The following is a 54988-nucleotide window of genomic DNA, read 5'->3' as shown; positions in this document are numbered from 1 at the left end:
GTATGGTAAAACCAGGTAAATTTAAGATAAGATTATGCTTGGGCACTTTAATCTCCATTTTGATCGCGAAATCAATAAGTTAGTTTAGACTAACTTGATTAAAGTGCCCCCTTATTTGGGGTAGAGCCAATTTTATTAGTGGGGTTCACTGATGCTAATGGAGCGATCTGTTTAATTACGACAGATCCTCAGGTTCCTAACGGGCAAAAGTTACATTAGGGTTGGGGGCAATGCCAAATAAAAAGCCTTAAATAAACTGGAGCTATTTGCTCAGCATTTTCCAAACACCACACCACTCTGGATCAGCGGGGTGTTCTTTTAATATACGGCAGCGGTCAATATAGACCTTCGATGGTTTATCCTTGGGGTGCAATTTTAATGCTGCTTCGAAGCTGGAAATAGCTTTATCCCAGTGGGCGCTGTTATACAGTTCAATGCCATTATTGAAATGATTGATCACCTCTATTTGGTGAGGGAATAATTTTTTATCATAATAATCAAGTACCTCATAAACAGAAACGGCTTTGTTCTTGCCTTTGACAATTACTTTATCGATGTGGCGCATGCGGTAGGTTGATTTCAGGCGTTCATAAGTAAATTCACTTATTAATATATGTGCACCATAATGTTTGCATAGTCCTTCGATTCGTGATGCAAGATTTACTCCATCACCAATTACGGTAAAGTCCATTCGTTTATTCGAGCCAATATTCCCGGCAACAATTTTATCCGTATTAAGACCTAGACTGTGATCGATAATGGGTAATTCTCGTTCTAGACGCTTTTGATTAAGTTCAGTTAGCGCATTCATCATGGTAAGCGCAGAGCGTAGGGCACGGTCAGGATCGTCATCATGCGGGAATGGATTACCAAAAACAGCCATGATGGCATCACCAATAAATTTATCAAGTATTCCTCCTTCATTTTGGATGCAATCGACCATTAGCGTAAAGTATTCGTTTAATAGTTTCACCGTTTCTTCAGCGCCAAGTGATTCTGAAATGGTGGTGAAATCACGGATGTCTGAGAATAAAACGGTAGCAACTGTACTTGTACCCCCTAACGAATAGTCGCTTGATTGCATTAATTTTTCTGCTAGGTCAGGACTCATATAACGGGACATGGTTGATTTCATTCGTTTTTCAGAACTAATGTCCTCAATCATGATCATTGCTCCTAAACGTTCATTATTGGCGTTAATTAAGGGGACAATGGTTATATTGGCAGTAATTTTAATATTGGCAATTTCCACTTCAACATCCATTAAAACATCTTGTTTCATCTTTGATGATTCATGGTTAATTAAGGTAATTTTTTCAATTAACCCATTTGTATCTTCTGGAAATAAGGTAGCAATATCTTTGAATATAAGTTTTTCTATGGAGTCGAGTTGCATTAATTTCATTCCTGCACGATTACAGGTTGCAATCTGATTATTTGTATTCACCGTTAATACCGCATTAGTCATACTTTCTAAGATACTTTCGTTGTAATTTTTAATGCTTTGTACTTCATCAAAAAGTTTTGCATTCTCTATAGACATGGATATCTGTGAGTTAATAGCGAGGAGTTGTGACTCATCATCGGAATTAAATTCACCGCGTCTCTTATTGAGTACCTGGGTAACGCCAATAATTTTGCCATTTTTATTTTTAACTGGTGCGGAGAGTATTGATCGTGTAAAAAATCCTGTTTGTTTATCAACAGCAGGATTAAATCTTAAGTCGGTGTACGCATGAGGAATATTAATTATATTGCCTGAGGTGAATGTGGAACCAGCAATCCCCAGATGATTGGGGAAACGTATTTGTTTCTTTTCTAAACCAATACCTGCTTCAGTAAATAATTCATTTGTTTTTTCGTCATTAATAAATAAAGTTGCGCGTTCTGAATCCAGCGCTCTGGTCACGGTATCAATGATTTTTTCTAATAATAAGGATAAATTAATTTCCGAAGAAACTCGTGAAATCGATTCTAGAAAATACAAGTCTTTTTGGTGGCAACTTTCGATGTGTTCAATGGTCATCTTGTTTTGAATCGCCATTGCCGCGTGTTCTGTTAGTGTTTGTACAAACTTGATATCGGACTCAGTAAAATCACCGTCGATTTTATTTAACATTTGGGTAACGCCAATAAGTTCACTATTAGCATTTCTTAAGGGAACACAGAGTATGCTTTTGGTTTTGAATCCAGTCATATTATCTATTTGTTTATTATGACGTTCATCCTCATCTACATTATCTAAGATAATTGGTTCATTCTTTGTAAATGTCCAACCCGCAAGGCCCGTAGTATTGAGTATTCTAATTTCAAAGTGCAAATCGCCTTGGGCAATAAATGAATATAGCTCCCCTGTTTGATAGTCATTCAAAAATATAGTACCGCGCTCACAGCCAATTATATGTACGGTTACATCAATTAGCTTTTTAGTAATTTCTTTCAAGTTGGATGTTGCTGATAAATCGCGATAGATTTCTGATAATAGGGTATAAAACTTTTTAGAACTCATATGTTTATAAGGCACGATATTTTGCATATTTATATCTCAATAACTTAAAAAACATGAAATCACTGAAGCTACTATTGATTAGTAGAATCATTAATTGCCATTTCAAGCTTTATTCTCATTTCTTTTATTGTTTCTTGTAATTGATAAATTTCGCTATTTTTTTCTTTTTTAATTTCCTCTATATTTTTAGATTTTTTGTCCTTATGGCTTCAAGCTCATTCCTTAACTCAACAATTGATATCTGTAGTTGGATGATAATTTGGTTATAATCTGAACGTTCTTTTTCGATTTTTCTTTGCATGTCCATATAATTTGATTCTAATTTCAGGCGCAATTGCACAATTATTTCTTTTAATTGTCTTATTTCATTTTCCATTTCTAATGACGACATTTTCTAATTCCCCAAATTGACTCGCCACTTATTGTAATCATTAATGCTTGGAGTAGAGACAAATCTCCAATTGTCTTTATTGGAATCAGTTTATTAAATTATAGTTCAATTTTTATGATTAATTAGAATAGGTGAGGAAATGGGCTGAGCTAAGCAACGTTTAGTCTTGAATCAGGCACAGGTTGGGATGAATTTAATTCAATAAATTGATGTAGATATAATGCTGGACTTTACAGCCCGGCCAATCACTGACGTTAAGTTAAGCTTTGTAGCCCGGATTAGCGCAGCGTCATCCGGGATTTTGGTGCACGGAATAACATTTTCCCCTGATTACGCTGCGCTAACCCGGGCTACGTTTAATAGGTTATACTTCTCAAAGCGCTTAACTTAATGGCATTGCTGCCAATACACAGGTTCGAGTTATACCGGGGGAAATAAATCCTGGAATTTGACTCTGGTTTTAAGGTGCAAGGCTTTGCGTCTTTTTTTCGATAAGTCGAATGCCTTGTAGATTATGATTGGAATTACAAAACTTACCATCCCAATATAGAATGCCCATTTATAAGTGGGATCCTTATTTAGCACTAGGAAAAAAAGAGCAATACACATCAGTATTATTGCCAAAATCCCTGTATAGGGGGAGTAGGGCGTTATATAACGCAGATTCGCTGTAGTATAGCCGGCTTGATACAATCTGCTTCTGAATCTAATTTGTGACGTGCACAATGAAATCCAGGCGAGAGTACCGGTAAAACCAGATACTAAAAGTAGGGCGATATATAGTTTTGTTTGCCCGAAGAAGTAACCAATACCTAAAAGAACCCAGATCATAATTAAGGTCGCAATGACCGCATTTTGTGGGATTGAATTATGGTTAAATTTAGCAAAAGTATGTGGTGCCATGCCATCACGTGCCAGTGCATTTAGAGCGCGTACGGTGCCATAAAATCCAGAATTAGCACAAGATAATGTCGCACTTAGTGTAACAAAACTTGTTACTATTCCTGCCCATTTTAAATCATACATATTAAGTGCATCAGCAAAGACCGAATTTGATAAACCTGCCTTTTGCCATGGGAAAATTAAAACGAGACAAAATACTGGGATAATATAGATGAACAGAATTCTAAAGGTCACATTACGAATAGCATGGGGAATCATGCGTGCAGGATTTTCAGATTCTCCTGCAGCAAGACCAATGATTTCAGAGCCTTGATAGTTAACCAGTAAAAGTACCATGGCGGTTAATAAGGACATGACCCCATTGGGTAGCATACCACCATCCCCCAAAATGTACTTACTACCAATAATGCCAGCCGGCTCACTGCCATGAACCAGGCCAAAGAAAATTAAAATGGATAAAATAACAAATCCCATCAACGCCATAATTTTAATTAAGGCCAGCCAGAACTCTATTTCACCGAAGGTATCTACTTTAGCGAGATTAATATAGGTAATTAATAAACCAAAACAAATAGCCCAGATATAGCCATTGACCCCGGTAAACATTTCCATGATGATTCCCCCCGCGACGCATTCCGCTGGAATATAGGCTACCCAGCTAATCCAATAGGACCATCCAACGCCGCAGGCAACAGACGGTGATATAAAATCGGCGGTATAGGTTACGAAGGAACCTGAAATGGGAATTGCTACCGCAAGCTCACCCATACACAACATCGTTAGAAAAATAATTAAACCACCGAGCACATAGGCTAGAAACACTGCGGGACCTACGAGATTAATTACCTCACCAGTACCTAAAAAATAACCTGAACCAATAATCCCACCAAGGGCAATTAGTTGAACATGTCGGTCTTTTAATCTTCGGCTGTAACCACTGTCTTTAATAGGCTTAGTTGTTTTTGAATTACGATTATTCACGGGCTGTTTATTTCTCACATTATTCAGTTAATGATGATGAAGCAATGCTATATTCATCCCCAATATTTTAAAACTTTTCGCACTTTAAAATGAGAAAAGTTGTTTACAGTAAACACCAATTTTAAAATAAAGCGCAGTAAAAAATGGCTTAATGGAATATTTTTGTGCATTCTTGACTATTTTTGACAAAAAATCAAGGGGGATTATAGGAAAAAAGATTAATTATACAATAATTCAGTACTGGCGTGTCTTATCACGCAAATTTAGCTAGATAACGGATGATAATTGTCGTTGAGTTATCTTGTAAAATATGAGGAGATTAATTTATGAACCTGGAACAATTTTCCATGACTGTTGAGACTGTAGGAAGAGGAACAACAGATATTACAGCAGAAATTGCCGCTGTTTTAGCAAATGCTACGATTCAACAGGGGCTATGTCATCTTTTTCTCCAACATACTAGCGCCTCATTAATGTTGTGTGAAAACTATGATGCTCAGGTTCGCCAAGACTTAGAAAATTTCCTGACGCGCCTAATCCCTGACGGTGATCCTCTTTTTAAGCATGTCATTGAGGGGGTGGACGATATGCCTGCGCATATACGTACCATTTTAACGCAGACAAGTCTTACTATTCCACTACAGAATAAAAAATTAGCTTTAGGTACCTGGCAAGGGATCTATCTTTATGAACATCGCTACCAATCGCATCAACGGCATCTGAAAATTACCGTTATGGGATGCTAATTGCATTCTTAGGTTGTACAATACGGCCTTGGTTGATTATTAGGAAAAAACATGCATACATTACCTCCATGCCCTAAATGTAATTCAGAATATACGTACGAAGATGGCAACCTGCTTATTTGTCCAGAATGCACCCACGAATGGGCAAAGGATGAAGCTGAAGAATCGCACGATGAAGCCCGAGTCATCAAAGATGCTAATGGTCAGATTCTACAAGATGGCGATACAGTTACGGTTATAAAGGATCTCAAGGTTAAAGGTTCCTCACTGGTAGTCAAAGTAGGTACGAAAGTTAAGAATATTCGCTTGGTTGATGGTGATCATGACATTGATTGTAAAATTGAGGGAATTGGCGCAATGAAATTAAAGTCACAGTTTGTTAAAAAAGGGTAATATATACGGATTGTCTAGTAGCCTGGCTGCTTGCAATGAATGGCATTTATTTAAGTGCATTTTATTCGGGTCTAGGCTTAATGATGCTTACTTAAGAAAATTTTCAATTAAAATTAAATGGTTAAATACTTAATTAACGGCACACACTAAAAATTGTCATCCCGCTTATGCGGGGACGACAACTACTGACTATATTGAGAATTTTCCTTAAGTAGCACCATTCGTTATAAGTAACCAGGCCGATCGTTACTGTCTCATATGCATGAGCCGCTCTGAAAAAAGGAACAAATCCTCATTCCAATGGCTAGATTGTTCATTTTTTTATCTTGTGCGCTGTGTAGATTAGGTCTATAACTAAAAGAATAAAAAAAGAAATCTTCTTAGGACGGGTGCCAAGTGGTCGAAGAGGACGGTAATTGCATAAAGGTTCTTCATTTTCTCTTGCAAGACGTACACTGCTGTCTGGATTTGCGCTATGTAGAAAAAATACTTCCTTTACCTCTTCTTGACATTATTCCTGGTAGTCCGGTTTATTTTGTTGGATTGATGAATCTTAAAAATACCTGTGTTCCTGTCTTTGACTTAGCAGTTTGTATTGGCTTGACACGAGATCAAATCTATTCTTTAAACATACCCATTCTGCTTTGCTCTGATGGAATACACCAGCTTGCTCTGATTGTAGATAAAGTAATTGGACTTGGCGAGATCTGGGAGGAAAATATTGAAATACATGACGAGCTTACAGAAGGGCATTCGCCATTTTTAGGAGCAGTTACTCTGGCAACTGGTATTTCACTGTTGCTGAATATTCCTTGGGTCTTCGCACTGAAACTAACACAAGAAGCACATCAATGTGCCGCGGATCATGAGTAATTTATTGAATAGTATAAAAATTCTGGAACCTGAATTTATTGAATTAATTCGTCTACGATTTGGGCTTGTTGTCCATGTCAATCAGACACGGGTGCTGGTGAAAACAATTATTGATGCGTGTCATAAATTCAATTATTCGCCTCAAGAATATTTGCATCAATTAAAGCATTGTTCCAATAGCTCCTCTTTATTAGCTGATTTGGTTGCGGCAATTACGGTCGGGGAAAGTTATTTTTTTCGCGATAAAAATCAAATGCATTTATTAGAAAAAATAATATTGCCTCAGTTAATCAAGCAAAAGAATAATAATTTCACCTTAAAAATTTGGAGTGCGGGTTGTTCAACAGGCGAGGAAATATATACTATTGCTATGCTGTTATCTGAATTAATACCGAACCTTGATGGTTGGAATTTGCAATTATTAGGCACCGATATTAACACGACTGCTTTGGCAAAGGCTCAGGCAGGAGTTTATCGGCAGTGGTCAATGCGCTCTATTTCAGAACGCTATTTGCAACGCTATTTCTCTAAAGAGGAGCATACTTATGTTCTTTCCCCCAAGATTCGTAATTTGGTGAACTTTAAATACCTTAATTTAAGTGATAATAGTTATCCATCTATTCTTAATGGAATCAATGAGATTGATTTAATATTATGCCGCAATGTGTTAATTTATTTTGATAGTGAGTTTGTTGTAAAAATCATGAAAAAGTTAAGTGCAACTATGGCCGAGAGCGCTTATCTTTTACTGGGTGCATCTGATCCCATTGTTACGGCAGAAACAAATCTTGTTTTTCATCATAATGGCGCAATCTATTTTTCTCTAGGGTCTGTTGATATTGAGCCAAAATGAATTGATTTTTGCGCACCGAAGCAGTGCATAAATCCAGTATCAAAGCACAGAGAATCAATTCATTTTGGCCAAGACAATAGAAATAGCAACAGACCCAAGATAACTGCGAAAGGAATTTTGGCAGCAATGACTAAAGTGCAAAAACATGCTTCAGAATTAATGCCCAAGGGGGATGCGGCACTACGTATACTGCAAGCACGTGCAGAACAGCTTGCTCAGTATGAGCAGGGTGTAAGCGAGCCAAGTGGTGTTGCCTATGTACGATTTAGACTTGGTCTAAATGAGCATTATGGGATTGCTTATCAACATATTCATGAAATTTTACATTATGTTTCTATCGCTAAACCGCCTTTCGTTCCTGATTTTATTACCGGAGTAATCAATTGGCGCGGTTCTTTGATTACTGTAATTGATCTGATGAAGTTTTTTCATCCAGATCGTTTAGAATCGTGCAGTAAAATTATTATTGTTATTAACACAAATGATGTTACTTTGGGTCTATTGGTTAATCGTGTTGAAGGCAATGGTATTTATCAACCGAGTCAGTTAGGTGTTCCTTTAACTTCGGTGAATGTTGCTCATACTGAATACATTCTTGGCTTAGATCGGGCAGTTACTGCCATTCTGAATATTGATGCTCTTGTCTTAGGATTAAGTCAAGAAATTAAAAAAAGCGTATACAAGATAGGAGATGTTTATGGAAACAGTTAGGAAGCCACATTTTATCATTACGCTTCGAACCCGTTTATTTATAGGGTTCTTATCATTAAGCTTGCCCCTCGTGCTGTTAATTATGCTTCTATTACCCAAAATTAACTCTATAATTTTTTCCAGTAAACAAATTTATGAGGTTAATTTATCTGCGGTATTAGATACCCAGATTTATCAGACTAGAGATATCGTCGCGCATTGGATAATGACCGGAGATCCTAATGATGAGCTTGAGTTTATACGCGTTTGGGATGAAATTAATAAGACCAAAGAAATATGGCATGAGGCACTAACTAAGTTAGGCAATCAAGAGATCCTGGAACATTGGCGACAATTAACCCAACTTTATGAGCCGGTATATCAGGGGCAATTGGCAGTGATGCATATGCCTAGAAATGCAAGCACTATAGAGAGCTTGCAGCAAGCCACAGAGAAGGTAAGACCCCTTAGCAGTCACCTGATTGATATAATTGATGGCACTTATTCTAATGAACGTGGGCAACGAGTTGGTGGATTATACAGTGATATAAGGCAAGAAATTACCAAAAACACGCACCATATTGATGACACCTTATTAACACTCAAACAATCGGCATATGCGCTGTTAATTCTTGCAATTGTGCTAACAATTATTGTCCCTCTAATAACACAACGTAGTCTTTCAGGCCCAATAGATAATGTGATTGAAATTGCTGAACGTATTGCTGCAGGTGAGCGTGATATCGATATTCAAATCCATACTTTAGATAGATTAGGCAAGATGCTGTTATCACTTAAAAGTATGCAACAAGCAATTAAAGAAAATGAAGAGAAAATGCGTAAAAATGAAGAGCAATCACGGCGGCTTCTAGAACAATTGGTGAACTCATCGAATAAGTTCAGTCGGCATAGCAGTAAAGTCGCTGCTGGCGATCTGAGAGAGCGACTCGTACTTGATAAAGAAGATGTGTTGCAAGATTTAGGTAATGATTTAAATTTGATGACTGATGCTCTGGCATCGAGTACTCAAAAAATTACCCAAGTGAGTAATGAAATTGTCACTATGGTTGATAAAGTAATCACTTCAGCAAGTGAGCAGACAGAAAGTATTAATTCACAGGCTTCAGCAATTAATGAAATTAGTGCTTCTTTGGAGGAAATTGATAAAAGTTCAAAACAAACCATGAATAAAGCTCAAGCCTTACGTGAGATTGCTAAAAATACCTATGAACAAGGAAAGCTCGGTACGGAATCTGTAGTACAAAGCATCCATGGCATTAAAGCTTCAGAAGAAAAAATGAAACTTATCGCACAAACAATACTTGATTTAAGCATCCACACGCAACAAATTGGGGAAATCACGGCCGTGGTGAATACCCTTGCGCAACAGTCAAAAATGCTGGCCTTGAATGCCGCTATTGAGGCATCAAAAGCAGGTGAGGCAGGAAAAGGTTTTGCTGCAGTTGCTATCGAAGTAAGAAATTTAGCCGAACAATCAGAGCAATCTACCGTGCAAGTGCAAAAAATTCTCGAGGACATTCGTCGTACTACTGAGAAAGCCGTTACCGTGACTGAAGAGGGAGCAAAGACTTTGGGGTCGGGCACACAATTAATTGAAAAAGCGGGGGAGGTGATCCACACCTTAAGTAAAATGATTAATGAAGCTTCGATTTCAAGCCAACATATCGAAGTGGCCATACGTCAAGAAGCGGTCGGTATCGAACAAATCGTTGAAAGTATGAATGAAATCAATCGAACTACATCGACGTTCTCTGGTGGTATTAAGGAAATGATGGATTTCATACATAAACTGGATGAAATTGCGAAACATCTTAAAGATGATGTAAGCATTTATAAAGTTTAGGGGGTGCTATGATTCCAGATGAGCCCTTGCTAAAACAGTTAATTGCAACATTTAATACCGAGTTGGAATCTCTACTTTCGGTGATCACGGATAATTTACAAAAAATTAAGCCAGGTGCCTCAGACAATAATTTAAAGCCCATCATTTCTGAAATTTCTCGCTCTGGCCGTAATATTAAAGTTGCGGCGCTTTCAGTTGGGATTAATGATCTTGCGAAGATGGCTGAGTCTATTGAAAAATTATTTGCGTCAGAGCATGAGGTAACCGCTGAGCGCATTGATTTAGTCTTTCGCTCAGTGGATGGTATGCGTGAGCTCATGCAAGAGTTCATCGAAAAAAAATCATGTTCTGCTAATGTCCGTGAATTACTGCATCAATTGCAGCAACAAGCACATTTGAGCGAAAAAGAGGAGGAGGCTTCAGTTATACCAGAACCATCTGTTCCCGAAGGGCCTTCTCTTCCATTAGCTACACCGTCCTCTAATGCTTCTGAACGGGAGTTTTTAAAAAAATTATTGCAACCTTTAAAGTAGAACTTCAGGATAATCTAATCAAAATTACTGATGGTTTGTTGCAGCTTGAAAAAGGAGGCATCTCGGAGCAGGGATTTGTAGCACTCTTAGATGAGCTTTTTCGCGCAGCACATAATATTAAAGGTTCTGCGCGTGGAGTAGGTGCGATTAACGTTGGTGAAATCGCACATCATCTGGAAACTTTATTTACGGCAGTTCAGCAAAAAAGCATTAGAATTTCTCCTGGAGTAATTAATCTTTGTCTGCAATCAATTGATTACATGAATGAAGCAATGCAATGTTATAGTGAGGAAGTACCTTTATCTTTTGATCTACAAAATCATTTGCTGCAGCTGCGGCAATATACAGAGTTTTCTGAACAAGAAGCTCCTGGTCACGTAAAACCGCTCGTTGAACAACTCCTTGAGCCTGATGCGGTTGTAACGAAAGGCAAAGTGAATGAGTACGAATCCATCCGCGTACCCTTGCAAAATTTGGATCGTATTTCCGCGGATATGGAAGAAATCCAGGGCGTTAAAATTGCCATTGAGGAACATTATGCGAATCTTAATAAAATAAATTTCAAAATCGATAACTTTATTAAAGCATGGAAAAAAAACATATTAAGTTTAAGAAGTTGTTTTGAGGGTGAAGAAGAGCGTTTAGCCGCATTGTTTTCTCCCTACCTTTTAGAGCTTTCTGAAATCAGTAATGCCACCCATCGATTACAACGAGGGTTGCGTATGCCAGTGAATGAATTATCTGTTTTATTTAATGCGTTGCAGGATGAAATTCGTACTCTACGTTTGATTTCAGTAGGCAGCCAGTTGCGCTACTTGCCGCGGCTGGTGCGTGATTTAGCTAATGAACTACAAAAACCAATTAATTTTGATATTAAAAACAATGATGTAAAAATTGATAAGATGATCTTGGAAGGATTAAAAGATCCCATTGTACATCTTTTGCGTAATGCAATTGATCATGGCATCGAAGATGCGGAACAGCGTCAGGCAGCGGGTAAATCGTTGCAAGGGAATATTTGCCTTGAAGTGCGTCAGGAAGATCATCAAATTATCTTCGAAATCTCTGATGATGGCGCGGGGATTAACCCAGATAATTTAGCTCGTAGTGCTTTGGAAAAAAATATTATCACGCAAGCCGAGCTTGATATGATGAGTCCGGCGGACATTTTAGATATTATTTTTCGCCCAGGTTTTTCCACCCGTAAGGTGGTAACAGGTATTTCTGGACGTGGTGTAGGCCTGGATATTGTACGCTCTAACCTGACTCAGTTGAAAGGGCTGGTTAGTGTAGCCAGCCAGCCCGGCACAGGCACACATTTTTTCTTGCGCGTTCCTATTACTTTGGCAACTGAACGTGGCTTGATTGTTTCATGCAATAAGCAAGTATTTGTGATTCTTACCAGCTCTGTAGAAAGTGTTTTTTTACTAAAAAGAAGCGATATTGTGGAGGTAGAAGGAAGCCCTACTGTTCTTATTAAGCAACAGCCGATTTTGTTCAGCTCTTTGGCCAGGATATTGCATCTTGATGAAAATATACAGAGTTCAAAAGAGTATCTGTCTGTGGTTATTGTTAAGAAAAATTGGGAGCGTGTTGCTTTACTTGTCGATGAAATTATTGGCGAAAGAGAAGTCGTGCTTAAGCCATTGCAAGAGCCATTAACCAATATGCCCTTTGTCATTGGTGCTACTCTGACAGGCAGCAATCAAATTAATTTTGTACTAAATTCTTCTGAAGTAATTAAAAAAGCGTTGTTATCTTAACTTTTCAAATACATGTGAACTATTGCTATGATAAGAATTTTAATTGCTGATGATTCACCCACGGAAGTTGCATTAATTCAATACATTATTGAGTCTGCAAAAGACATGATAGTGATTGGTGTTGCTAAAAATGGCAAAGAAGCAGTTGAGTTAACCGCGAAATTAAAGCCCGATTTGATTACGATGGACATTCAAATGCCGATTATGGATGGACTTGAAGCAACACGTATTATTATGTCACAAAATCCCACGCCAATTATTGTGATTAGCTCTATGGTGAATGATGAGTCAATTCATGCCACCTTTCATATTTTTGAAGCTGGAGCATTAGCTGCATTGGCTAAACCCGTTAATGCATTTTCACCCTCATTTAAGGAGCGCAGTAATTACATTGTTGATACCATCCGTAGTCTTTCAGAAATTTGCGTCGCTAAAAAACCATTAAAAACCGCACTTACTTATGCAAGAGAACACAAACAGGCGGAACTCCAAAAAATGACCTCTGCGTATGAAATTATTGCAATTGGTGCTTCAGTTGGGGGGCCTATGGCATTAAAAACCATTTTATCTCAATTGCCAGCTGATTTTCCTGTGCCTATTGTGATTGTTCAGCATATGAGCAATGGTTTTATTGGTGGATTTTCACAGTGGCTTGCAAAAAATATTCCCCTTAAAGTGAAAAATGTAGTTAATCAGGACGTATTACACAAAGGAACCGTCTATATTGCCCCAGAGCAAAAAGATCTGCTGATTGAGCGTGTGCATGATCAATTAACATGTAAATTAATCGATGGCGATCCTGTTTCTGGTTTTTGTCCTTCGATCACAACGTTGCTGCAGTCTGTAGCTCTAGTTTCAGGTCCTAAGGCTATAGGTATGCTTTTAACCGGTATGAGTGATGATGGGGCCGTGGGCCTATTAGAATTAAAAAAAGCGCATGGGCATACGTTAATTCAAGATCCTCAAAGTGCTGTTGTTTTTGGTATGGGGGCTGTTGCACAATCGTTGAATGCGGTAGATCTGGTGATTGATTTGGAACATATTGCAAATTATTTAACGAATATTTGCATCACTAAAGTTGAGTAATGTTTATGGGAAAAGAAAGTTTTTTAGTTTTGATAGTTGATGACAGCGCCACAATGCGTTTACTCACTAGTGATGCCCTAATCAAATCTGGTTTTGAAGTCATTCAAGCTGAAGATGGTGAAACCGCATTAGCATTACTGAATACAAAAAGGCCAGATGTTATTTTGCTGGATGTAGAGATGCCAGGCATAAATGGTTTTGAAGTATGCCGTGAGATACGCAAATTACCTGATTATCAGTACACCCCTATCATGATGGTTACTGGATTGGAAGACTATGAATCGATTAATCAAGCATTTATGGCTGGTGCTACTGATTTTACGACGAAGCCTATTAATGTTGATTTAATTGGTTATCGGGTTTGCTATATGATTCGTACCAGTTCTTATTTTCAGGAGCTGCAGATTGCTGAGAAAAAAGTACGGGCATTAAATGATGAACTTGTTAATAAGCTTGTGGAAATTCAGCAAAATTCCGCTGCAGTAGCACGCTTTGTGCCCCAAAATTTCCTAAAAATGCTTAATCGAAAAAATATAGCAGCTATAAAACTGGGGGATTGTGTTGAAAAAGTTATGACGGTTTTATTTTTAGACATTAAATCATTTACTACTCTGGCAGAACAGTTGTCTTCGGTTGAAATTTTTAACCTGGTAAATAGCTTGATGAGTTATTTGGATCCAGTGATTGTTAAAAATGGTGGTTTTATTGATAAATACATTGGTGATGCACTGATGGCCTTATTTGATGATGCGGATAATGCTGTATCTGCAGCATTAGGTATGCTTGATGCGCTCAATGTATTTAATGATATTCGTGCACGTAATAATTTACTGCCAATTAATGTAGGCATTGGCATTAATACCGGGTCATTAATTGTCGGTACGGTTGGTTTTGAGTCGCGCATGGATTGCAGTGTGATTAGCGATGCGGTCAATATTGCTTCCAGAGTAGAATCATTAACCCGAAACTTTAATATTGAACTCCTAATTAGCGGGCAAACATACCAACAATTAAAATACATAGATAACTATTATTTACGCTCTTTAGGTTTAACTTCTGTGAAAGGTAAGAATTTACCGATTAACGTTTATGAAGTTTTTAATCATGACAATGCTCGCGAAATACAATTGAAAAAGGATACTCTTCCGCTTTTTACCCAGGCTTTAAACCATTATGAAGAAAAACGCTTTCAAGAAGCAACCCGTCTTTTTAAAGAGGTTATTGCTCATGATGCCCAAGACTCCGTGGCCATTTATTTTCTAGAGCAATGCCAATCACATCGCTGATCGGCATTAAATGATGGGTTAAAAACCATTGTGCCGCTAATGAAATCATAAGCACAGCTTATTATCTTTTCAAGAAAAAGCAGAAAAATAATTTAAAATAAGGCTGCTTTCTTATTCTTTTTTTGGTACCATGAGTCTGTAAATACCCTCATCAATTTATTCCCGCCTGTGGATAAATTATTCAATAATATCTTGTATTTTAATTTACTTACCTAACTTATTTTAAATAGTCCTTGCTGTGCTTGGGTTTGCATAGAACGCATTATTTTTGGCATCAATTAGATATCCACAATTTCTGTGGATATCTCTGTGAGCAGTTTGGGGATCTACTTGTATAACGTATCAAACATGCAATGCTTATCTCTTTTACAATCATGAGATGCAACTTCATTCTGGTTCGATTAGAAGCTTTTTTAAAGTGGTCGGGTCCATACTATGGTCTAAATTGATTTTCTTCGTCGCTATATTCTTCTTCACTACCTTCATCAAAGGAGGATTCATCATCACTTGAATAAGCAAAATAATCGTCATTTTCTTGAGATTCAGAGGGTGTTTCTTTTTTTGATATTCCATCGGCGTTCAATGATGCTTCTTTATGTAAATTTTGAAGGGCTTGTTTTTCTTTTTTATACAAATTTGTAAGTATAATGTGCTTTTTTAAAGAAAAGCGGGCTTAAATAGCATCATGTGGGTATAAAATAGGCAAATTTAAGTGTGCTTTTAATCGATTGCTTGGGGCAGAGTTATTTTAGCTGTTGGTATTTTGATAAGAAAAGCTTAGAGTAAGGCTCGAATAAAACAGCGTGGGTTAACGCTGAGCTGCCCACGCTGTATTTTTTGATTATCTATAGCAACGTAATTGTCCCCAAGCATTTCTCCAACAGCCGCGATGATAAGGAGCTGGAGTTGCACGTGGGCCAGGATGATTAAATACGCAGCGCCCATAGATATTGCGATGAAATCCATGGCCGCAACCTTGGGCGGCACTGGCAATAGTTGTATAGCTTGCCATAAAGCCTAAAACTCCTACCATAAGTACAGTACGCAAGCATTTGGAAAGGTACATAGAATCTGTATTCATTACATTCTCCTTTGTTTGTACTTTTTTCCCTACAAATTAAGTATAGCCTTTTTTTGCTTTTATTTTGATCAACTTGGTGGTGTTAACAGATGCTGGTTTAATTTGCACCGCGGTAATTTTCTATAAGTAAGAGTATCACAACCAAGACCCAAACAAGACTTAGGATAAGAATAAAACTTAATAAGGGGTTAATCGCTAAGTAGCCCATTAAAATCACTGCAAGTGTTGCAAAGCACATATTAATAAAACTCATCATGGCCGCAGCGCTTGCTTTGTCTGTAAGTGCATTAGAGGCAACTAATGAGCCACTAGAAAACATCAAGCCATTAAACAAATATAAACTGGCGGTAATCAGGAAAAACCATAATGCAGATTGACTACCTATTATCCACATAAAAAATAAATTAATAACGCCCAAGGCAACGCCCAAAAAACCAATGGCAATTACTTGATTTGCTGATAAACGCGAGAGTAATTGTTTGACCAACACACCACCGAACAGCATGCCCACAATATTAAGACTATTCCAATAACCATATTCAGCAGCAGACAGCTTTAATAGTTCTTCTGCAATTTGTGGTCCAGCTGCTGAGAAACAATAAGAGATTGCTGAGCAGGTGCCTACAATCAATGAAAAGATAACCAGTTTTGATGAAGAAAGCGCTGCTGAATAATCTTTTATGATGGTTAAGGCATGAATTGGTTTAGGAGTAACTAAGGTTTCACTAAATACACAGGTGCCAATGAGCATGATGATTCCATGAACCAGTAAAAACCAAAAGCAACCTTGCCAATGCCAATAATCGGTAATTAAGCCACCAAGTACCACGGCAATACCTATGCCCAGAGCAAAGGATAATACTGAATAAGACATAGCGCTTTTTCGTTGTGATTCAGGCAACCATTCATTAATTAACATGAAGGTACAGGCTAGCCCGCTAGCAGCGCCTAAGGCTGTAATTAAACGACCGACGATTAAAAGTCCATACGTTTCCCATGTCAAGGCGCTAAGGCAAACGCCAATGCCTAAGAGGTTAATGGTTAATCCGATACGTAATGCTTTTAAGCGACCAAAACGATTAGCAAGCGGTCCATAAATTAATTGGCCACCCATGTACCCAATCAAAAACGCAGAGACTATCCATTCCACCATCCCGGGGTTTAAGGCATATTGAGCCTGGATTTTAGGTAATGAGGGAGTAATAATCGCTGCAGATATTGAAGCAATCGAAATATAACTTAATAACCAAATAAGATTAAACGAGGACTTTGTTTTACTACTCATAACTATCCTTAGCATATAGGATTTTGCTGAAGGGCTGTTATTGTAGGTACTTGCGGGGTTTAGTCAACAGAAAATTATTCAATCGCACATTTACGAAAAGTCCTGATGGTTTTTTTAGTTTTATTATCGATGATTTCGCCGTGAACATCGCCAAAATGCATATTGCCTTGAATGAGCATCCAAGTGTAGAGTTCATCAAGATCATTCCCAACCTGTTTTGCAAATTGTTCGCTACCAGTGTACACAGATGCAGTATATTGCTCGTTCATTTTGGGGATCCTCTTGATACAATTCTTCATTATAAGTTTAGTTGTTTATTGCTCTAATTGCCAATTAATAGTCCAGTAAATAAGTGCTATTGAACTATAATTTAAATAGGGAGATTGTTAGGAGCATTATCATGGTGACGATATTTTTGGCCAGCGTGCTGGGTTGGTATCTAGTGATTATGGGGTTGTTTTTAATTGTCAGACGTAATGTCGTAATAGCTGCAATGAGCAACGTTATGGAGCAGACAGGATTATTATTTGTAATCGCATTTATAACGCTAATTGTCGGTTTGATGATCGTTGCCAGTCACAATGTGTGGGTAATGTCATGGCCCGTGATCATAACAATAATAGGTTGGCTTGCCTTGATTAGCGGTATAGTTAGATTATTCTGTCCAGAATTTATTCATCGAATGTGGAGTAAAATGGCAGATAAACCTGAATTATTTACTATTTCGGGTATTATAATAGTACTTATTGGGCTATTTTTGCTATTTAAAATTTATTTCATTTGATGGATTGTAATGGGCATCTATGGGATGCAGGGATGTTGCACTCACTTACCTCTTTGAAGGTAAGTGATAGATTTGTATAAAAAAACGTAGAAGTTGCTTCATAGCCTGAATCAGTACCAAAGATAACCCAAGCCTGGCCTTGGTTGTCGGTGGTAACTCTGAATTGGGTAAGTTTTTTTTGCATTACTTCATCTGGCAGATAAGGTAATGTTTTTAGCCTATAGATTGAATCCTGAGTATCAACACCTACTGTACCGATAAAGATCATGTCTTTTCCATCTTGCAGCTGATTGCCTTTATCCAATGCAATTTTGTAGTAATGATCTTCATCAACGAAGCGTTGTGGTTCTTGGTTTACCGCGCCTATTTTTACAAAAACACTATCGCCAGGTGAGCCACCGACACCAGAAGAACCTGTAGGTGCATTTGCGGCAAACTCTAAAGAGAAACTAACGTGATAGGGGGTATTCGGTTTTAATCCCGTGATTTTTTTATAGGCATACATGAATAAATCATCACTGTGATTATTACCCGAGATTTTTAAACCATGCGGATGCTGAGTCTTAATTTCATGTGGTAATTTTGCACCATTTTTGTAATTAAGCTCATAGAACTCATCTTCGCCTGCTGGGTAATCCGCATAAGAAACCTTAAAGTTATCCTTTTGGGAAAAAGCATATTTGTACGTTTTAATGTCTAGGGCTGAGGTGGTTGCTGCTGAAAAAGAAACGCTGTTGCTTAGGAGTATAAGAATGAATAAAAGGGGTTTTTTCATTATTTTATCCGGGTTGGCCAATGGGTTTTATTCTTTGTGCTTAACAATTGTCCATTTTAGCGGGGAAGTGGCAGGGAATCAATCAATTTATTCATCTAATATGGACAAAGTTCCATTCAGGTCTGGCTGTTCTTCTTCTATCTTTTATCTGCGATAAAAAGTGGTGAAGCACTATTTTTTTTGTTAAATTACCTTTTTAAATTTTAACGAGTATCTTATGCCTTCTTTTGATATTATTTCAGAAACTAATGAAGTTGAGCTACGTAATGCCGTAGATAATGCCATTCGTGAGATGGGAACACGCTTTGATTTTCGTGGTGTGGAATCAAGTATTGAGCTCAAAGAACTTACAGTGACTCTGCGTTCTGAGTCTGACTTTCAGGTGCGTCAATTAGAGGATTTATTCCGTAATCATTGCATAAAACGCAACATTGATGCTTCAGGAGTTGATATAGAAGATGAGCCAGTACATAGCGGCAAGTTTTATTCTTTAAACATGACGTTTAAACAAGGGATTGAGCAGCCCATAGCAAAAGACATCGTGAAGTTACTTAAAGATGCTAAATTGAAAGTGCAAAGTTCCATTCAGGGAGATAAGGTACGTGTTACAGGGAAAAAACGTGATGACTTGCAAGAAGCAATTGCTCTGTTAAAGAAGTCAGATGTTAAGCTGCCTCTGCAGTATGAGAATTTTCGCGATTAGTTTGTTTACCAGTGAAGACAAATCAAGCCCGGGTTCTGTTGCATCCGGGTTACGAATCTTTCTCATTACGCCATTAGGTTTCTCGACTCGATCTACCAATAATAAGCGAACCTATCAGGGGAAAATGTGCTTTAGGCATACTTCAAGGCAAATCGCAGGTGCCTCTTTTAATCGACGTGCTTTCCTCTGGGTTAAATACCATATCATCCCATGATCAACGCTTATTTTGGGTTGCAGCAATTATATTGCCTATATCATTAATTCATAATTTCTTCAATTTTCGCAGAAATTCGTGCTTGTAAATATTCATCATTCTTTGCTAGAGTGCGCGCTACTTTCAGCTGGGCTACGGCCGCTCTTTTTTGCCCTTCGAGTAATAAACACTGCGCCTGTGTAAAATAGGCATAACTTTTTTGATTGTTTTTTGCCTGGGCGCGCGCTAATTCTCTACATAGCGGCAGGTCTTGCTTGTATTGCCTACTGCCTTTAAGCAAAATACTGGCTGCTTTTTCATTTTGATTCGCCGCCAATAAAGCTTGGGAATAAGCCATGAGGACGGCGTAATTATTGGGGTGATTATTTTGCATTTCGGCTAACCGGGTTAGGGCTGCTTGATGTTGAGATAGGCCCGTTTCTGTTTGTGCTATAGCAATTTGAAAATAGAGATTATTATTTTGCGCAACAAGTGGGGTGAGCAGCTCGTGTGCTTTCGCAAAATTATTTGTATTGATTAATGTCAGTGCATGACCGTATTGACAGGCCTTATCAGGACTTACTCTTCGGCATTGACGTTCATAATACTCCAGTAAATCTCTGGGATCACGAGTTACATCCGTACGAATGATTTCTTTAACTAAGGCATAATCGATTGAATCAGGATAATACTTTTTCCCAAAGCGTGTAGTACGGTTTTGTGCTTCGGCGATACGGTCTGAATCTAAGGGGTGGGTGCGTAAAATAGCAGGTACATGCGCTGTGTAGGAGTAACGGGTGTTTTCCTGCATTTTTTGAAAAAAGGCCGCCATACTGTGTGGATTGTAGCCGGCTTTAATCAGCATATCGATACCGATTCGATCTGCTTCTTTTTCTTTTGAGCGGGTAAAATTAATACTGTCTTGAGAGAAACCAGATAATGACCCCATCATTGCGCCCATACCTACGGTAGGATTAATGACTCCCAAGGCAATTGATGCCAGCATGGAGGCAAGCATAGGAATGCGCATTTGTCTTTGGTGCTCGATGGCGCTGTAGAGGTGATGTAGACGAACGTGGGCAATCTCATGAGCCATTACCGCGGCTAATTCACTTTCACTAGTGGTGATGAGAATGAGTTGGGTGTTAATGCCTATATGGCCTCCGGGGCCGGCGAATGCGTTGATTTCACCGGATTTTACAATAAAAAAATCGGGTGTTCTAATATGTCCTTGATGTGCTAAGTTTTTGCCAATGCGATTAATGTATTGTTTGGCTAAGGGATTACGCTCTACACTTTCTGAGAGGTTAATTTGTTGAACAAATTCTTTTTCCAGCTGATCCAGCTCACTTGTTGAATACGGAGATAATCCTTCTGCAGCAACAGGTTGGGTTAAAACACTGGTTAATAACAGCCAGCAAATATATTTCTTGATCTTCAATTTAATCATTAGGCTACTCAAAAATTGAATAATTTGTTATCATTAATCCGGATTTTAAAGGTACCGTAATCAATGCATAAAAAGTTTCTGCTCGCAGCTCTCGAACAAGCCCGTCTAGGGCAAGGTTTTTGCGCTCCCAATCCCTGTGTTGGCGCTGTTGCTGTGCAAAACGGAAATATTATAGCACAGACCTGCCATCATGGTGCAGGGACACCACATGCTGAACAACTATTGTTAGCACAGATCCCGCCTAAAACACCAGGGGTAAGTCTTTATATTTCGCTTGAACCCTGTAATCATTGGGGGAGAACGCCTCCTTGCGTTGATGTCATTATTAACCATGGCGGTATTGAGCATGTGATTTTTGCTTATGCAGATCCTAACCCTATTGTTGCGCAAAATAATTCAACGGAAAAATTGCGTGCCCAAGGCATTAAGGTGACGCATTATCCGGTGGCAGAGATCACTGAGTTTTATAAAAGTTACACGTATTGGACGATAACTAAAAAACCGCGGGTTACAGTTAAAATTGCCCAAACTTTAAATGGTAAAATTGGTCGGAAAGTTGGTGAGCGTGTCGTGTTGTCTAATTCTTTATGCGGGGAGTTTACCCACCAAATGCGTGCGGCAACGGATGTGATCCTTACCAGCGCGCGAACTATTCAATTGGATAATCCTAAGCTGAATGTGCGCTTAGGGGCTAAAGAGCAAGCAAAGCCTGTGGCAATTATTGATAGACAACTCACGCTTAATAACGAAGCGCAAATTTTTTCAACAGCCGCTCATTGTCATATATATTATTGTGATGAGCGCAAGATTTCCTATTCAAAGAGCAGTTTGCATCGCATGCCGATGAAGAATGGGGTAATGGATTTAAGTGCCGTAATCAGGCATTTAGGCGAACTAGGATATCATGATGTTTGGGTCGAAGCGGGCGGCGCTATTTTTACTGCCTTACATCAGGAAGGATTAGTTCACCGTACTTATTTGTATCTCGTTCCAACCAGTTTGGAACAAAATGCAATTTCAGCATACCAGCAAAGTGGGCTATTTGACCGTCCGCACACGGTGTCTTGGCATGCTATGGGTGACAATATGATGGCATGTATTGATTGGCAAGAGAGCTAGGGTCATCCTATACTCTGGATTTAATGAGGTCGCGTTATGAAGCATTCATTAGCTACAATAGAACAGGCAGTGGAAACACTCAAAGCCGGTAAAATGGTTATTTTAATAGATGATGAGGATAGAGAAAACGAAGGGGATCTCATCGTGGCTGCAGAATTTGCCACCCCTGAAGTAATTAACTTTATGTCTCGTTATGGTTGTGGATTAATTTGTTTGCCTATGGCAGAGGAATTAATTGATCAGTTACAGTTGCCCATGATGGCGCAAAATAATAAATCACCTTATGGCACTGCGTTTACGGTATCCATCGAAGCAGTAGAAGGCGTCTCAACGGGTATTTCGGCCCATGATCGGGCGCATACCATCCAGGTTGCAATTAACCCTGAGAGTAAGCCGGCAGACATTATTTCTCCCGGACATGTATTTCCTTTGCGGGCGCGCAAAAAAGGCGTTTTAGAACGTGCAGGTCAAACTGAGGGGAGTGTTGATTTGGCAAAGCTTGCGGGCTTAATACCTGCGGCGGTAATTTGTGAAATCATGAATGAAGATGGGACTATGAGTCGTTTTGAGGAATTGGTTGCCTTTTCACAAAAACATGATATTCCCTTGGTAACCATTAAAGATTTAATTGAATACCGAGTACGTCATGAAATTTTAGTTCGTGATGCAGCGTCAACTCGTATTCCCTTGCAAGACAAAGGGGATTTTAATATGACGGTGTTTGCCAATGATTTGGATTCTGCGGAGCATTTTGCGTTGGTTAAACCGCCAAAATTTGCGAATCAAGTTCCTTTGGTGCGTATCCATTCTGAATGCATTACCGGTGATATTTTTGGTTCGTGCAAGTGTGACTGTGGCAAGCAGTTAGAACAGTCTCTTTCTTTAATTGCCGCCGAAGGGGGCGTGTTAATTTATCTACGTCAAGAAGGGCGTGGCATTGGCCTGGCGAATAAGTTAAAAGCTTATGCCTTGCAAGAAAAGGGATTAGATACGGTCGATGCGAATAATGAGCTGGGTCTTCCGGTTGATAATCGTGATTATGCCATTGCCTACCAGATACTCAAACATTTTGGTATTGATGCAATACGTCTGTTGACGAATAATCCATTAAAAATTACTGCAGTTGAGCGTTATGGTGTGACAGTAATTGAGCGGGTGCCTTTAGAGGTTGAGCCAACTTTGGAAAGTCACCGCTATTTGAAAACGAAGAAAGAAAAGATGGGGCATTTGTTGGCCATTAGTTAGGGTCTGTCACTATTTTCCTTTGACTGAGAGGCCTAACATTTGCGGTTTAGTTCAGGTATTATGCACCGGATAGACACGATGAATAGGCCTTACAGCTCAATTCAGCTCTTGTTTTATTATTAAACACAAATCTTCCTTAAGAAATTTGTGTCATTTTTATTTTCATTTTGGTAGAATTAAATCCCGTTTACATGCAAATGTAAATTTCATGAATTAAGGGGCGCTAATAGGCCTTGGTGGATTTAGCATTTTAAACGGGGTCAATATGACAAACTTTATTTTTATTACTGGCGGTGTTGTGTCTTCCTTAGGGAAGGGTATTGCTGCCGCATCTTTAGCTGCCATCCTTGAGGCACGCGGTCTTAGTGTTACATTAATTAAGCTAGATCCTTATATTAACGTCGACCCCGGCACCATGAGTCCATTCCAGCATGGTGAAGTGTTTGTAACGAATGATGGTGCAGAAACTGATTTGGATTTGGGGCACTACGAGCGTTTTGTTAATACCGTAATGACCAAACGGAATAATTTCACTTCTGGAAAAATTTACGAAAACGTTATTAAAAAAGAACGTAAAGGGGATTATTTAGGGGGTACTGTCCAAGTAATTCCACACATCACCAATGAAATCAAACGTTGTATCAAACTAGGCGCTGATGGTTTTGATGTGGCTATGGTTGAGATTGGTGGAACTGTAGGGGACATTGAGTCCTTACCATTTCTAGAAGCCATTCGCCAAATGCGTATTGAATTAGGTTCGCAACGAGCACTCTTTATCCATTTGACCTTAGTACCCTATATTGCTACATCTGGTGAAACGAAAACAAAGCCTACACAGCATTCTGTAAAAGAATTACGCTCTATTGGTATTCAACCTGATGTGTTAATTTGTCGTTCTGAGAAAGCATTATCCATGGCGGATCGAGCAAAAATTGCCCTGTTTACGAATGTGGATAAAGAAGGGGTTATTTCTCTTGAAGATGTGTCAAGCATTTATCAAATTCCAATGATATTGCATGAGCAAGGTTTAGATGACATTGTCGTTAAGAAATTAGCACTAAATGTCAAACCTGCAGACCTTAGTGAATGGCAACGTGTTGTTGACATGCAAAAGATTCAAACCATGACAGTGAAAGTTGCTATGGTTGGTAAGTACATTGAATTGAATGATGCCTATAAATCAATTAACGAAGCTTTACTGCATGCTGGTATCCATACTCAAACTAAAGTTGAAATTATGTATTTGGATGCGGAGCTCATTGAAACCCATGGCCCGTCATTATTAGAAAATGTGGATGCTATTCTTGTTCCAGGTGGCTTTGGTGAGCGTGGAGTTGAAGGAAAGATCAACGCAATTCAATTTGCCCGTGAACATAAAATACCATTCTTGGGCATTTGTTTGGGGATGCAAACGGCGGTTATTGAGTTTGCGCGCAATGTTGTTGGGTTGACTGGAGCAAATTCTACTGAATTTAATAAGAATACACCTTATCCTGTTCTTGGCTTAATTAACGAATGGATGGAAGCTGATGGCTCCAAACAATTCCGTGATGAGCATACTGATTTAGGTGGTACGATGCGCTTAGGTGCCCAATTGTGTCAATTGGAAGAAGGTACGCTGGCACGCAAGGTCTATGACAAACCGCAAATTATTGAACGTCACCGTCACCGTTATGAAGTGAATAATAAATACGTTGAACGCTTGGTAGAGCATGGATTGATTATTTCAGGACGTTCTGCTGATAGTACGTTAGTGGAAATGGTTGAACTTGCAGATCATCCTTGGTTTTTAGCATGTCAGTTTCATCCAGAGTTTACTTCTACGCCAAGAAGTGGTCATCCGCTATTTAAACAATTTGTACTTGCTGCACGAAATAAACATCAAGAGAAGGGTAAAGCATGAAATTATGTGGATTTGAAGTAGGATTGGATAAGCCTTTATTTTTAATAGCAGGCCCTTGTGTTATTGAAAGTGAGGAATTGGCATTGGAAACTGCAGGTTATTTAAAAGAACTATGTGGTCAATTAAACATTCCTTTTATCTACAAATCATCTTTTGATAAAGCAAATCGCTCCTCTTTATCCAGTTATCGCGGTCCAGGTTTTGAGAAAGGTTTGGCTATTTTAGAAAAAGTAAAGGCACAAATTGGTGTACCTGTGTTAACTGATGTGCATGAAGACACGCCTTTAGTAGAAGTTTCCAGTGTGGTTGATGTCTTACAGACCCCTGCTTTTTTATGCCGCCAAACAAATTTTATTCAAAAAGTGGCGGCGATGAATAAACCAGTGAACATCAAAAAAGGCCAATTTTTAGCACCTTGGGAAATGAAGCATGTCATTACTAAAGCAAAAGCAAGCGGTAATGAGCAAATTATGGCGTGTGAGCGTGGCGTGAGTTTTGGTTACAATAATTTAGTTTCCGATATGCGTTCTTTAGCAATTATGCGCGAAACTGAATGTCCCATTGTTTACGATGCTACCCATTCAGTGCAATTGCCTGGTGGTAACAATGGTGTTTCTGGTGGGCAAAGAGAGTTTATACCTGTACTTGCACGTGCGGCTGTAGCTGCAGGAATTTCGGGTATTTTCATGGAAACCCATCCTGATCCCGACAAAGCTCTAAGTGATGGTCCTAATAGTTGGCCTTTGGATAAAATGAAGCAGTTATTAGAGTCTTTAATAGCAATTGATGCTGTTTATAAAAAGACAGGGGAAATTGTTTAAATTTTTCCTCTCGCACAAACCACATTGTAGGTTGGGTCGTTTGACCCAGCATTCGGTGTTTATCTTAGGTATGAGGTTGCTGATGAGCACGATTGTTGGGTCAAATGACCCAACCTACGCGAGTATTAAGTTAAATCACTCATTGTTGAAACAGCATGATAACCCGCATCTACATGTACTACTTCCCCGGTGATCCCCGAAGCTAAGTTTGAACATAAAAATGCAGCAGTATTACCAACTTCTTCAATAGTGACATTTCTTTGCAGTGGAGTAATGCTTGCATACGCAGTTTGGATTTTTCGGAAATCCTTAATGCCAGCGGCAGCTAGAGTCTTAATTGGGCCTGCGGAGATGGCATTAACACGTAAACCGCGACTGCCTAAACTTGACGCCAAATAACGTACAGAAGCTTCTAAGCTGGCTTTAGCTATGCCCATAACGTTGTAGTTAGGGACCGCTTTTTCAGCACCATAGTAGCTCATTGTTAAAATAGAGCCTTGAGTTTCTTCCATCATCGGCAAAGCCGCTTGCGCTAAACCAATCAGACTGTAAGCACTGATGTCATGAGCAATGCGAAATCCTTCACGAGTACATGATGTTACAAAGTCACCACTGATTTGATCGGCTGGGGCATAAGCAACAGAGTGAATTAGAATGTCGAATTTATTCCAATGCTTACCCAGATTTACAAACAGGGCCGTGATCTCTGCATCATTAGCTACATCACAAGGAAAAGTCAATGTTGAATTAAATTCAGCAGCCATTGATTCCACCCGCTCTTTTAAGCGTTCGCCTTGATAGGTAAATGCTAATTCAGCCCCTTGCTCATGAAATGCTTTAGCAATACCGTAAGCAATGGATCGATTGCTCGCCAGACCAATAATAAGTGCCTTTTTACCCGCTAAAAAGCCCACGGTGTTCTCCTTTACTATTTAAGTATGTGATGCTAATAATTCACGCATTTTTGCTTGAATCATTTCGATAGCAATTCTATTTTCACCGCCTCGAGGAACAATGATGTCCGCATAACGGCTTGATGGCTCAATAAACTGTAAGTACATGGGCCGTACGGTTGTTTCATACTGATGTACTACGGACTCAAATGTTCTATGGCGTTCCACAACATCTCTTTTTAAACGTCGAGTCAAACAAACATCCAAAGGGGTAGACATAAAAATACGGATGTCCATTAGTTCGCGTAATTCTTTATCACTAAAGAGTAATATACCTTCTAAAATAATAATTGCGTGCTTGCCTACAGCTCTGGTTTCCGCTAAACGCTGATGCTTGGAGTGTGAATAAATGGGAATCTCGACCGACTTACCTTCACGAAGTTGGCGTAAATGCTCACTAAGCAGACTATGATCAAAAGAATCTGGATGATCGTAGTTTATTTTTTCTCGGTCAGCGAAGGGGAGATGTCCATTGTCTTTGTAGTAGGCGTCCTCAGAAATAACTACTACATGTTCTGAACCTAATTCGTTAACGATAGTGTTTGCGAAAAGGCTTTTACCTGATGCAGATGGGCCTGAAATCCCAATTATAATTGCTTCTTTGTTCATGATTATATCGCTCAAATTTTCGCACAAATGGTAAATGTTTTTTGTGTTAAATTCAATCTTTATCTCATACAGGCTCTCCCTTTATAGATAAGATAGGGGAAATACTTCTCAGATTAGGGCTTTGCCTAATCTGAGTTACAGGCTGTTTAACGGGGTAATTGCTCGGTGGCGGACAACACTTCCTCGAGCGGTTGCCCAACAGCGGCGGATGGTGATTTAATCATCAATAAGGCTGATAAAGTTGGCGCAATATCTGTGGTATATACTGGACGGGAAATACGTTGCGCTTTAAAATTTGGATGAACAAATAACAAAGGAACATAGCTGTCATAATTCCATGGACTACCGTGGGTAACGCGGTACATATTTTTCGCGCCATTTGATTGATTGGGTGGTTGTACTATATAGACATCTCCAGTTCGATATGGATAGGACATTTTATTTACCTTAGCACTGAGCCAATCTTTTTCAATCTGTGTAACAGGAAGTGCATAGGCTTTAAATATTCCAGGTTGCAGCGTTAATGCCTGGGCTAAGTGATGACTCACTTCATCTAGATTGACTTTATGCTGACTAATGATTTTATGATTAAGGTAAATATAAGGTAGGGTAATGGACATAAGTGCTTGTTCGGGAAGCTTATATTGTTTTTGTAATACTTTATGAACGTAGTGTTTGAGCTTAGCAATCTTAATGGGTTTAATTTCAGCAATATGATAGGCTTTGAGATAAGCCGGGCCATCATTCACGCCATGATCTGCTGTGAGGACAATCAGGGTATTATTCAGTCCTACTTGTTTATCAATCACACTAAGAAGATGGGTTAACGTTTTATCTAACTCCAGTAGATTATCTTCTGCCTCCAGACTATTGGGGCCAAATTGATGGCCAATTGCATCAACCCCAGAAAAACTAATGGCCAAATAATCTGTTTTATTCGCCGTTAATCCTAACCGTTCTTCAGTTAGCAATTGTTCTGCAAAATTTCCTGTTAATTGATCGGCCTTAGGTGTTTTAGACAGTGCTTTAAAATAGTCTTGATTTTCATTATGGGTTACATGATGTGGGAAATTTTGGCCAAAGGTTTGATCTATTTGTGGAAACACGGGTGAATTTACATTTTGGTATTCAGTTCGTGGACGCCCAAGATTCCAATCAAAATTAGGGGATTCATAGTGCTTATTCCAATTTTGCACCCACACAGGGTATTCATTATAATAATAGTTACTGGTAACAAAACCACCATTTGTTGTATCAAACCAAAAAGCTTTGCCTGCATGTCCTGCAAGTGCAATCGCTGAGCGGTCTTTTAATGAAACGCCAAAGGAGCGTCCTTTGTTCGATAAGATGATTTCATCACTTAAGGTTGATGCAGATATATTTCGTGGCGAGCGGCCTGGAATAATGGTCTTAGTATGTTGAGTTGGTAAGATATTTGCTTTTAAATCTTCCATGCAATAGATCATTTGTTTTGATTTTCGATCATACCAATCATTATTTACGATGCCATGCATGGCAGGATAGCTTCCGGTTGCAATGGTCGTATGTCCCGCACAGGTTGTCGTGTTGGCGTGAGGGTGATGGGCATTATGATAATTAATGGCATGGTTTAATAAATAAGTAAAACCATAATTGCCAAATTGTTGTTGGTGTTGTTGAATTAAGTCGCCGCGTAATTGATCTATGACTAATTGAACAACCAGCTTTGGTTGATTCGTATTCGCCTGGGCATTAATACAGCTAAAAGCCAACAGAGTCGAGTAGAGATATTTTTTCATACAGCTGCATCCTCATTTGGATAAACAAGGTGTAAATTAACTTAATGCTGTGGAATAAAGCAATTAAAAATACATAAATTTTAGAGCTGATGGAGACTTTTACTTTATTTGCTAAGGCCGCTTTAGCGATTAAAAATTCATTCAAAAGTAAAAAGAAAGATCATGACGTAATTAATTAATTAGTTTAAACTTCACCATTGGCAATGGAGTTTACTAATCCTGTTTATGGAGTTTAAGGAGAAAAAAATGGGTTTTCAATACGTAGACTATGATGTACTAAAGGAAAAAATTTTGCAAAGTATCCAACACTTAGCAAAAAAATATGGGCATAACGCCCAAAAGCTTATTGACGATTACAAACAAGATAAGGCTGATCCCAAAGAGTTAGCACACAAGTATCCTAATATTCCCCAAAAGAGAAGAGCTCAAATCGGTTTCATATTAACAACGATACGTTGTTTGGATGCATCTTCTATTGCTATAGAAGACAGGCAACAAACATTTAATGCTTTAGCTTGCTATGTGCATGGGAGTATTTTCAATGATTATGATCCTGAACGATCCTGGCTAAATTATTTTTCCTCATTTGCAACGAATGAGAATAATAGCAAGTTCTATGTTTCATTAGCTACATCACTGGATTTTAGAGTAGATAATATACCTTCTGATGCTGATTTGTGTTTTATGTTTTCTAAATTAAAAAATTTCATGCTGTCCTATATTTATGTTGATCCTACCGATCTAAGGAAAGGACATCTGTCTGCTAATAATCCGTTTAATGAGAAAAAGATTGAAAATTTTGATGTGAAGATATTCCTTGAGCACTTAACTAAAAAAATAGCGAAGTTAGAACAATGTGTGCATAGTCAAAGTGCGGTTTTAGCTCAGGATAAGAAAGAGGAAATTAAAGTAAAACCAGAATCTGTTTATTCTTCCAGCGTGGGCTTATTTGCTGCAGCGGACGCCTGTCGAGACGAGGTAGGATGTTCTGAACTTGGCAATAGGCCAATAAAAGTGAATTGTTAACTTATGGTAGCTTATTACCCCAGAGCTGCATCCACAGCCATTAAGTTAAGGATTTTATGCTTCAAATTTCTCAGAGCCTGTCCCCGCGTAGGCGGGGATCCATTCTAACTAAGGGTAAAGTTGCGAGCTGTATCGGGGCAATAGGATGTGCTAAATATGGTTTACCAAGATTTATTACTAAGAGGTTATTGTTCAATAGGATAACCAAACATAGCCCATTCCATAATGCCACCATTCACTGAATAGACTTCATTGTATCCGAGATCCATTAAGCATTGTGCGGCATATAAGGATCTTACTCCGCCTTTACAATGCAAGTAAATTGGATGATTTTTATTAGGAACTTGTGCTTCAATCTGTGACGAAATGTTGTCCTTGGGGATATGAATAGCGTTGGGAATACGTACAGCCTGCCATTCGTCTTGTTCGCGTACATCAATTAGGCATAACTTTTCATCCTGTTCCATTTTATTTTTTAGCTGATGAACATCAATGGTTTTAATCTTAGGGTTTGTCATAACGCGCTTCTCTTATTATGGGTCTTGTTAATGTAGAATGGTGTAGCAACCAATAAATTGTTGCTGTAAATACACCGCCAATTAAAGTTGCAAATGCCCAGGTTGAGGCTGAGACTAGAACTGTTTTTTGCCCCATTCGATTCATGCTTCCGCCATCACGAGCAACAGCCCCGGCAAAAATTAAATGTAAAATACCATTGATTAGCATGATGAGATAAAAAAAAGTTTGGATTTGTGTAGCAAATTGCTGTGCCAGCTCACTTACCATAAATACAATTCCTTTTATAATTGTTTGAATTTACCCCCAATTCGACATCCTGAGGTTTGTCCGCGGGACGTTGGGTACTAAAAGCAGATTAGGGATATAATAACAGAAAACAATCAAGATCTTTTATTTCTTTCTTAACCCCGGTAACATCGGTTAACAAAAATAATAAGAGAGATAACATGAACGCTTCTGAAGTCCCTGTTCCTCATTTGGCCATAGCTAATACTGGTCCATTGTATCATGTCGAAAAAATCGTTTTAAATCAGGTTGCTGCAATTGAGGCATGGTTCAGGCGAGAATGGAAGAAAACTCCCGCACCATTAACTTCGTCAGTTGATTTACGTCAAGCAGGCTTCAAGTTAGCCCCGGTAGACACTAATTTATTTCCAGCTGGATTTAACAATTTAAATCCAGAGTTTCTTCCCTTGTGTATTCAGGCAGTGCAGTCAGTATTAGCCGATTATGTGCCTAGCTGTACACGAATTTTATTACTTCCAGAGAGCCATACGCGCAATAAATTTTACATGCAAAGCCTTCACATCTTGCGGCAAATCTTTGTCAAAGCAGGTTTTGTCGTGCGTATTGGTAGCTTAGATCCTGAACTTAAAGAACCCCGCGAAGTCGTTCTTGAACATGGCGAAACATTATTGATTGAACCGATCGAAAGACAAGGTGATCGAATCGGTCTGGCTGATTTTAATCCTTGTTTTATAATGCTTAATAATGATCTATCGCAAGGTATTCCTGAAGTTTTGCAAGGATTACAGCAAAAAATCAGACCTACAGCCAAATTAGGTTGGTCGACACGATTAAAATCCAGCCATTTTGGTTTTTATGATGATGTGACAAATGAGTTTTCTGAACTGCTGGGCATGGATTCTTGGTTAATTAATTCTTATTTTAGCGCCATAGATGGTGTTGATTTCATGGCGCAAGAAGGTATTGACCAATTAGCAGAAGAAGTAGATAAAATTTTGACGATGATTCAGGACAAGTATGCTACTTATGGTATTAAAGAAAAACCCTTTGTGGTTATTAAAGCAGATAATGGCACTTATGGTATGAGCGTGATGATGGTCCATGAGGCGGAGCAAGTGCGGCAATTAAATCGTAAACAGCGGACCAAAATGTCGGCCAGCAAAGGCAGTCAAAAAGTAGATCGCGTTATTATCCAAGAGGGTGTTTATACTTTTGAAACTATGCCCAATGGTGCTGTTGCTGAGCCAGTTGTTTATATGATTGGTCAATTTGTAGTAGGTGGATTTTATCGTGTTCATCAAGAACGTGGTATTGATGAGAATCTCAATGCGCCAGGAATGCATTTTGAACCGCTGGCATTTGCCCAAGCGTGTAACATGCCAAATGATGAATTAGAAGTGGTTGATTGTCCTAATCGTTTTTATGTTTACGGGGTGATTGCACGATTAGCTGCTCTTGCTGCTGCGCGCGAAAGTGCGGCTATTGGGGGCGAGTAATGAAACTTGCGCTCTTGCTGGATCCATTACATTATTTAAAGCCATACAAAGATACGTCTGTTGCTATGGTAAAACGTGCCCAAGAGCTAGGTTGGTCTTGTGTTTATTTTACGCAAAACGATTTATTTTGCAGTGAGGGGCGGGCTTATGCGCGAGTTTATGACATAGAGATTGGCGATGAATACAGCAGCAATTGGGCTAGAACAAAGGATTTAGGAGAGAAACCTTTGGGTGATTTTGATATTATCTTAATGCGCAAAGACCCACCGTTTAATACCGAATATATTTACACGACCTATCTTTTGGAACTTGCTGAACGCGAAGGTGTTCTTGTCGCGAATAGGCCACAAAGTTTACGTGATGCTAATGAAAAATTTTTTACATTAAAGTTCCCGCAATGCTGTCCGACAACACTTGTTTCTCGAGATATGAAAAAGCTAAGGGCTTTTTGGCAAGAGCATCAACACGTAATTTTTAAACCCGCAGAAGGTATGGGGGGAAGTTCAGTATTTCATGTCGATGAGCAGGGAAGAAATTTATCGGTTATTTTGGAAGTACTGACTGAGCATCAAACGCGGACTATTATCGCGCAGCGTTACATCCCCGAAATTGTAACTGGAGGTGATAAACGTATTTTGGTCATTAATGGCGAGCCCGTGCCTTATGCTTTGGCGCGAATTCCTGCCAAAGGAGAGCTGCGTGGGAATTTAGCGGCAGGTGCGCGTGGTGAGGTGGTTCCAATTACCGCACGTGATCGCTGGATATGTGAGCAAATAGCGCCAACACTAAAAGCAAAAGGGCTTTATTTTGTTGGGATTGATGTTATTGGAGACTACTTAACTGAAATCAATGTAACCAGTCCAACATGTTTGCGCGAAATTACTGCTGAAACTGGATTAGATATTGCTGGTGATTTTTTGCGTTCTCTTGAGAAAATTTGTTTGGCCTGAGTGTATTGTTTTGCTCTGGTTTATGCCTGATATCTTTTTTAGGCTGGGCTGTAAAGCCCCTACTGCCATTAAGTTAAGGATTTTATGCTTCAAATGTCTCAGAGCCTGTCGTCCCTGCATAGGCGGGGATCCATTCCTCACTGGCTATAATGCCAATTCATGGATGGTTTCAATGACAGATTTCCTTAATTTAATGGCAGTGTAAAGCCCCTAGGCGTCAATTTGACGTCTAGGCCTCCCAGGAAGAAGGGCGTTTTTATTCTACATAATCACTACCAGCAGTAGACGCTGCTTTTGCATCTGCCTTTTCATCATCAACATAAAGCGCACCATTATCTTGCTCTGCGCCAGAAATAAGGTAGTTGCGATGTTGCAAATAAGCATCCCTCATGAATGAGTATTTATCTAATGCCTCATCCATCAAGCGCTCAGTATCAAACAGTTGCGAACGCAGATCAACGTAACGTAAAGCCAGTAAACTATAAACTACTGCATCCTCATTAATGTAAACATAAGGACTGTAGAGTGCAAATTGGAATAACCATCCGGCTCCGTCACGAATAGTGCTTGGGCCTAAAAATGGCAGAACTAAATAAGGTGAGTGTTTATCACCCCATTTAGCTAAAGTAAGACCTAAGTCATTTGAATGGGGTTGTAAACCAAAGGTCTGTGCTACATCTACTAGGCCACCGATACCTAAACTGGAGTTAATTATAAAACGCCAGGTGTCTCTAATTGCCCATTTTCCTTCAGCCTGAAGTACATCATTACCAACGGTTGGGATCAGATCCAGGTTGTTATAAAAATTATTGACACCTTTACGAACAAAGGCAGGAAAAACGGCTTTATAGAGCTTTGCGGGAGGCTTTAAAAAGATCTTGTCAAATGTTGAATTAAACTTATAAACCTTGCGGTTAAATGGCTCATAAGGATCCGCGGGATTTGTTCCTTTAGTTGCGCAGCCTGCTAAGGCGAGGCTTCCTGCCAAACTGATGCTTATTAAATTTAATCGCATGATTTTTCTAACTTAATTAGACTTATTAATGATGTTACACGAGTTTATTGCTATTGCAAACAACCTAGGGTTGATGAGCCGCATATCTTAGCCTAGTTTCGCCTTTGCGAAAGCTAATAATTTGTAGTATCAAGGCATCTCATCCAGATCAAAATTTATTCAAATAGCTCTTGTTTTTGGTTTATATGCTTTTCTGTGGATCTTTGTGTCGATAAATAAACCATGGTGCGCTATAATTCGCGTATATAAATTTATTATTCAAGAGATCCTTATATGACTATAGATGCTGTATTATTTGCCCATATTCACAATGATGCATTTCTTTCCGGTACTTATAAACTTCAAAGCAATTCATTTATCAACGCAATTTCGTATCTTAATGAGTATTTTGATCAGCTTGATAAAAATGGCGAAATCATTACCCCTTCATACCGTAAGTTATTAAAAAACTTGGCGTATCTGAATCAAATTGAAAAAGACATGCAAAACATCAATTTGGACGCGGATACAAAGCCAGTGGCAGACATGGTTGTGAAAGATCTGAGTGATTTACCACAACAAGAAAGCCTGTTAATTCCCGGGGGATGGAAAAATAGAGAGGGCGGCCATGCGATGGTTTATCAATTCACCAAAACGGCTGATGGGTACATTTTTACTGTTTTTAATGCAGGAGCAGGGATTAGTCAGTATCATTCTAAAAAATCAATCCGTGATAAAGAGCTTTATAACCCTATAAAAGCTTGGTCAATACCTACTCCGACAAGCGCAACAGAGAAAGCGGAATTAGAGCATTTTATTGGACGGCTTTTGCAAGCTAGAGTTCCAGATTCCAGGCATAATATAAAGAAACGTGTCGATGAAAATGTGCTTTATGAAGAGATTTTGCCTCGTATTAGTTACGTTAATGGCAAAGAACTAGATGTCGGTGAAGATATGCCAAAATATGCTTATACTGGAGGGCAACTTTCTGGTACCTGTACACAACGCAGTCTTCATCAAATGTTAAAAATTAACTCCCCAGCAGGTGATTATTATCAGCGTTTTATCTTTAAATTTAAACTGCATTCGTTACAGGAATATGTTGCGGCATGCCTTAATGGAAAACAAGCCTTTAACAACGCCGTTGCGGATCAAATTTATTTGGCAATTGATAATAGCTTAAAAATAGTAAATAGTCCTGGGCTGTTTAATGCGCATGAATTTCAGCAGAATTTTGCTACATTAACACAGCTTAAAAAATTGGTAGACCAGGCGGGGCGGAGTTGTATTCAAACACCAATTGAAACCCCCGATGTCGTTTCGCGATTCACATTGGATGATAATCCGCTTGCGGGTTCGACATTGCCTCTAGGGAGCGCAGCTTCTTTTTCGCAAAAACCTTATTCTGTTGATTCTTATAATCATTTGGGACTTCTTTATCGTTTGCAAAAGACCATTGCCGATATCGAAAAATTAGACGACCCTGCAATTAAATATGTACATCTTGAAAAATTGATTTTGTCTTTACCACTCACACGTAATGGGTTGTTTGATCTTCTTGCTTATAACTCACTCCAAACCATGGAAGACTATCAGGTTTTCCTAAAACAGATGAATAGCATCCAGGATGCATTAATTCGGCTAAGAAATAGCTGGCTGCACCAAGCCGAAGTTCCCTTGTTTAATCACCTTAGTTTGTGTGTGCTTTCATTGCAAGTGGATGCGTATGAAGCGATTGCGACTTCTTCAAGAGAACAAGTTGGTGGTTTACCTTCATTCAAACATTTTACTGACATGATGATGGCCACCTTAATTGATAATCATGAGCGTGATCCCTTTGCTGCAACCAATAATGCGCAGGTCGATCAGCGTCTAATATTTTTAAGGAGGCGCTTTAAAGAACCAGCAGTCTATAGGGATGACGATTTTTTTCGCTATTTAAAAAATATTTTGCAAACAGAGCCGCAGCTTAATAATGAATTAGCCAACTTGTATACAATTTTATACAGTGACGATACATCAAAACTGCATGTAGACATTAGAAAAAATGGTTTACAGTCTTTATTTATGATTTCATTGCATATTCAAAAGACGAGATCCCTTGAGGCAAAATTTAAACCCCTCATTGATAAAATTCAAGCACATGTTGATCATGAATCGGCACTTCGCTGTGCTATTAATCCTTTTTTTGTTCAACAGTTGAATTCTTCTAATTCATTGACTTTTCAATATCTTCATGAACAATTTAGAGTAATTGCCCCCTTATATGCGGTTTTTACACCCTATCAACCGTTGTCAACAACGGTGATGCAGGATAAATATGACTTAAAAGACTCTCCTGCACGCGATGCTTTAGATGTTGATCTTTCTAATAAATCAGCGATTAGATTAGAAAGGCATATTCAGGCAAAAACAGCAAATGCCATTCAATTAACGCCATCTAAGGCGACACGAGTATCTCAGAAAGTCACAACATCCGATATTCTTGCTCGTGATTACCATCATCTAAGGGGGAATCCTACGCTGCAAATTGCACTAACCGTGGATTATTTCACTTTGCATGTAAGCCGATTAAATGACATAAATAATCAGCGTTATGTTGAAGCGAATATTTTCCAACCAGGACTTTTGCTTGATGTACTAACTAACCCAGAATTTATCCCTCAATTTGATCGTTTTTTACAAACAGGAAAACGTTTTTTTGCTCACAATGGGCAACATACGCGTGAGTCTTTGTTTTTCTTTCGTTTGGATTTTTTGGTGAGTCGCTATTTTGCGCAATTAAATAAGCAAGAAGGACTCACACGTTTAAAAAAGGTACAAGAAGATCTTATCAAGCAATTGCCCTTGTCTTCAGAGCCTGATGTACTTTATGTGTTGCAACAAGACCTTTTCCTCGCCACTATGGCCCGAATTGAAGAGGGTGATACAGCAAATGAGCTTCTTGAGCAGGCAATGCAATCCTATTTCTATATTATGGGGCATACCAATCCTTCTATTCTTGAAGACACAGCCCATCGTGTTGAAGTAGATACCGTTGTAGGGAAATTTAAAATTTTTGCCAGTCAACAACCCGATCAGCGTGTGAATGAAGCGGTTAAGCGTGCTTTAGTTGCTGCAGGAATGTCTTTGCAGTTTGGGTTAACCGGAAAATTTCCCAATTATTCGCTAGCGGTTAATCAAGGATCCGTACTTCATGTTGATGCACTTAAAGGTAAGATTTTTGATAAAGGTTTTGCTAAAGCGGGTGTGCCCTTGACGATTCGGAATCATCCATTAATCAAACAATTGGGTTTGCATCACGTACAAGTATGCCTTACGAATCATGCGGGTACTTATTTTATTCTTCAAGGACAGGAAGGTGATGTTCATTTATTTTATAAAAATAATACGCTTGTTGTTCAGAAAGATTGGACTATTAATGGTAAGACCGCAAGGTATGAACTGCAAGCCTTGACTAATCATCATGAGGCATACTATGCGAATCAATCCGGTGGGGCAATTCAAACTGATTTACCCGCCATTTTGACAGATGGGGCAATGAACTATTGGAAACAGACTACATCTATTGCAGGCAACGGCATGTTGACGCGCAATAATGTTCCCGTTTACTCCATTATTGGAGGGCGAATAATAAAACCTCTTGATGAGCAAAGATTAGAGATGGCGTATCCAGTAGGCGTACTTAAGCCTGATAATCGTCAGCTATTTAATGCCTTTGAAAGTAATCGCTTTATCATTGCTTATGGGGATCAAGATAAGGCGTTCGTCAAATTACCTCGTTATGGTCTAAGTTTTAAAATCGATACGAGCACCCAGACTGTGATTAATGAAGCAACCGAAGAGGAAGTGGTTAACATCGCCTCACCGATTCATGTTTCAGTAGCAGGTCTTGTTTTACAAGGAAAAGGTCAACAACGTGTTTTAGTGCCAGTAAGCCGATTTTATGATTTGGATTTTGGTGTGCAAAGTGATTTTTATCCTGTAGTTCATGATAAACGTGGTGTTATTGCCGAGGATAGTCTTAAAGAACTTTGGCAAGCTACACCACCGGCTAAAGAGCCGCAATGGAATTATCAAGACAGTGAGCGTTATACAAGTTTCCAATTAGTTGATGGTGAACCCATTGCAGATACTGCAGTGGATGCATTGTATTTGGCGTATATGTATTTGGTTACTAATCAGCCCGAAAAAGCATGGAAAACCCTCGAAGATTGTACTAAGCGCTTGGGCGGTTTAAAAGGGGAGTCAGCAGAATTACAGTACATCAAATGGATGTGCAAAGATTTACCTTACATCATTGATAAGCATAAGAATTTTGAGAAGACGGCCATCAGAAATACTCCCCCTTTTGTCGCATGCCAACTTAAGGCAATGAGTCTTTTATCCGATTATCTGGTGCAGGACCGGACATTTGATTTGAAGGCTCCAGATGTTTCAGATAACAGCGCCAACGCTGAGTATGCCCAATTGCAATATAAAGAGATAGACACTTTTTTACAAACGCTTCCTGGAACAATTTATCAGACATTTGAGCGTTTCCAAACCATGGGGCGTCATCTGGAACATCAATATCAGCTTTCAAAAATTGAACGCAAACGTTTATTAGACTATTACCATCAATCACTGCCCTCAGATTTTAAACCCTTAGGTGCACTGGGCTATGAATGGACACGTTTAAGTCTGGAAGCATTACTGGAGGAGCGAAAATTTTTACTTGCTCAAGAAAAGACCGGCGAATTATCTTTTGCTGAACAGGAACGAATAGCACATATAGAACAGCAACTTAAAAAATTAAAGCCCATAGTTTCCAAGTCAACAGCTTTGGTGTTAGTTGCTATTGATTTATCATTGCCGGAAGCGGCTGCGATGAAGAAGGCTTCGAGCGGCGACGCTGTATACGAAAAACTTATGGCGGATAGTAACGGTCTAAGTTGGGAGGCTTATGAACGAGCGATGACTCTGCTTTCATCGACGATGAGTGATGAAGATTTTGTCGAACATTTTCCAGCTTATTTGCGTATAGCGCTTTCTAATGTTAATGACATAACGATTAATGTGTTTCGCAAACCTTTACTCGATTTTTGCACGCGAACTTTACTTGCCAATCGTCATATACCTTTAGACAAGCAAAATTCTCAGATTCCATTTTTATGCAATATTTTATATCGGGCAGTATATAATAATGAACGCTTAATCAAAAGGCACTATAACAATTTTGGCGATTTGGTAAATATTGTTCGTGGGTACAATGTACCCGCTCTGCAGGTTTATCAGGCAAAAGATGTGTACGCACCGTTGCTGGCGGAACCTGAACAGCTCATAAAAGAGTATGAGCATCAGGTTCCTAAACCAATTAGTACTAGCGCTTTGCCAAAGCAATCCTTAAGTGTACAAATGGGAATTGACACTCAATTGGCCTCTATTGATCAATACATCGTACATTATAAAAAGATTCAAGATGCACTTGCACAAAAACTTGAGGTGTTAGGTAAAGAGCCGGTGAATAGCCCAGAGGATGAATTTGCTATAGAAGAAGATGCCGGTAAGAAATTTATTGATGCTGAAAAACAAAAAAAAGAATTAGCAAAAGGTTTAATTGAGGACATGAACCTTGTTCATACAGTGCATGAATCTGCCACTAAGGCTTTAGCTCAACTTAAATTAACAACGAAAATGCTGTGGGATGAGGCTTTAAATCTTGCCAACCAAGGGCCAGAAGATTTTGCATTAGCACAAATCTGGACTGTTGAAAAAGAATCGCGAGCTCGGGCAATTTTAACTCATGCCGATCTCTTATCACTTTATACACGAGCTGATTTTACTTACACCATTGCGAAAACAGGATTAAGTCCTCAAAATGCACAAAAACTGCATGATGCAATTCATCAAGCATTGGTTCAGGGCATTTGTTATCAATCTGCAGAAAAAATCAGGGATAAGCTTCATGAAACAGCGGTTAATAAGGATGTAAGCAGTGCTGTTGTGGCGTTGGATTTATTGGCGCGCTCGGAAATTCCCGCTTTGGATGTGCCTGCAATTGTTCTTTTACAACATGAAGAGCAAATCTTGTTGCATGATCGGCAAGTCAGAGCATTAAATGAGTTATTAGCCGTTCCAGATAAACGTCATGGTTTTAATGAGGTCATTGAAAAAATCATCATGGGTGGTGGTAAATCGAAGGTCATTCTTCCCATCCTTGCTGAAATGAAAGCGCAAGGGGATAATCTGGTTATTGTCGAGGTTCCTCAGGCTTTATTAGAAACTAACTATGAAGATTTAAATCGTAGTTCGCAGCGATTATATGGAAAGCGCGCATATCGTTTTGATTTTAATCGGGACAGTAATGCTGCGCCGGAGCGTTTGGAGCAAATTTATAAGCTGTTTGTCGAGGTGATGACAAACAAGAGTTACCTTGTGACTACTGGTGAAGCCATGCAGTCATTAGAGCTTAAATACCTTGATCTCTTACTTTCCGATGGCAAAATAGACAAGGTTTGGGAACAACAAGTCTATTGGTTAGATAAGATCACGAGTCTTGTGCGTCATCATGGTGATTGTGTTATTGATGAGGCGCATCAAGGTTTGTCGATTAAAAAACGGCTAAATTATACTGGAACAGATACCCAACCTATTGGTGTTGATGTCATTCATAATGCAATTGCGTTGTTTCGCTTAATTGACCCGCAATTGATTAAAGAGGCGCCTGGCTTTAGTCCTGATTATGATTGGACTGATTTTAAGAAAGAACTGGCAAACAAACTACTTAGAGAAGGGACGAGTCCGCTTAGTCAATTTATTGAAAATGCGCGTCAACGCTATGGTGATGGGATTAGTGCAGAATTGATCGCCTACCTTACCAATACGGCAAAAAAAATGCCTGTGGCTGTTGTTCAAGCCAATCTGGAAGAAAAAGAGACACTTGCCTTTTTCAAGCAAGAAATTACCTTGTTGCCGCAAACATTGACTCGTCGTCTCAATGAACATTATGGCGCTTCCAAACGCAAAGGCCTTAGTGCTTTAGAGCGAACTTTGGCTCTTCCTTATGCGGCAAATAATATTGTTAATGAGCGTAATCGTTTTGGAAATCAACTGGAGTCTATTAACTATACTGTGCAAATGATGCTTATTAAGGGGGTTAGCACAAAATTACTGACGCAAAGAATTGAGCAGTGGAACGCTACAGCACGCAAAGAGTTGTTTCAAAATTCGGCCTTACGCCATTTAGATGATACCCCTACGGCCAAGGGATTTGCACATCTGGCTCGTGCTTTAGGTTTGACTTTAACCCAGGTTAATTTAAGCGATCCAGAACAACTGAAAAAACTTCATGCTCATTTTCAGTATAATGAAGCGCTTATTTTTACTATTCTACAAGAGCAATCTTTAGGACAAATTCAACAAGACAGCCGAACAATTTCCAGTAATTCGTTTAACCATATTGATCTTTATCGCAGTGCGCAAGCGGTTTCGGGAACGCCATCAAATCATACGACCTTTCATCAGCGCCTTAAATACAATAAAGCCTCGTCTCTAGGTACAGATGGCTACATTATCGAAGTCCTTCATAATAAAAAAACCCGGATTTCTGGGGCTGATTATAAAGATGTTTATCAATTTATCGAACATATTTTGACGCGTTCACAAGCACCTGAGCGTACACGCGCAATTATTGATATCTGTGCCAAATTCCAAGGGGTGAGTAATTTCTTTGTTGCTCAGGAACTTGCACGTTTCCATCGTAATACCGCCAATAAAACGATCAGACACATCCTTTATTTTGATAAAGACCAGGTCTTATGCGCGATCGATATTAACAAACCGAATAAGCCAATTGTTCTGAAAACAACAGATGAAAAAGAAATCAGTCGTTTGTTAGGTTCGACTCCTGAGCAACGGTTTACCTATTATGATCAATCGCATACGTTAGGCACTGATATAGCGCAAGCACTCCAAGCCCATGCCTTTGTTCTTGCTGATGAAAAAACATCCTTACAAGCCTTTTTACAAGGAAGTATGCGGATGCGGGGCCTAGGTTTAGAACAAACCATGGAAATTATTGTTTCTGAAAAACTGAAAGACATCAAACGTACAGAGTTGTTCAAGCAATTTGCGAACATTGATAATCTTAATTTATTACAGGACAATCTTACTGCGGCAAAATTACAAATGACGAATTTGATGCGCAGTAGAGGTTTGGCAATTATTCGTAGTGTGCCTGCTGCCAACGCCGCTAAAAAAAGGGAATTAGCCCAAATTTTTAATTCTTTTTTTGCGGACAAGCCCTCAGTGAACTTCTTTGAGCTTTATGGTGCGCTGAATAAACCGCAAGCTACGGCGGATATTCTTAAACATCATCAAGAATCGTTAATTACGCGTTGGCATGAATGCATTAAATTAGCACAAATCATGGCCGGAGCTGAGGAAGAAATAAAGCGAGGTCTTCAGGGAATCATTGCTAATGCTTTACCTAATTGCTTGCAAGAATATGAAGCTGCTGAGCAAAGTGCATTGGCTATGGAAGTGGAGATTCAAACGGAGATGCAACGGGAAACGCAGATGGAAGTTGCAGCAATTCATGAAACCTTTGATCCTAGGCTTGCAGAAACTCATGTAATAGATCTGCGTGACGCAAAAATCATTTATATGGAAGAACTGTCGATGAGCTTCTACGCTCGGCCTTTGAATAAAGTCTGTTTCTTTGAAGACAAATCTGATTTATTTAGCAATGAATTAAGAGCAAGTATAAATTATGCCTCAGTCTATCGAGGTCAAAAGAAAGATACCGGTGCCTTTTTAAAACCGGCTCTTGTTGTTTGGTATCACATACATCAAGGTATGCTGCATGCCATGATCGTTACGCCCCAAGAAGCAGAGGTGATAGCACGGGTAATTAACACACAACAAATAAATAATAGCTGGTTAGCAACTACGCAAGATACGGTAGTTGGCGGAAAAAGGCCACAAGACATACTTAATGATATGCGTTATCAATTGCTGCGCGAGCAAGTTCGATTTTTTAATGGTGAAGTTTCCAATCTTTTAGCTCAAGAGGGATCATTAAAATGGTTAAAAGAGCGCACTCCTGAGAAATTGGCGTTATTTGAAAAAGAGCTGATGCCCTATCGCCCAGGAAGTGAGACCGATTTTCCTCAGTTAAAAACGGCGCTATCGCAAACAAATACGGAAGGATTGATCTATATTGTTCAACATCGCTTTGACGATTTAAGCAAGTTCAATTGGAAACGATTTTTCCCTAAATTTAGTGCAGTGCAGGTCGCTGAATGCAGCAGGGTTGCCCAAGCTTTTGCGTATATAAATCAGCAATGGACTAAAGAAAAGCTTGACGTTGGCGAATTGCAAAGACAATTTGATTTACCGCTTAATAGCCTTGATTATCTCCATGAGCATTCAATGCAATTAGGGGTATTGCACAATATAATCATGCGTTTGTTGCAAGCCGGTCTTAATGCCCACTTTTTAATGGGATTACATCCTAATGAATTTAAAGTTCTTGAAGACTATTTTGGCATGCCGCTTTGTCACTTAACCCAAGAGTTTGGAGAAGGGGTACAAGCTGATTTTAAAGCGCTTCTCCTGCTGCGGGAGCATCCTTTATTTCAAGGAGGGAATTCAATAGATCATATTGTTTGTCCGATACTCATCCAAAAAGCAACGTCAGCACAAGATTTACAGACCGTTTTAAAGATAAATTACAGTTCGGAAGTATTTGCTAAGCAAATTCTTGGGAGTCAATTTTGTGATGAAACAGTGGTTATCGCCCTGCTTGATTCTTCAATCCTGATTAATGACGCCGCGTGGTATCTTCTCATTACCCGATTTAGGACAAAAACAGAGTCCGAGTTATTTATTAGCAAAATTCTGGCTCGACCTGAAACGATGATTCCTGAGTATGTTGTTGATTTTGTATTGCGTCAAGATAGTTTAAACGAAGCACAATTAATAAAATTTGCGGCGCTTGCTGCGAATGAAACATTTTTTTATAAAATCTTTACTCATAAATTGGTCAGTGCTAAGGTTCGCGAAACGCTATTTAGTAATTCTTTATTTTCTCCTGAAAAATTTCTTGTTTATTTTTTAAAAAATAACACCAGTGATGTGGATGGGCTTCAAGCTATTTTAAAATATCCTAAATTTGACGTGACGGTGTTAGAGAACAGTGTTGCAGCAGTTAAAACTCCTGAGATGTTATTACTCTTAATTTCTCATCCTCAGGCAACTACAAAAATGATGCTTGATGCAATATCACACCAAGGCTTTTCAATGCAAATAGCGAGAAAAATTGTTGAGCGAGCCAATAATGAGGTTCCGGTATTGGTCAAACTTATTAAAATAGTTCATCTACGATGTCGTCTTGCAGTGGCAGGTTCCGAATGGGAGCAATGCTTCATTTCACTATGCAAGCACTGTCAGCAGAATAAGCAAATGAAGGTGTTAAATACTACTTTAAGCAATATGAGCTTGAGTACGGTGTTGCAAGTCAAACTATTAACTATTTTTGGTAAGGATATTGCTGCAGGTTTGCAGTTACGTACCTTAATTAATGAGGTAGATGAAACAGAGCTTAAATTATTGGTTGATCCTGAAAAAACAGGCGCTATGAATGAAGATTTGCTGCTTCTTTTGGTTGAAAGATGCCAGGCAGGTGATTTGATTGATAAGTTACTTGCACGTTCTGATATGACCGACAACGTCATTGGCGCGCTGCTAAATAAAACGACTTTAAGTGAAGGGCAATTAGTACAAATGCTGAAAACCCCCCATTTAAGTGATGAGAATTATCAGCGTATTTATACACACCAAGCGGCTGGTGAGGAGGTTCGCGATGCATTATACGATGTGTTAACACCGCAGTATTTATTAGCGCATTTAACAGGTAACCCATTTATCCCCAATACCGAGTTGTTAAAGATTTTAAAACATCCTACGGCGGTGACAACCGATGTGTTGCACGCAATGTTGCAGTTATCTTCACTTAATGAGGCGGTAAGATTAGCGATTGCCGAGCATTCTCAAGCAGATAATGATACCTTGCATAAGCTTATCTCTGATCCTCATTTTACCGTTGATCTGGCGGAGAGCATTCTTGATCGAGCTGAGTTGGATGAGATGGTATTAGAGTCTTTAGGACGACAATTATTTAAGAAATGCGCAATAGATCCCGAAAACAATTTAACTTGGGAAGCGCTCTTTTTGCAGACACTGCTGCTTGGTAATAAGAACTTTGCACTGAGTCTTATTAATATTTGCCCACTGAACTCCCGACTTGGATTTGGCGCCCTGCGCATTTTGGGTGACGATATTTTAGAACACCTGCCTTTTGATGAAATGGTTCATGAGGCGAATGAAGATGAACTGGAAGAGCTGGTTACGCTTGATACGGTTTATTCTGAGTCGTATATGCATAAGTTAGTTAATCAGGTGCAAAACTCGGTGCAAATAGATCGCTTATTGGGGCGGCCGGAAATGACAAGTTCTCTGGCAGATACATTGTTAACAAAGCCTAATTACAGCGGCAAGATTGGCAGCTGGGATTGGTTAACCGAAAAACAATTACTTTTAGTGCTGAATAGGACAAATGACTTTGATAGTTTGCAATGCGCTCTGACGCATAAAAACTTATCTGAAGCCGCACGCAAAACCTGGCTTGCCACAATCAGAAAACAACACGCGCAGAGGTCTACAACAAATGCGCCTCAAGAACAGATATTAATCGCCTTGGAGTCTCTTAGAGTTCTTGCCTGTAAACATGTAGTAACGGGACTTAAAAAGCCTCAATATGCAACAGCAGCGCAAACGGCGTTTACTCTTTATCAGACGCTGCGTAAGGAAACTGATGCTTGTTTTGCAGAAACGAAGCCTAATCTTAAGACTTATCAGCAACGTTGTCAGCAGGCGATTAACGATGCGGAACCTGTTTTAGGTACTCATCGTGGTTATAAACAAGCTTTGCTTGATATTCTTAATGTAATTTTGGCCTATATTACTTTCAATCCACCGAAAAAAGGCGAAAAATGGCGCTTCTTTGAAGCAGATACAGACAGTATTAAGCAGGTCAAAAAGTCTGTAGATGGCATTAATAAGCTGGAGGCGGAGCCAGATGAGAGCGAAAAAAATAAGCCCAGCGTGGGGGGGTAGGGAGCGCATTCCCCGAAGGGCATAGGCATTAAGCTAATCCCTATTTCTACGTTCCGCGGACAAGCTGCTGGAAAGTAGGTAGCGGATTTTTCATTAACTTGATGCCTATTGCTACGCTTAAAATTGCAATAAAAAAGTCACAGGACCATCATTACATAAATGAACTTGCATGTTCGCGCCAAAGCAACCGCTTTGGGTATGGGGATACATCTGGGCGGCGCGGGTCAATAAATAGTCAAACAATTGACGGCCAAGTTCTGGTGGCGCAGCCTTTGAAAAACTAGGCCGTAAGCCTTTTTGGGTATCGGCCATTAAGGTAAATTGCGGTACTAATAGCAAACCACCGTTGACGTCATTTAGACTTAAATTCATCTTACCTAGACCATCGTCAAAAATGCGGTAATTGATGCATTTGTCTAACATTTTATCTATAGTTTGTAAGGTATCATTGGGTTCAAAACCACAAAGGATCATCAAACCCTGAGCGATTTTGCCAACCGTTTCTTCCTCAATATCGACTCGGGCTTCTGTAACACGTTGAATTACTATTAACATGCATCAAGCCCTTGCTTCGAAATTTCTTTGCTGGCATAGATCAATGCATCAATAATTCCCGATTCGCGGTCAGAATGACCTGCGTCACGCACGATTCTTAAATTAGATGCAGGGATTGCCTGATGTAATGCAAACGCGCCCGCTAATGGCGAAATTAAGTCAAAACGACCATGTACGATGTACGTAGGAATGTGTCTTATTTTATGAACATTATTCATTACTTGATTTTCCGCGATGAAATAGTCATTGGTAATGAAATGGGTTTCCAACGTAGCCAGAGCCAGAGCAAAATGTGGATCACTGTATTGGTCGATAACGTATAGGTGCGGCTGCAAACTACTACAACGTGCTTCCCACAAGGCCCAATTTTTGGCAGCGCTCATGCGTGCTAATTCATTAGTTCCTTGCAAACAATCGGCATAATATTGAGGAATAGCATGGAGCATGTTTTCTGGCACACTGCTGGTAAATTCTTGCCAATAATCAGGGTAGACTAAACTGGCGCCTTGTTTGTAGAACCAGTTATTATCCTCTTTTCTGCCTAAGAATACTTGATTTAACAACAATGCTTTAACTTGTTGTGGAAATTTTTGTGCATAAAGCAGGGCGAGTAACGAACCCCAACCACCGCCGGACAAAACAAACTCAGATAACCCCAAAAAATCTCTGATGGCATCGATGTCATCTATTAATAAGGGCGTGGTATTTTCACGAATTTCTAAATGAGGCGAAGAGCGACCACAACCGCGTTGATCAAACAGAACAATACGATAATGTTGCGGGTCAAAAAAACGACGTAAATAGCCATCTGAAGAACAGGCCCCAGGACCTGGGTGTAATACAATAACTGGTATTCCTTCTGGATTTCCCGTTTCTTCAATATAGAGCGTATGCAAATCACTTACTTTTAATTCATGTTGCATATAAGGTTTGATTGCTGGGTAGAGGGAATGCATGTTAATCCTTTAAGAATCAGTGTTATCAAATACTCTTATTCTGCGCTTGGAATAGTTTGAATGCAAGTGGTGGTGACTTTTCTTAGGAGGTAAGGGGCGCTATATTACCATTTAAATTAAGCTTTGCAGTTAAAAATCAACCCATCCACTTATGTGCTAAAATTGTACATCATATAACCTTTGTTTTTATATGCCAAATTGATGATAATACCCGCTCTATTTTTTGTTGGAATATCTGTATGACCATTGCTGCACTTCTCAAAGGCCTAAACGAACGACAACGTGAAGCGGTTACCGCACCGCTTGGTAACACGTTGGTTTTAGCTGGCGCGGGGAGCGGTAAAACGAAAGTTTTGGTCAGCCGTATTGCCTGGCTAATTGAAGAAGAGCATATTTCGCCCCATGGAATTCTAGCGGTAACCTTTACGAACAAAGCCGCTGGTGAAATGAGGGCGCGCTTAAATAGCTTGCTTGCTACACCTGTTTTAGGGTTATGGGTTGGAACTTTTCACGGCCTATGTCATCGCTTGTTACGTCGTCATTATAAAGAGGCGAATTTACCAGAACAATTTCATATTTTAGATTCTGAAGATCAGGCGCGAGTGATCAAACGTGTGATTGCTGCCCTAAATTTAGATTCAGAACAATGGCCGGTAAAACAAGCACAGTCTTTTATTAATGGACGCAAAGACGAGGGTGTTCGGCCACAACATGTGCATACTTTGCATTATGGGCCGGGTAAAACCTTAGTGGCTATTTACAGCGCTTACGAGCAAGCTTGTCAAACCGCGGGTGTAATTGACTTTGCCGAATTATTATTGCGCACTCATGAGCTCTTACGTGACAACCCTGAGATTTTGGCTCATTATCGTCAACGCTTTCAAGCGATATTAGTCGATGAGTTTCAGGATACAAATACCATTCAATATGCCTGGATTCGTTTGTTAGCGGGGGAGGGAAGCGCGGTTTTAGCGGTTGGAGATGACGATCAATCCATTTATGGTTGGCGTGGTGCTAAAGTAGAAAATATTCAACAATTTGCGAATGATTTTAAAGGAACAAAAATTATTCGTTTGGAGCAAAACTATCGCTCAACATCCACCATCCTTGATGCGGCCAATGCATTAATTACCCATAATAATTCACGTATGGGTAAAGATTTATGGACTGCGGGCAGTGCCGGTGAAAAAATTCTTGTATTTAGTGCATTTAATGAGTTAGAAGAAGCCCGATTTGTAAGTGAGCGCATTATGATGGAAATTAATCAAGGTGTGAGTGCTGATGAAATTGCTATTTTATATCGTTCAAATGCTCAATCACGCGTCATTGAAGAGGCATTATTGCGTGCGGGGATTGCCTACCGAATTTATGGTGGTTTGCGTTTCTTTGATCGTGCGGAAGTTAAAGATACTTTAGCTTATTTGCGGTTGCTGGTTAACCCAGGTGATGATACGGCATTTGAACGTGTGGTGAATTTCCCAACTCGTGGTATCGGTGAAAAAACCTTGGAAGATGTGCGTCATTATGCGAAATCAGAGCAATGTTCTTTATGGCAGGCAGCAAAAACATTATTGCAATCAGGCGAAATGCCTCAGCGTGCTGGATTAGCACTGGCAAAATTTGTTGACTTAATCGAAGAACTGCAACGCAATACGGTAGAGATGGAGTTAGACGAGCAGCTTTCTTCAGTGATTCAGATGAGTGGTTTGTATGCACATTTTAGCAAAATTAAAGGCGATAAATCCGAATCGCGCCTTGATAACTTGCAGGAATTGATCAATGCCGCGAAGCAATTTCGTTATGAACAGGATGAAGAAGAGGAGCTTCCTTTAGTTAATGCATTCTTGGCTCATGCATCACTTGAGGCAGGCGAGATGCAAGCTGATGCACATGAACGTTCCGTGCATTTAATGACCTTGCACGCAGCGAAGGGTCTTGAGTTTCCTATCGTATTTTTAGTGGGTCTGGAAGAAGGAGTATTTCCTGGAAAACAATCAATGGAAGAGCCCGGGCGTTTAGAGGAAGAGCGCCGCTTATGTTATGTCGGGATGACGCGCGCCATGCAAAAATTGATTTTGTCTTATGCTGAAGTACGGCGTCAGTATGGGCGTGAAGAATATCATCGCCCTTCACGCTTTTTGCGCGAATTACCGCAAGAATTACTCGATGAAGTCCGTGTTAAAGCGCGCTTTCAATCTTCTGCTGCGCCAAGGAGCAGAGCACCGGTGGTGTCACAAACCCAAGCTCAGGCTGTGGGGTTGCCTTTAGGACAAAGTGTCACCCATGCCAAATTTGGTCAAGGAGTGGTTTTGGCGGTTGAGGGAAGTGGGGCGCATACCCGAGTTCAGGTTAAGTTTAAAGAGCACGGTGTTAAATGGTTGGTTTTAGCTTATGCCAATCTGGCTGTAGAATTATAATGTCTTAATACTCTAACTATAACTAATGAATTATAACTATTGAAATTTTTGCAAGTGAGTGCTAGGGTGCCGGTTGGAAGTTAAGGTCTGCTGACATTTCTACTATCTTGGCTAAAATAGGCAGATTTTCTGTGCTCCGTTACTCACATACTTAGGTATGCTGCGTTACGGTGCTCGAAAATCAACCTATTTTGGCTCAAGCTAGCGAAATGTCAGCAGACCCTAGTACATAACTATTTAAAAAGGGGAACTGTGTGAAATTAACAAATTTATTAACAGTAGGGGCATTGGCAGCATCTTTAATATCACCTGCACTGATGGCAGATGATACTACTGCTCCGTCTATGTCTGATGCACAAAAAAAGGAAGTTGAAAAAGTAATCCATGATTATTTAGTAGCTAACCCAGAAGTTTTATTGGAAGCATCGCAAGCGCTGCAACAAAAACAACAACAAAACATGCAGCAGCAAGCTCAATCTGCAATTAAAGACAATACAGATCAATTATTCCAAGGTAAAACGACTGTAGCAGGAAATCCAAAAGGTAATGTTACCATCGTTGAATTTTTTGATTACCAATGCATCCATTGCAAAAAAATGTCACCTGTTATTAACCGCTTAATTAAGAAAGACAGTGACCTTCGCGTCGTTTACAAAGAATTCCCAATTTTTGGTAAGAGTTCTGAATTAGCATCCAAAGCAGCTTTAGCCGCTGGTATGCAAGGTAAGTATAAAGAAATGCACAGTGCGCTGATTGGTGTTGATAAGCGTTTGAATGACAAGATTATTATGGATTCCGCTAAATCTATTGGTTTAGACATGAAGAAGTTTAAAGTGGATATGGACAGCAAAGATGTTGCTGAAGTTTTGGAAGCGAATCGTGCATTAGCTGAAAAATTACACTTAATGGGAACTCCTGCGTTTATTGTTGCTTCTACTCCAGATGGTCAGTTTAAAGCAGGTACTGAACCTTCATTTATTCCAGGTGCTGCAAGCGAAGAATCATTACAAGAGCTAATTAAGAAAGCAGCTGGTAACTAAGATTTACTCTAAAAATCCCTTCTCTTAGCTATAGAGAAGGGATTTTTAATAGTTGTGAACGCTAAAAGAGAGAATATAGTTTCTCTCGACTTCTCCTATCCCCGAATGGGGAAGAAGATATAAATAGGTAAACTCTGCATTAATCATCATTGCTAATTTTGAGATCTTCATGACAAAACCAACTACATTCCAGGATATTATTCTAACACTGCAGCAATATTGGGCTGCTCAAGGTTGTATTATTCTGCAACCTTTTGATATGGAAGTTGGCGCGGGTACCTTTCATCCGGCAACTTTCTTGCGCGCAATAGGCCCGGAGCCTTGGTCGGCTGCTTATGTTCAACCTTCACGAAGACCAACAGATGGTCGTTATGGTGACAACCCTAATCGTGTACAGCATTATTATCAGTTCCAGGTTGTACTGAAGCCTTCTCCTTTAGATATACAAGATAAATACTTGAATTCACTGCGCGCATTAGGTGTTGATCCTCTAGCGGATGATATTCGTTTTGTTGAAGACAACTGGGAATCACCAACTTTAGGCGCTTGGGGTTTGGGTTGGGAAGTATGGCAAAATGGCATGGAAGTGTCACAATTTACTTATTTTCAACAAGCAGGCGGTTTGCCCTGTAAGCCAGTAACCGGTGAATTGACCTATGGCCTGGAACGGTTAGCTATGTATATTTTAGGCGTGGATAATTTATTTGATCTACCTTGGAGTAATACGGCAAACGGCGTAGTGACTTATGGCAATGTGTTCCACCAAAATGAAGTCGAAATGTCGGCTTATAATTTTGAACATGCCAACGTTGATGAATTATTCAGACAATTTGATTATTATGAAGGTGAGGCGCAAAAATTGATTGCGTTGCAGTTGCCGCTTCCTGCGTATGAAATGGTGATCAAAGCTTCTCACTCATTTAATCTACTTGATGCGCGTAAAGCCATCTCGGTCACTGAGAGACAACGTTATATTTTACGCGTACGACAATTATCAAGAGCAGTGGCGCAAGCATATTATGACGCGCGCGAGGCTTTGGGCTTTCCTATGGCAAAAGGTGTGTAATGGTCAATGATTTTATATTTGAATTAGGTTGTGAAGAACTACCTTCAGGTGCTGTTTGGCCTTTGGCTGATGAGTTTGCTAACCAATTGTTAGCGGCTTTGGATAAAGCACAATTAAGCTACGGCGATGTGAAGCGTTATGCGACACCGCGACGTATTGCTCTTGTAATCCATGATTTGCAAGCAGAACAACAAAGCCAAACGATTACCCGACGTGGCCCTGCAGCAATTGCTGCCTATGACAAAGAAGGCAAGCCAACACCTGCTTTGCTCGGTTTTGCTAAATCCTGCGGAGTAGAATTGGCGCAACTTTCACGAATCGCAACCGATAAAGGCGATTGGATTGTTTGTGAAACACAAAGTAGTGGCAATAAAACTAAAGATTTATTACCCGCTTTAGTAACTCAATCGTTGGCTGCGTTACCCATTGCAAAACCCATGCGTTGGGGGTCTGGTGATGATGAATTTGCCAGACCTGTCCATTGGGCGGTGATGCTTTATGGAAATGAAATCCTAGAGCATCAGTTACTGGGAATATATACGGGGCGCGAAAGTCGTGGGCATCGTTTCCATCATCCGCAAGAGATTACTATCTCTTCAGCACAAAGTTACGAAGCCCAGATGAAGGAAGGATTTGTCATTGCTGATTTTGCATTGAGAAAGCAGATGATTAAAGAGCAAGTTGAGGAATTAGCTGCTGGGCGACAAGCAATGGCAATTATGCCCGATGATTTGCTTGATGAAGTGACTTCTATTGTTGAATGGCCACAAGCATTAATCGCTAATTTTGAAGATGAATTTCTTGAAGTTCCCCCTGAATCATTAATTGCGTCCATGCAAGCGCATCAAAAATGTTTTGCATTAAAAGACCAGCAAGGAAACTTATTACCTCATTTCATTACGGTGGCAAATATTGCCAGCACGAATCCACTACAGGTCGTTCTTGGTAATGAGAAAGTGATGCGTGCACGTTTAAGTGATGCCGCGTTTTTCTTTCGTCAAGATAAGAAAAATCCTTTAAGTCAGCATATTACCGCAACGGAACAGGTGGTCTTTCAGATAAAACTGGGTAGTTTGCAGGATAAGGCTTTACGTATAAAAGCCTTAATGACTTATTTGAGTCCAGCGTTGAATTTATCCTTGCACCAGGCTCAACGTGCAGCTGAATTGAGTAAATGCGATTTGTTAACTGGAATGGTCGGTGAGTTTCCTGAGTTACAAGGCTTAATGGGGTATTATTATGCACTACATGATGGTGAGGACCGAGAAGTAGCCCATGCCTTAAATGAGCAATACATGCCACGTTTTGCTGCGGATAACTTGCCTGAATCTGATTTAGGCCTGGCTTTATCATTGGCTGATCGAATGGATACCTTGGTTGGTATTTTTGCCATTGGGCAAAAACCTTCTGGTGTAAAAGACCCCTTTAAATTAAGACGTCATGCTTTAGCGGTGGTTCGTTTGTTAATTTCTTCATCGGCGCCATTAAATTTAAGTACTTTAATTGAGCAGGCCGTTGTTCATTATGGGACTGCTTTAGCGATTGATGCTAATTTAATTCTTGAATTAAAACCATTTATTCTTGAACGCCTACAGTCTTATTATCAAGGGCAAGGGTTAAGTATGGACTTAGTTCATGCGGTGCGGGCACGTCAGGATGAATGGCTTTATGATTTAGACAAGCGTTTGCAGGCTTTGCAAACCTTCGTCACGCTTCCTGAAGCGGCTTCGCTTTCAGCCGCATGCAAGCGCGTCAATAATTTACTAAACCACGCCGGGAAGCAAGCGGTATCAGTTGAAATCAAAGAGCCATTGCTTGAAGAAGGCGCAGAAAAGTCTTTATACATTCATGTCAATAAAATAACTCAAGCAGTGGAGCCTTTATATCGTTCTGCTGATTATGGTTCTTTATTGAAATTACTTGCTAGTCTAAGAGAGCCTGTCGATGCCTTCTTTGATCAAGTAATGGTCATGGTGGATGATGATGCGGTGAAA

41 protein-coding genes are annotated in these 54988 nt (G+C 39.5%); 24 read left to right on the top strand and 17 right to left on the bottom strand.

The window, feature by feature from the left end; genetic code table 11:
- Positions 1-262: 262 nt before the first annotated feature.
- The 3 genes from LDG_RS06010 to LDG_RS06000 all read right to left on the bottom strand — a co-directional run bounded on the left by LDG_RS06010 (position 263) and on the right by LDG_RS06000 (position 4802).
- The gene (locus LDG_RS06010) at positions 263-2536 is read right to left on the bottom strand and encodes a GAF domain-containing protein (RefSeq protein WP_006870312.1); all 2274 of its coding nucleotides are present in this window, start codon (positions 2534-2536) and stop codon (positions 263-265) included.
- 151 nt (positions 2537-2687) lie between these two features.
- The gene (locus LDG_RS06005) at positions 2688-2900 is read right to left on the bottom strand and encodes a hypothetical protein (protein WP_006870311.1); all 213 of its coding nucleotides are present in this window, start codon (positions 2898-2900) and stop codon (positions 2688-2690) included.
- Between the two features lie 420 nt (positions 2901-3320).
- The gene (locus tag LDG_RS06000; RefSeq protein WP_006870310.1) at positions 3321-4802 is read right to left on the bottom strand and encodes an amino acid permease; all 1482 of its coding nucleotides are present in this window, start codon (positions 4800-4802) and stop codon (positions 3321-3323) included.
- A gap of 308 nt (positions 4803-5110) precedes the next feature.
- On the opposite strand from LDG_RS06000, the gene LDG_RS05995 reads away from it, so the two are divergent.
- The 10 genes from LDG_RS05995 (at position 5111) to LDG_RS20590 (ending at position 14871) form a co-directional block, all read left to right on the top strand.
- A complete protein-coding gene (locus LDG_RS05995) occupies positions 5111-5530 on the top strand; it encodes a secondary thiamine-phosphate synthase enzyme YjbQ (RefSeq protein WP_006870308.1) in 420 nt (139 codons plus the stop codon).
- A 51-nt stretch (positions 5531-5581) separates the two neighbouring features.
- Entirely contained in the window at positions 5582-5923 is a 342-nt protein-coding gene (locus LDG_RS05990) for a zinc ribbon domain-containing protein YjdM (RefSeq protein WP_006870307.1), read from the top strand.
- A gap of 396 nt (positions 5924-6319) precedes the next feature.
- Positions 6320-6796 (top strand): chemotaxis protein CheW, encoded by a 477-nt coding sequence (locus LDG_RS05985; RefSeq protein ID WP_040534665.1) that lies wholly within the window; start codon positions 6320-6322, stop codon positions 6794-6796.
- The gene (locus LDG_RS05980; RefSeq protein ID WP_040534663.1) at positions 6789-7649 is read left to right on the top strand and encodes a CheR family methyltransferase; all 861 of its coding nucleotides are present in this window, start codon (positions 6789-6791) and stop codon (positions 7647-7649) included. The genes LDG_RS05985 and LDG_RS05980 overlap by 8 nt, the downstream gene beginning before the upstream one ends.
- 126 nt (positions 7650-7775) lie before the next feature.
- Positions 7776-8360, top strand: coding sequence for a chemotaxis protein CheW (locus tag LDG_RS05975; RefSeq protein WP_006870303.1), 585 nt, complete (start codon positions 7776-7778; stop codon positions 8358-8360).
- A complete protein-coding gene (locus tag LDG_RS05970; RefSeq protein ID WP_006870302.1) occupies positions 8347-10203 on the top strand; it encodes a methyl-accepting chemotaxis protein in 1857 nt (618 codons plus the stop codon). Before LDG_RS05975 ends, LDG_RS05970 begins: the two co-directional genes overlap by 14 nt.
- Before the next feature lie 8 nt (positions 10204-10211).
- Positions 10212-10736, top strand: coding sequence for a hypothetical protein (locus LDG_RS20095; protein ID WP_006870301.1), 525 nt, complete (start codon positions 10212-10214; stop codon positions 10734-10736).
- A gap of 38 nt (positions 10737-10774) precedes the next feature.
- Complete coding sequence (locus LDG_RS05965) at positions 10775-12499, top strand: chemotaxis protein CheA (protein WP_006870300.1); 1725 nt, start codon at positions 10775-10777, stop codon at positions 12497-12499.
- A gap of 27 nt (positions 12500-12526) precedes the next feature.
- Positions 12527-13585, top strand: coding sequence for a chemotaxis-specific protein-glutamate methyltransferase CheB (gene cheB, locus LDG_RS05960; protein WP_006870299.1), 1059 nt, complete (start codon positions 12527-12529; stop codon positions 13583-13585).
- A 5-nt stretch (positions 13586-13590) separates the two neighbouring features.
- Positions 13591-14871, top strand: coding sequence for an adenylate/guanylate cyclase domain-containing protein (locus tag LDG_RS20590; protein WP_006870298.1), 1281 nt, complete (start codon positions 13591-13593; stop codon positions 14869-14871).
- A 433-nt stretch (positions 14872-15304) separates the two neighbouring features.
- Here the strand turns inward: LDG_RS20590 and LDG_RS05950 are convergent, their stop codons facing one another.
- From LDG_RS05950 to LDG_RS05935, 4 genes are all read right to left on the bottom strand, one after another.
- A complete protein-coding gene (locus tag LDG_RS05950) occupies positions 15305-15505 on the bottom strand; it encodes a hypothetical protein (protein ID WP_006870297.1) in 201 nt (66 codons plus the stop codon).
- A 207-nt stretch (positions 15506-15712) separates the two neighbouring features.
- Positions 15713-15952, bottom strand: a complete 240-nt coding sequence (locus LDG_RS05945) for a GCG_CRPN prefix-to-repeats domain-containing protein (RefSeq protein ID WP_006870296.1) — start codon at positions 15950-15952, stop codon at positions 15713-15715.
- A 97-nt stretch (positions 15953-16049) separates the two neighbouring features.
- On the bottom strand, positions 16050-17237 hold the full coding sequence (locus LDG_RS05940; protein ID WP_006870295.1) for an MFS transporter: 1188 nt from the start codon (positions 17235-17237) through the stop codon (positions 16050-16052).
- A gap of 74 nt (positions 17238-17311) precedes the next feature.
- Entirely contained in the window at positions 17312-17506 is a 195-nt protein-coding gene (locus LDG_RS05935) for a hypothetical protein (protein WP_006870294.1), read from the bottom strand.
- Positions 17507-17637: 131 nt separating this feature from the next.
- Between LDG_RS05935 and LDG_RS05930 the strand changes: the two genes are divergently transcribed.
- Positions 17638-18021 (top strand): membrane protein, encoded by a 384-nt coding sequence (locus LDG_RS05930; RefSeq protein ID WP_040534661.1) that lies wholly within the window; start codon positions 17638-17640, stop codon positions 18019-18021.
- On the opposite strand, the gene LDG_RS05925 is transcribed toward LDG_RS05930, so the two are convergent.
- Positions 18014-18796 (bottom strand): hypothetical protein, encoded by a 783-nt coding sequence (locus LDG_RS05925; RefSeq protein ID WP_006870293.1) that lies wholly within the window; start codon positions 18794-18796, stop codon positions 18014-18016. The genes LDG_RS05930 and LDG_RS05925 overlap by 8 nt on opposite strands.
- A 217-nt stretch (positions 18797-19013) precedes the next feature.
- Between LDG_RS05925 and LDG_RS05920 the strand changes: the two genes are divergently transcribed.
- On the top strand, positions 19014-19499 hold the full coding sequence (locus LDG_RS05920) for a YajQ family cyclic di-GMP-binding protein (protein ID WP_006870291.1): 486 nt from the start codon (positions 19014-19016) through the stop codon (positions 19497-19499).
- 257 nt (positions 19500-19756) lie between these two features.
- Here the strand turns inward: LDG_RS05920 and LDG_RS05915 are convergent, their stop codons facing one another.
- A complete protein-coding gene (locus tag LDG_RS05915; RefSeq protein ID WP_040534659.1) occupies positions 19757-21142 on the bottom strand; it encodes a M48 family metalloprotease in 1386 nt (461 codons plus the stop codon).
- A gap of 63 nt (positions 21143-21205) precedes the next feature.
- Here LDG_RS05915 and ribD point away from each other — a divergent pair, with 63 nt between their 5' ends.
- From ribD to kdsA, 4 genes are all read left to right on the top strand, one after another.
- The gene (gene ribD, locus LDG_RS05910) at positions 21206-22261 is read left to right on the top strand and encodes a bifunctional diaminohydroxyphosphoribosylaminopyrimidine deaminase/5-amino-6-(5-phosphoribosylamino)uracil reductase RibD (protein WP_006870289.1); all 1056 of its coding nucleotides are present in this window, start codon (positions 21206-21208) and stop codon (positions 22259-22261) included.
- A gap of 36 nt (positions 22262-22297) precedes the next feature.
- Positions 22298-23506, top strand: a complete 1209-nt coding sequence (ribB, locus tag LDG_RS05905; RefSeq protein ID WP_006870288.1) for a 3,4-dihydroxy-2-butanone-4-phosphate synthase — start codon at positions 22298-22300, stop codon at positions 23504-23506.
- Between the two features lie 265 nt (positions 23507-23771).
- A complete protein-coding gene (locus tag LDG_RS05900) occupies positions 23772-25409 on the top strand; it encodes a CTP synthase (RefSeq protein ID WP_006870287.1) in 1638 nt (545 codons plus the stop codon).
- Positions 25406-26230 carry a 3-deoxy-8-phosphooctulonate synthase gene (gene kdsA / locus LDG_RS05895; RefSeq protein WP_006870286.1) on the top strand — a complete coding sequence of 275 codons (825 nt, stop codon included), beginning with the start codon at positions 25406-25408 and terminating at the stop codon, positions 26228-26230. Before LDG_RS05900 ends, kdsA begins: the two co-directional genes overlap by 4 nt.
- 125 nt (positions 26231-26355) lie before the next feature.
- On the opposite strand, the gene LDG_RS05890 is transcribed toward kdsA, so the two are convergent.
- From LDG_RS05890 to LDG_RS05880, 3 genes are all read right to left on the bottom strand, one after another.
- Complete coding sequence (locus LDG_RS05890; protein WP_006870285.1) at positions 26356-27144, bottom strand: enoyl-ACP reductase FabI; 789 nt, start codon at positions 27142-27144, stop codon at positions 26356-26358.
- Between the two features lie 18 nt (positions 27145-27162).
- Positions 27163-27792, bottom strand: a complete 630-nt coding sequence (gene udk / locus LDG_RS05885; protein ID WP_006870284.1) for a uridine kinase — start codon at positions 27790-27792, stop codon at positions 27163-27165.
- Positions 27793-27938: 146 nt separating this feature from the next.
- Positions 27939-29570 (bottom strand): alkaline phosphatase family protein, encoded by a 1632-nt coding sequence (locus LDG_RS05880; protein ID WP_006870283.1) that lies wholly within the window; start codon positions 29568-29570, stop codon positions 27939-27941.
- Positions 29571-29816: 246 nt separating this feature from the next.
- On the opposite strand from LDG_RS05880, the gene LDG_RS05875 reads away from it, so the two are divergent.
- A complete protein-coding gene (locus LDG_RS05875; protein ID WP_006870281.1) occupies positions 29817-30596 on the top strand; it encodes a hypothetical protein in 780 nt (259 codons plus the stop codon).
- Between the two features lie 185 nt (positions 30597-30781).
- On the opposite strand, the gene LDG_RS05870 is transcribed toward LDG_RS05875, so the two are convergent.
- Positions 30782-31114: a rhodanese-like domain-containing protein gene (locus tag LDG_RS05870; protein ID WP_006870280.1), complete on the bottom strand. Its 333-nt coding sequence runs from the start codon at positions 31112-31114 to the stop codon at positions 30782-30784.
- Positions 31101-31382 (bottom strand): hypothetical protein, encoded by a 282-nt coding sequence (locus tag LDG_RS05865; protein WP_006870279.1) that lies wholly within the window; start codon positions 31380-31382, stop codon positions 31101-31103. Before LDG_RS05865 ends, LDG_RS05870 begins: the two co-directional genes overlap by 14 nt.
- A gap of 179 nt (positions 31383-31561) precedes the next feature.
- On the opposite strand from LDG_RS05865, the gene gshA reads away from it, so the two are divergent.
- Positions 31562-32857 carry a glutamate--cysteine ligase gene (gshA, locus tag LDG_RS05860; protein WP_006870278.1) on the top strand — a complete coding sequence of 432 codons (1296 nt, stop codon included), beginning with the start codon at positions 31562-31564 and terminating at the stop codon, positions 32855-32857.
- Positions 32857-33807, top strand: a complete 951-nt coding sequence (gshB, locus tag LDG_RS05855) for a glutathione synthase (protein WP_006870277.1) — start codon at positions 32857-32859, stop codon at positions 33805-33807. The genes gshA and gshB overlap by 1 nt, the downstream gene beginning before the upstream one ends.
- Positions 33808-34063: 256 nt before the next feature.
- Here gshB and LDG_RS05850 read toward each other — a convergent pair whose 3' ends face one another.
- Positions 34064-34822: an MlaA family lipoprotein gene (locus LDG_RS05850; protein WP_040534654.1), complete on the bottom strand. Its 759-nt coding sequence runs from the start codon at positions 34820-34822 to the stop codon at positions 34064-34066.
- 273 nt (positions 34823-35095) lie between these two features.
- Here LDG_RS05850 and LDG_RS05845 point away from each other — a divergent pair, with 273 nt between their 5' ends.
- Positions 35096-46960, top strand: a complete 11865-nt coding sequence (locus LDG_RS05845) for a DUF3638 domain-containing protein (protein WP_006870275.1) — start codon at positions 35096-35098, stop codon at positions 46958-46960.
- 117 nt (positions 46961-47077) lie between these two features.
- Here LDG_RS05845 and dtd read toward each other — a convergent pair whose 3' ends face one another.
- Positions 47078-47515 (bottom strand): D-aminoacyl-tRNA deacylase, encoded by a 438-nt coding sequence (gene dtd, locus LDG_RS05840; protein ID WP_006870274.1) that lies wholly within the window; start codon positions 47513-47515, stop codon positions 47078-47080.
- Positions 47509-48471: a prolyl aminopeptidase gene (pip, locus tag LDG_RS05835; protein WP_006870273.1), complete on the bottom strand. Its 963-nt coding sequence runs from the start codon at positions 48469-48471 to the stop codon at positions 47509-47511. Before pip ends, dtd begins: the two co-directional genes overlap by 7 nt.
- 239 nt (positions 48472-48710) lie before the next feature.
- On the opposite strand from pip, the gene uvrD reads away from it, so the two are divergent.
- The 4 genes from uvrD to glyS form a co-directional block, all read left to right on the top strand.
- Positions 48711-50888 (top strand): DNA helicase II, encoded by a 2178-nt coding sequence (uvrD, locus tag LDG_RS05830; protein ID WP_006870272.1) that lies wholly within the window; start codon positions 48711-48713, stop codon positions 50886-50888.
- Positions 50889-51142: 254 nt separating this feature from the next.
- The gene (locus LDG_RS05825) at positions 51143-51928 is read left to right on the top strand and encodes a DsbA family protein (RefSeq protein WP_006870271.1); all 786 of its coding nucleotides are present in this window, start codon (positions 51143-51145) and stop codon (positions 51926-51928) included.
- 169 nt (positions 51929-52097) lie between these two features.
- Positions 52098-52994: a glycine--tRNA ligase subunit alpha gene (gene glyQ, locus LDG_RS05820; protein WP_006870270.1), complete on the top strand. Its 897-nt coding sequence runs from the start codon at positions 52098-52100 to the stop codon at positions 52992-52994.
- Positions 52994-54988, top strand: a 1995-nt coding sequence (glyS, locus tag LDG_RS05815) for a glycine--tRNA ligase subunit beta (RefSeq protein WP_040534651.1), incomplete at its 3' end; no start/stop codon positions are given. The genes glyQ and glyS, both read left to right, overlap by 1 nt.

This window comes from Legionella drancourtii LLAP12 (assembly GCF_000162755.2).
GTDB lineage: Bacteria > Pseudomonadota > Gammaproteobacteria > Legionellales > Legionellaceae > Legionella > Legionella drancourtii.
Note: the sequence above shows the minus strand (reverse complement) of the source record. Positions and strands in the feature narration are given on the sequence as shown.

Excerpts from the sequence above, each read along its gene's own strand:
- LDG_RS06010 (WP_006870312.1), bottom strand. The coding sequence starts at position 2,536 with ATGCAAAATATCGTGCCTTATAAACATATGAGTTCTAAAAAGTTTTAT.
- LDG_RS06005 (WP_006870311.1), bottom strand. The coding sequence starts at position 2,900 with ATGTCGTCATTAGAAATGGAAAATGAAATAAGACAATTAAAAGAAATA.
- LDG_RS05995 (WP_006870308.1), top strand. The coding sequence starts at position 5,111 with ATGAACCTGGAACAATTTTCCATGACTGTTGAGACTGTAGGAAGAGGA.
- LDG_RS05990 (WP_006870307.1), top strand. The coding sequence starts at position 5,582 with ATGCATACATTACCTCCATGCCCTAAATGTAATTCAGAATATACGTAC.
- LDG_RS05980 (WP_040534663.1), top strand. The coding sequence starts at position 6,789 with ATGAGTAATTTATTGAATAGTATAAAAATTCTGGAACCTGAATTTATT.
- LDG_RS05975 (WP_006870303.1), top strand. The coding sequence starts at position 7,776 with ATGACTAAAGTGCAAAAACATGCTTCAGAATTAATGCCCAAGGGGGAT.
- LDG_RS05970 (WP_006870302.1), top strand. The coding sequence starts at position 8,347 with ATGGAAACAGTTAGGAAGCCACATTTTATCATTACGCTTCGAACCCGT.
- LDG_RS20095 (WP_006870301.1), top strand. The coding sequence starts at position 10,212 with ATGATTCCAGATGAGCCCTTGCTAAAACAGTTAATTGCAACATTTAAT.
- cheB (WP_006870299.1), top strand. The coding sequence starts at position 12,527 with ATGATAAGAATTTTAATTGCTGATGATTCACCCACGGAAGTTGCATTA.
- LDG_RS20590 (WP_006870298.1), top strand. The coding sequence starts at position 13,591 with ATGGGAAAAGAAAGTTTTTTAGTTTTGATAGTTGATGACAGCGCCACA.
- LDG_RS05945 (WP_006870296.1), bottom strand. The coding sequence starts at position 15,952 with ATGAATACAGATTCTATGTACCTTTCCAAATGCTTGCGTACTGTACTT.
- LDG_RS05940 (WP_006870295.1), bottom strand. The coding sequence starts at position 17,237 with ATGAGTAGTAAAACAAAGTCCTCGTTTAATCTTATTTGGTTATTAAGT.
- LDG_RS05935 (WP_006870294.1), bottom strand. The coding sequence starts at position 17,506 with ATGAACGAGCAATATACTGCATCTGTGTACACTGGTAGCGAACAATTT.
- LDG_RS05930 (WP_040534661.1), top strand. The coding sequence starts at position 17,638 with ATGGTGACGATATTTTTGGCCAGCGTGCTGGGTTGGTATCTAGTGATT.
- LDG_RS05925 (WP_006870293.1), bottom strand. The coding sequence starts at position 18,796 with ATGAAAAAACCCCTTTTATTCATTCTTATACTCCTAAGCAACAGCGTT.
- LDG_RS05920 (WP_006870291.1), top strand. The coding sequence starts at position 19,014 with ATGCCTTCTTTTGATATTATTTCAGAAACTAATGAAGTTGAGCTACGT.
- LDG_RS05915 (WP_040534659.1), bottom strand. The coding sequence starts at position 21,142 with ATGATTAAATTGAAGATCAAGAAATATATTTGCTGGCTGTTATTAACC.
- ribD (WP_006870289.1), top strand. The coding sequence starts at position 21,206 with ATGCATAAAAAGTTTCTGCTCGCAGCTCTCGAACAAGCCCGTCTAGGG.
- ribB (WP_006870288.1), top strand. The coding sequence starts at position 22,298 with ATGAAGCATTCATTAGCTACAATAGAACAGGCAGTGGAAACACTCAAA.
- LDG_RS05900 (WP_006870287.1), top strand. The coding sequence starts at position 23,772 with ATGACAAACTTTATTTTTATTACTGGCGGTGTTGTGTCTTCCTTAGGG.
- kdsA (WP_006870286.1), top strand. The coding sequence starts at position 25,406 with ATGAAATTATGTGGATTTGAAGTAGGATTGGATAAGCCTTTATTTTTA.
- udk (WP_006870284.1), bottom strand. The coding sequence starts at position 27,792 with ATGAACAAAGAAGCAATTATAATTGGGATTTCAGGCCCATCTGCATCA.
- LDG_RS05880 (WP_006870283.1), bottom strand. The coding sequence starts at position 29,570 with ATGAAAAAATATCTCTACTCGACTCTGTTGGCTTTTAGCTGTATTAAT.
- LDG_RS05875 (WP_006870281.1), top strand. The coding sequence starts at position 29,817 with ATGGGTTTTCAATACGTAGACTATGATGTACTAAAGGAAAAAATTTTG.
- LDG_RS05870 (WP_006870280.1), bottom strand. The coding sequence starts at position 31,114 with ATGACAAACCCTAAGATTAAAACCATTGATGTTCATCAGCTAAAAAAT.
- LDG_RS05865 (WP_006870279.1), bottom strand. The coding sequence starts at position 31,382 with ATGGTAAGTGAGCTGGCACAGCAATTTGCTACACAAATCCAAACTTTT.
- gshA (WP_006870278.1), top strand. The coding sequence starts at position 31,562 with ATGAACGCTTCTGAAGTCCCTGTTCCTCATTTGGCCATAGCTAATACT.
- gshB (WP_006870277.1), top strand. The coding sequence starts at position 32,857 with ATGAAACTTGCGCTCTTGCTGGATCCATTACATTATTTAAAGCCATAC.
- LDG_RS05850 (WP_040534654.1), bottom strand. The coding sequence starts at position 34,822 with ATGCGATTAAATTTAATAAGCATCAGTTTGGCAGGAAGCCTCGCCTTA.
- LDG_RS05845 (WP_006870275.1), top strand. The coding sequence starts at position 35,096 with ATGACTATAGATGCTGTATTATTTGCCCATATTCACAATGATGCATTT.
- dtd (WP_006870274.1), bottom strand. The coding sequence starts at position 47,515 with ATGTTAATAGTAATTCAACGTGTTACAGAAGCCCGAGTCGATATTGAG.
- pip (WP_006870273.1), bottom strand. The coding sequence starts at position 48,471 with ATGCATTCCCTCTACCCAGCAATCAAACCTTATATGCAACATGAATTA.
- uvrD (WP_006870272.1), top strand. The coding sequence starts at position 48,711 with ATGACCATTGCTGCACTTCTCAAAGGCCTAAACGAACGACAACGTGAA.
- glyQ (WP_006870270.1), top strand. The coding sequence starts at position 52,098 with ATGACAAAACCAACTACATTCCAGGATATTATTCTAACACTGCAGCAA.